This window comes from Colwellia sp. BRX8-5, assembly GCF_014077325.1.
GTDB lineage: Bacteria > Pseudomonadota > Gammaproteobacteria > Enterobacterales > Alteromonadaceae > Colwellia_A.
In genome coordinates this window covers 1-47,831 of record NZ_JACGVR010000031.1, presented here as the reverse complement: position 1 = coordinate 47,831, position 47,831 = coordinate 1, and the positions used below count along the sequence as shown (strand labels likewise).

The following is a 47,831-nucleotide window of genomic DNA, read 5'->3' as shown; positions in this document are numbered from 1 at the left end:
AAAATAAAAATAAAGATAAAAATAAAAAACATTGCTGCCCTCAGCAAAGCTAAGGGAAGGTCGTCTGCTGCGCAGACGACCAATAAAAAAGCGGTTATCTACCGAAGTAAATAACCGCTTGTAAGCTATATCTGTAAGTTATCTGTAAGTTATCTGTAAGCGTTAGCTACAGCTTCGGATGTATCGCGTAAGTCATCATCTTGGTATGAAATATATCGCATTGTGACACCTACAGAGCCATGGTGAAGTAACTTGGAGGTTGTTAGTACGTCGCTATTTTTTGCTGCAACAGATCCGAAAACCCGCCTCAGGTCATGGTTTCTTAGGTCACTGATGTCATGTCCTAGCTCAAGCATCCGCGCCTGTACTCGTGCCCAACAGCCGCGTGGGTAATGGATAGGTGAGCCAAACTTACGATTAGATGGGAAAAGCCACTCGTTTGTGGTTTCTGCTATACGGCGATTAACTATCTCTATTGCAAACGAATTGAGTATTAACGTTTGCTTTTTACCAGATTTGGTATGAGGTAAGATAATGGTGCCATTTTCAATATTAACCTCTGATACTCGTATACGTTTTATCTCACCAATACGGCCACCAGCAGTAGCGCACAGCATAAGAACGTCTTGCTGAACTTTATTTTTATCTTGCAAACAACAAGCAATAAAAGGTTTTAATTGCTCAGGTCTCATGGTTTGAGTGCGTGTATTATCTCTATTAAATTGCTTCCAATTTCTAAAAACATTAACAGGGTGAGCACCAGAATCAACAGCAAAGCGACCTATTTTACGTGCTATAGCGCTTAATCTATCAACTGAAGAGTGACTTAATCTCTCAAGTTTTTCTTCAATAAACTGATTTATTAGCGGCTGTGTTATTCGGTCGAATTCTAAGTGCCCAAAATAAGGTCTTATATGCTTCTCTAACTTTGATAGCTCAGGCTTAATGTTCTTCTTGTTAATGCGTGCATCAGTTAAGAATGGACCATCAATAATATCATTAATTGTTTCAAAATCAGCGCCAAAACCGTCTTCATTACGAAGCAGTTGCTTCAATGCTTTTTTTCGAATATCACTAACTAAGTGCAATAAAGCATTACCCATTTTTTTAGTTTTAACCTTGCCTGTATTCTTTTGTGAATAGCGTAAGTAATAGGTTTTACTTCGTTTACCTATACGACAAAGCAATCCTGGAACTTCCGTATCTTTTAATAAAACTTCTTTATCAATAAACTCTCGCTTATTGATCAGCGTATTTGAAAACTTAACAACCTCGTACATATTTTATACTACCTTTAGTGGATACCTAAAGGTCATGCATGAAATTCAGTGAAAAAAATGATAAGTTGTGTTTCATCAAGTGGTTATGAGTTAGCTTATTAATGAAAACAATTCCTATCGGTAAAGCTTTTAGTGCAATGTTATGGGTGATAGAAAAAGAGCAATCAATTCCAGAAAATGAAATGATTGGTGGTTGGAATTTTTATGATCATAAAGCGCCACTAAAGCCAATTAACTACTCAGCGTTGGTAAATACGTTAGGGCATGATTATTTTGACGGCTCTCTATACCAAGGTATATCTGAGTCAATTAACTTAACAAATGCCGTCGATGGAGGAATGCTTTTAACACCTGATAATCAGCTTGTATGTCAAAGTAAAAGTGAGTCATTAGGCGAAGGCGTAGAAGCTTGGTTTAGTTACGAAGTTGAAAGCCAAATATCTCGGTTAGCTCACACGGATATCTATCCAAAAGATGAGACATTCAAACCAGAGAAAATAACGAAATCAGCATCATCAGCAGATGAAATATCAAAAGAAGATCTAGAGCTTCTTAAATACTTATCGTCACCAGAAGCTAGTAAAAAACTCGCAGAAATGGAACAACTTCGACAAGCTAAGATGCAGCAAGGGGGTATTCCGAATATAATTGTGTCGCCACATGATAAATTAGTGGCTAAAACCCACTATAAGTTATTAGATTTATTACAGTCAGGAAAATTCTCAGCTTACTATTACCCTGCGATTATCAAATTTAAAGATGAATTAAAGTTAAAAGATAAACCAACTCAACTTCCACAAGTTATTAGCAAAGCGCATTGGCAAAGAAATCTGTTGCCGCACTACGATTACAATGCCATTCATTTTGGTGATTCACATAAATTATATTTTTCAAGACATGTCATGTCCGAAGGTTTTACAGGCGAAGATGAAATATCACCTTATCATCAGTTCTGGTTAGCTAATGTTCAAATTGAAGCTGAAAGCTTTGACGAATTCATTATGCCTTTGATTTACCGTCAGTTTCCACTTCCTAAAACAGCAGGGTTAAATAGAACAGGTAATAAATATATTATTAACTTTGGTGAAGATAAAAATGTTGAAGTAAAACAAAGCAAAGGTCTAAATTTGCTAAGAATGCTAATACGTCATACAAATTCAAATCCACAAAATCAAACAGCTGTACCATCTATTTTACTACAATCTCTGCTGTCAAAAGAAGAGGATGAAGGCGAACTTTCTAGGTTTGTAAATGACGAACCTAATTATGATGATCAGTCAGCCCCAGTAATAAAAAACAGTAAAAATGCAAAGAAAGATATTCGGATTAGTATTAGCACAATTAGAAAACAGATTAAAAAGTACTGGGATTCTGAATATTTAGATATAGCGCAATTAAATGGGCTAGAGAAAGACATTACTCGTAATGCGTTTAATATTAGTGCTCTGACACAAGACAGTAACTACGCAGATAATATTAAGCATATTCTAAATGCTGAAGAATCGGCTGAATATTCAAAAGACGATTTATTAAATACGATCTTCCCATCTGATTTGGTCGGAAGCGCTAGTAGTGATGATAACAATGAAAATAAAGAACTAACAAACGGTATGTGGAATACCATGAAGGCGGGGATGAAATTAATTAAACATAAATGTCCGTATTTATATTTTCACTTGTATGGCTCTGGTACATCAGATAAAAATGGCGGCTTCAAAGGCGCATTAAAAATGGATGGTAATGGTTTTATTTATCAACCAAGCAATAGAATCGTTTGGGATCTAAAAGAACGTTAAGTATGAACAAATAAAAAAACACTGTCATATGTGTATACCCATATACCCTTGCGATGGTTTTTTAAATGAATAAGCAAACAGTAGGGGGTATCTTCGTAGCTATCTGTCACATGCTATGGATAAAGTGACTAAAGTTTACTTTTTAAAACGCACATTTTAACTATCTTTTTGTTAGCTATAATTTGTACCCAGGAGCAAAATCCATGGATTTAATGTCGGTTAGTTCATGACGATTCATAAGCTGAAGGTTAAACATTTTACAATCGAGTAACGCATCTTTTGAGCTATCCACTCGCATCTTAGATAATGTGAACCCAGCCAAAACTTTATTAGTTGTTATATTGATTACTGGCTTATCAACTAATCCTAAGTCTAATCGTAGTGCATCAGGATGTGGGTGCTTTGTATGGGGAGCAATTGTTAAAGTAATATTACTATTCCATTCCTCATCTTTATCATTGGAAACGTATGTAGCATCAATTGATTCTGCGCGAGTAAATCGGCATAGCTTATAAGTGCGGTACTCTTTTTTCACAATGTTAACGCCACGCACATACCAAACACCACCAGCCTCAAAAAATGAATTAGGTGAAAATATTCTCTGACTTCCTTCGGTAGATGAAGAGGCGTAATCGACATCAACACAGTGCTTTAAGTGAAATGCTCTGGTTAATTCAGCTACAACATCAGCTGTTGGAAAAGTAGCACCTTTCACATAAACATGACTCTGATCTATATTTAATACTTTTCTTAATACAACATTACCCTTGAGTACTAAGTCTAAGGCATCAGCTATGTTATGTTCAAATGCAGGTGAAAAGTCAGGTGTAATTGAATACCTTGTTTTACTTACATCATAGGCAATATTGTCAGGATATTTACTTCGATAACTAGCAAAAGCTCTAGTAGCTGAAGCTGGCGCAATACCAAGTATATTAGTGAGATCATTTCTACCTAAGTAACCTCGGTACATTAACAGTAAGTCGATAAATACCATACTTTCTAATTTCAAAATAATACCATTCCATAATTGATTAACCTAATAACTTTATCATGTATTAATTAACAAGTACTAATCAATTGATTAGTACTGTATCATTTTATTATTGAAATTTAGTAAGGAATTGAAGTGATAGTTAATAAAAGAAACATGGATCAAGTATTTATACCTGAAGAAGATAGGGTCTGTGATGCTGAGGAGTTTCTAAGTTGGGATGAAAAACCACTGTTTGAGTTGAGACGTCAGTTAAGACCAAAGACAGCAGAAAGAACACTCTTGTGTCCTATTTGTTTTCAACCATTAATTATTGCAGGGACTAAAAAGCAAAAAATACATTTTAGACATTTTCAAGATTCTGAAATATGTCCAATAAAAACAGGCTGTAAACTTACCGCTGAGCAAATTTTAGCAATGAAGTTTAATGGTCAAAAAGAAGGGCTGGCTCACAAAACTAATAAAATTTTCATTCATGACACCTTAAAGAAAGACATCTCATTTGAAGATGTCAAAATGGAAAAAACATTTAGGGAAGAAAATACTAAGGGGGTAGCTAAAGAGTGGCGTAGACCAGATGTAAGCGCCTTTTATACTACTAATAAAGTCAAAATAGTATTTGAACTGCAAGTTTCAACGACATTTATTGATGTCATCATTGATAGAGAAAAATTTTATAAAGAAAGGGATGCCTATATTGCATGGGTATTCTTAAATTTTGAAGGAAAGCGTTTTACGGAATTAGATATAGCATATGCAAATAAAAGCAATGCTCTGGTTCTAGATGATGAATGTAAAGCTCTATGTCAGCAGCACAATGAGTTGTATTTTAGATGTTATTACAGGAAACCTTATATTGTGGACGGGGCTTTGATTATTGAACACGAGTGGGAAAGCACACTAGTATCAATTAAAGAACTTACTTTTGATGATGTGAACCTCAAGCTTTTTTATTTCGATACAGATAAAGCTGAACTTGAATTGTTAGATGAAATTGGTCGAAAAAAAGAAATAATTCATCAAGAACAAGAAGAGCGAAAAAGAAAGGCTGAGGAAGAGAGGAATAAGCCTTTATTTGGTTATAAAAGAAGTCAACCATCATCAAATGGGTTAACAGGTACTTATTCAAAATATAAACGGAAAGCTACAGATAGAATTATTAACCAAACCCAAGTTAATATTAAAAAAACAACAGTGCTTTGCCCTAATTGTCATGAATACACCAATCTGAATAAGATAGGAAATCTTTTAGTTTGTAAAAAATGTAGTCAAATTGTTGATGTATAATCTTATAATCACGAACAAAGAAGAATACTCTTATTTTCATGATTTTAATAACAATTCCAAACACTGTTAATCAATAATTATAGTACTCATTAAAATTACCTTATCTTTAGTAAGTCGAGACACTATTATTGTTAAAAGCAAAGGCTTAGAGTAATATAGGGAAACTCTTTAGCTTCGGACAAAATTTGTCTAGTCGGGTGATTAGCCAGACTCTAATTTATTGAACGGGTTTATATGCGATATACATGCATCCTAAACTCGTACCTCCTTTAGGATGCATGCATACCGCATTCTTTAAGTAAAGAGTGAAAGCCCAAGAGGGTAACTCTTGGGCTTTTTTTAACTAAGGAAAATAATGGGTGTTATAGATAAACTAGCAAATAAATTAAATTTTACTAAAAAAGATGTAGCATTTTTCTTATTTGACGCGCCTAAAAAATACAAAGTTTATAATATACCCAAACGCAGTTTCGGGCATCGTGTTATTGCTCAACCTTCAAAAGAGTTAAAGGAATACCAGCGTACTTTTCTAGAATTATATCAATTTCCTCATCATGCTAACTCAATGGCGTATTCGTCAGGAAAGAGCATAAAAGACAATGCAGAGGTCCATCGGAAGCAGCGTTATCTGTTAAAAATGGATTTGGAAAATTTTTTCAACTCTATTACACCAGAAGTATTTTGGAACGCATGGGGTAAGTTTAAAGCTTTGCCTGATGATAACGATAAAGAGTGGATTGAAAGGCTACTCTTTTGGCAGCCAAGATCCACAAGAAGTAATGACCTAAAACTAAGTGTGGGTGCTCCCAGTTCACCTTCGATATCAAATTTTTGTATGTACCTTTTTGATGAGGTAGTTACTGAACATTGCCAGAAAGAGTCTGTTTATTATACTAGATATGCAGACGATTTAACTTTTTCTACAAACAAAAAAGATATTTTATCTTCGATACCTTCAGTAATCAAAACTAAATTAAAAGAGTGTTTCGATCATAGATTAGTTATTAATCAACGTAAAACAAAGTTCTCGTCCAAGGCACATAACAGGCATGTTACGGGTATCACTATTTCTAATGATGAAAAACTTTCATTAGGAAGAGAGCGTAAACGTTATATAAAACACCTAGTTCATCAATTCCAACTTAATAAGCTAGATCAAAAGGATATTAGGCATCTACAAGGATTGATAGCTTTCGCAAGACATATCGAACCTATGTTTATATCGTCACTTACAAAAAAATATTCAGAGACTCTAATACAAAGAATTATCGAGGCACATAATGAGTGATACCAATAACAATGATACGTTAAGCGATAATAAAGAAAAATTAGAAGCTATTAGACGCAAATTTTTCAAAAAATTGGCAGCTAATGCTCATAGTGGCGATATCACGTCAAAGTTCCAGCTTTATCAATCCGATAGAAAAGGTGAAGATACTGGACTCGAAGCTGTTTTAATTGAAAAGTATTTTCAAAATTGTGTCGAATACCTCTCTAGCGTTAAGAATATTAACGGAATTGAAACCCCTGTTAATAAATTACACATAAAGTCTTTGAATCTAATTGATTTTCGCAAGTTTTCTAATTTGAAAATGACTTTTGATGAACAATTGACAGTCTATATTGGTAGTAATGGCGCAGGAAAAACGTCAATAGCATATAGTATTGCAAAAACTTTAAGTTGGTTAAGTGCTGGATTAGAAAAAGAAGGTAAACATGGTAAACCTTTAACAAAATACGATCCAAATATAAATTGTGACCATCGAGCAGAGGTTCACTCTAAAATATCTTTGGGTAAATCTATTATAAGAGATACTTCCTTATTCCGTTATGTAAAAGGAGTTTCTGACGGCGTAGAGACGAGCTATTTAGAAGAGTTAAGGGAACTATCAGATTTATATAGAGTAATAAATGATTCTCAAAAGAAGTTAAAAAAAGAAGAAATTAATTTACCATTATTTGCTTTTTATTCCGTAGAACGCTCGCATTTAAAATCTAATAAATCTTTTAATATTGAAAAACTATCGAATATAGATTCAAACTCACGTTTTGATGCTTATGAAGGAGCACTTGATGGGGCTGGTAATTTTGGTGACTTTTTAGAATGGTTTTTAATATTAAACAATTTAGCAAACCCGGCTAAAAGCAAAGAACTAAAAGAATTAGAAGAGCAAATTGCCTCATTTGAAAAAAACGTAAATACAGACGACCCAGTTCTCAAGAAAATGCTAGACGATAAGAAAAAAGAGCATAAATCAATTATCGAATTAAGTGATAATAGCCAGTTTTTTGAAAAGCAATTAGCTATTGTTAAAAAAGCTATTGTCGACATTACTCCTAGCGTATCTGATATATTCGTAGATAGGAGTTCAGGCCGTGCTGAGCTAAAAGTAAATAATGATAAAGTACCAATAAATATCTATCAAGCTTCTCAAGGGCAACAAATTTTAGTAGCACTGGCGGCCGATTTATCTCGTAGGCTTGTAATGCTGAATCCTGATAGTGAAACACCTTTATCAGGACAAGGAATCGTAGTTATCGATGAGATAGAATTACATCTACACCCACAATGGCAGCAAACGATCATCCAAAGCTTGTTAGATACATTTCCTAATATTCAATTTATTATCACTACTCATAGTCCTCAAGTACTATCAACGGTAGATAAAAGTCAAATCCGTAAATTCGATATAAGCGAACATGGTGAAGACGTTATAACTACACCGAAGTTTCAAACTAAAGGAGTTAATAGCTTAGATATTCTATCCCAAATAATGAATACAAGCGCCATACCTAATGTTGTAGAAGCCGACTGGGTAAATGATTTCTCAAGTCTTTTGATGGATAAAAAGAAAACTGAAGCTAATAAGGTTTTAGAACTTATACTCGAACATTTCGGCAAAGATCATCCTGTTGTAAATGATTGTCTTAATCAAATTAAAATAGCTGAAATGAAAGAACGTTTAACTGTTTCAAAAGGATCAAAAGGGTAATGAAAAAGTTAGATAGGAATATAGCGCAACAACCAGCGTGTCTATCCAATTTTACATCCCCTCCTGATACTTGGGATAATGTGGTATTGCGCGATAAATGGGGTATTTGGAGTGAACTATATAAAATTCAAGATCGTTTCTGTGTATATTGTGAGTCACCAGCAGAACAAGGTGCAGGAAAAGGACATATAGAGCATTTTTTTCATAAAGGATGTGCAGCTTATTCCCACTTAACATTTTCATGGCCAAATTTATTTGGTTGCTGTGATTCGAATGAACATTGTGGGCATTATAAAGATCAAGATTTGCCTGGTGGTATTCCAAGAGATTACGATCCTAGCTTGGTATTAAAACCAGATGAAGATGAACCAGACGACTATCTTAAGTTTCTATCTACAGGAACTATTGAAGAGAAAAGTGGGTTGAATTGTGAACAGAAAGCTAGGGCAACTGAAACTATTACTGCTTTAAATTTAAAAGCTGTAAAACTTGTTACTTCAAGACGAAGTCAGATAAAACTTTTTGAAAATAGAGTGCTTGCTCTTTTTGAACTAGTTGATCAGCTCGGTTTGACTCAAGAAGAGTTTGAAGCTCAATTTCTAGAGATTGAAATCGAATCTCAATCAGAAGCCCATAGGACTGCTATTAGACAAGCTATTTTCTAATCTCTGCTCTTTTAGTCTTCATAAATAGTATTTGTAACTAAAGGTAAAAGTAAATAAAATCAGTAAGTAACGGTTTTGGGGATAACCTAAGTCGAAGGATTTACAACCTGTCAGCGAAAAGATTAAGTAAATGACATCACCTCATATTGTCTGGCCAAATTAACTATGTCACTACAATAAAATAGATCAGTTAACCGTAATTGATTTATATAAATACAAAGCTGCTTTTGATAATTTAAGTAATATAGTTGAAGATATTATTAAGTCTCCTAATAAAGCACACTGGAAATTCTATTGGGGGCATGTGGATAATTTTGATAATCAACAAAATGAAATGTCGAAGTGGTCGATTGAAAAAAAGGTTATCAGGCTAATAGAAAAGTATGAATATCATAAAAGTAATTAGGCAGACTAAAGGAAAACAACTTTATACCGACTTTACACGTTGATTAATGCTATTTTAGGCTGGTATTCGGTACATCAAATCGAGATGTAATTATTAAATCAAGTAAAATCAGTAAGTAAACTTTTCATGATTAAATTAACACGAAGAATTTAAAATCCCTCGCTCATAGAGTGTGACGGTTCAAGTCCGTCTCCGGGTACCACCTTTTTTTCTGTACTTCCTAGTTAGTTAAAATCCTCTCCATTATTGCAAGTCATTATCTACATCGTTTAGATTTTTTCTCTTGAATAAAAATCTCGTCACTTTACTTGAACATAGAGTGTGACGGTTCAAGTCCGTCTCCGGGTACCACCTTTTTTCTGAACTTCCTAGTTAGTTAAAATCCTCCCCATTATTGCAAGTCATCATCTACATCGTTTAGATTTTTTCTCTTGAATAAAAATCTCGTCACTTTACTTGAACATAGAGTGTGACGGTTCAAGTCCGTCTCCGGGTACCACCTTTTTTTCTGTACTTCCTAGTTAGTTAAAATCCTCCCCATTATTATAAGTCATCATCTATATGGTTTAGATTTTTTCTCTTGAATAAAAATCTCGTCACTTTACTTGAACATAGAGTGTGACACCTCAAGTCTGTCTCCGGATACCAACCTTTCACTCGACAATACTCACTTAACTCAACTTCCAATAGTGTGGCTTTTTCCAATACAATTGAAAACTTTTCCTCACTTGACCACTTATCTGATGAACTCACTTTTGACACATTTAAACCCGAGGTATTAAATTGCTTTTGCCAACTATACAGGGTTGAGATGTTAATGCTTTCTTGCACTGCAAACTGCAAACTGCAAACTGCTAACGGACAAGGCATTTTGACTGGGCTTAGTTAATTGGAGTAATTAATCCGTTTGGTATTAAACAGCGTCTTGTTATGGAATGCCAAAACTTACTAAGTTCGACAGCGAACAGACATTGCATATATATTCATTGATAATTAGACATTGGACGATGCACCTAATTCACTATCATCAAAGAATATAGACGCAGTGAAGTAATATTTCAGTAATGTGTATTTGAATGTGATCGTTGGATGTTTATAACAACAACCACAATTCATGGAGTAGATAATAATGTTAAACGAAGGCTATCACGAACCAACAAGTGAACTAACAGTTGATGCTTTTAACAATGAAAAATTAAAAGTAATTCTTGTACATAATCGAGATGAAGAAAAAGAGCATGCCGCAATGCTCCAAGAATTGATCAGAAGGCAAGATCCAACCTTTGATAAAAAATTAAAAGATTACCTCTTTACAGATAAGACAATAACTCAGAATAACAGGGAGATTGGCAGCGCGTAGATGTTTAAAAAAGAGACTGATAATTAAAAATAGGTGATTAACCTAGTATTTAAAATATATACGGTTCTCTTCAAGTGCTATCAGCACTCAAACAACTACCCATTGAGTTCTTCTAATAGTGACCAATTCTAGTATTGTAATCGGTTAGGCTATCTCCGAAAAAACATTGGAGAACTAGTCGTTAAAGTAAATCTAAATATCAATTGTTCTAATGTTAATGTTCGCAAGCCTATCAGCTGAGTTGTCAGATCGGCATATTAATATCTTTATATCTAACCCTGTTTAACTATTTTATTTGAAGGAGAAATACCTCATGTTACGAACTATTAAAAATCTAGAAGGCTACACTATCCAAGCGACAGATGGCAACATTGGTCATGTCACAGATTTTTATTTCGATGACAAAACTTGGTGCGCTCGCTATCTGGTTGTTGACACAGGCACTTGGCTTTCGAGTAGAGAAGTCCTTATATCACCTATCTCGATAGGCATAGCGAACTGGGCGGACAAGCTCCTACCGGTTTCGATCACAAAAGACCAAGTAGAGAACAGCCCTGACATCAATACCCAAAAGCCAGTCTCTCGACAGCAAGAGATCCAGTTATTTGAGTACTACGGCTATCCATATTATTGGGGAGGTTATGGGATGTGGGGCGAGGGTATGTATCCGAGTATGATGTTAACTAGACACGATGGCTTTATTTTGCCACCCCATGACGAAGATCCAGAAGCGACGAAGGCTTCTAGAGCTGAACAGCACCAAGATGATGATATTCATCTTCGTAGTTGTCAAGCGATAATCAACTACCACATTCATGCTACCGATGGTGACATCGGCCACATAGAGGGCCTGCTTATCGATGAAGATACTTGGGCCATTCGATACATGATAGTGAATACAAGTAACTGGTGGCTAGGTCATCAAGTGCTCATTCCTCCACATTGGATTGAGGATGTTAGCTGGGTGGATGCTAAGGCGTCTGTCAATCTGACACGACAGGATGTGAAGGATGCTCCGGCGTATAACGAAGCAATGCAAGTGGATCGTAAGGCGGAAATGTATATCTACAATCATTATGGCCGTCTCGGTTATTGGGTGGATGATGAGAGAAATGACACCCAAAAACCACAGTTATAGTAGCGCGGTAGAAGCGACTGACAATAATATTAGAGGTGTTAAATGGTATCAGAATCTATGTCTAAATCCACAGAATCAGCCACAAAAACGAAAAGTGTTGCTGTTTTTGGTGGCGGAATTTCTGGACTGACGGTAGCGCATGAATTTTCAAAGCTTGGCTATAATGTCAAGGTGTTTGAGGCGAATTCTGATGCTGGTGGCTTTTTTAGAAGTGCCAGAAGGAAAGAAGATGAAGGCATGCCTTCTGAATACTCTTGGCATGGAATGGGTCCTTGGTATAACAATTTTTTCGAACTCATCAAGGAAATCCCCTTTGATGAGTGCTCCAGTCTCTATGAAAATATCCTTTCACGGCCAGTAGTATTCGGATTGGCGCCAAACTCAGGAACGGCTCATTTTGGCGATTCTAATCCCAACAATGTCGATGTGGAAAACCTTTTTAGTATGACGACCAAAGAAAAATGGCTGTGGGGTTGGCTTATACTAAAGGCCTGGTGCTCAAATAACCGCAGTAGCCATAAATACAGTACTATCAATGCTAAAGAAGCTTGGCGGCCCTATTTATCTGCTTCGACACTTAACACGTGGAGCTCCACCTTTGGCCCTTGGGTGGGCTCTGATTGGTGTAATGTTTCTTTCCATCATGTCGCTCATTTTTTCCGTAAGCAATTGGTCACTAAATATTCGTATCGTCATTCAGGAGATAGTGAAGGTGGACCGTGGGATCACACGGCGCGCACAGGATGGTTACTTTTGAACGGGCCCAGCAGTGAGGTTTGGTTTGATAAGTGGATCAATCACCTAATGCAAAACCAGGTTGAGTTCTTCTGGCAGACTCCACTTCATCGTTTGAGTTTTGAAGAAGACAAGATTACAGCAGCAGAATTAGTCAATGGTGAAACCGTTCAGGCCGATATCTATGTGCTTGCACTGAATCCCTTTAGTGCGGCAGATATATTGGCGCGAACCCCTCTACTTGAAGATAAACCGGAACTTAATCTTTTTCAATCCTTAGTAAAGCAGGGGCCTCACACTCAGGTATCATTTAGAATCGGCTTCAAAGAAAAAATGCTTTGGCCTCGAAAAAGATGCGCACTTGTTATTTCAGATTCCGCCTTTAACCTGACTCTTTTTTCTCAGGAACAAGCTTGGGGACAGCTTAGTGCTCTAGGGGAAGATATTAAATCACTGTGGACAGTCACGGCTTGCGTATCAAAGGTTCCAGGTCCAGTACATGGTCTTTGTTTGGAACAATGCACTGAAGAACAATTCCTTGATGAAGTGTTATTTCAATTAAAACAGAGTCATGCCTTGGAAGATTTGGTGAAAAAAGCAAACGGCGGTAAAAGTTGGACAGATTTTTCCATTGTAAAGATCAAAGTTTGGCATGAGTGGGAATTTTCTTCTGAAGGAATAAAATCGTCTCAACCAAAATGGGTGAACTCGACAAATACCCAGCAATATATGCCGAAGCAAAAGACCACAATATCTAACCTTGTTCTTGCTGGTGCTCACACCAAAACGACGGCAGATGTTTGGAGCATCGAGGCAGCGGTCGAGAGTGGAAAGCTAGCGGTAAAGGTTTTTGAGCCACAAGTAAAAGTCACATCACAGTCGAACCTACTCGTGCTAAAAGTCCTTGGGAAAATTGATGACTTTCTTTATTACTGCAAACTTCCTAACGTGTTGGATGTTGGTTTGATATTAATTGTAATGTTATCGGTTAGCGCAATCGCCTTTGAGATTGCCAAATAAAGAGTTACGTCTGCAAAGAATAAATATCGGAAGGCCTATGAATGACCATGTATATAAAACATCCCATTATAGTCTGACATTAGTTAGTGCAACCGCGCTTGGTATTTTGGCATTTACAAAACCTAAAAAAGGTGCTGAAAAAACGACGCCCAAGCAGCTACTAACAGTATTGATTCTATGCTGAATTTTCAAACATTTCCTATCTGGCTAAACATAATATTATTTTTATTAGCCGGAGTAACAGTATGGATTTCTGGAACACGCTTAACTGCGTATGCAGACATCATCTCTGATCGTAAAAATTGGGATAAAGCGAGTATGGGATTTATATTTCTAGCCCTTGCAACACAACTCCCAGAAATAGTCACTAACACTGCAGGTGCTTTGCATGGTAACGGGGAACTTGTTTTAAATGCTATGTTTGGCGGTATGACGATGCAGACTGCTGTACTTGCTATCGCCGATATATTCATTATTGGCACGGCAACGTTGAGTGTTGCGGCTCAAAAGTCCATCAACTTACTTCAGGGGGTCGTATTGATCTTGCTGCTATCTTTGGTTTTAGTAGCAACGATGCTGGGTGATACTGTTGTGTTTGGGCATATAGGAGCAAGCCCTATTTTATTAGCTATTTTATACATACTAGCAATCTTTATATTTTTAGACTACGGCAAGAATAATAGTTGGAATGTTGCAAATTTCCATGAAGATATAAAACAAAAAGCAAACCCAAAGGATAAACGAGCTAAAAACTCACATGCTACAAAAAAACTCTATTTATATAGTGGTTTTGCCAGTTTAGCGATTCTTGTTTCAGGTGTCGTACTCGTGCAAATAGCGGAAGCTATCGCCACACAATCAGGGTTAGGCTCAAGCTTTATCGGTGTAACCTTACTCGCAAGCAGTACCTCTTTACCTGAACTTAGTGCGAGTATTGCTGCAGTACGTCTGGGTGCTCAGAGCATGGCCATATCCAATATCTTTGGCAGTAATCTTATTATGATATTTTTACTTTTACCTGCAGATATGTTTTACCTCAATGGCGCCATACTCAATAGCGTGAACGACTCTGCAAAATTTGCGCTTGTCTCAGGCATCGTTGTCACGGCTATTTATGTTATTGGACTTATTGTAAGAAAATCTCAAACCTTTCTCCGAATGGGCATGGACTCCATAGCCGTTTTGATTATTTATCTCATCACGCTCTACATACTTTACACACTAAGAGGCGTATAAATGTCAGAAACAAAACTCAATCGTTCCATATCACTGCCCATGCTGATCCTTTATGGACTAGGCACTATGATCGGTGGAGGTTTTTTTGCCTTGCTTGGAGAGATCGCTGATGAAGCTGGACTCTTTATGCCGTTGGCTTTTTTACTTTCAGGGGGATTGGCATTTATTAGTGCCACCTCTTTTGCTGAGTTATCATCACGGTTTCCTTTTAGTGCAGGAGAAGCGCGCTACACTCAGGAAGGATTTTCAAGTAAAAATTTCTCAACGCTTGTTGGTTGGCTGGTTATCTTAACAGGGATTGTTTCAGCTGCCACTATAACCGTTGCTACGGCTGGTTTTATACAAGACTTTATCGCTGTATCGCAAACACTTACGATACTTTTTTTAGTGCTTGGTATGGGAATTATTGCAGGATGGGGGATTGGAAAGTCCGTCGCTTTTGTTGCCGTTATAAGTGTCATACAAATAGGCGCATTAGTCTATATTGTCTTTGTTGGTGGAGACAGTTTACAAGCCTTACCAAGTAGATGGACAGAGCTCTTTATCCCAACAAGTAGTACCGTTTGGTTGGGTGTATTTTCAGGCGCCTTTTTAGGCTTTTATGCTTTTATCGGTTTTGAAGATATGGTCAATATGGCTGAAGAGGTCAAAGATGTCAGAAAAAACCTGCCTATTGCCATCTTAGTGAGTATTGTCTTAACAACTCTTATATACATAGTGGTATCTACCATTGCCGTATTAACCGTATCGCCTCAGATGATCTCAAGTAGCAACACCCCTGTTGCAGAAATTTTGCGTGGTCACGGCGATTTTTCTATGAAAATACTGGGAATTGTCAGCATTTTAATTATCAATGGCGCATTAGCACAGATTATTATGGCTTCACGTGTTATTTACGGTTTATCTAAAAAAGATAAAGCACCAACTTTTTTAGGAAAGATCAACGCTAAAACCCAGACACCGCTTCGTGCAACCGCTCTCATAACCCTCATTGTACTTGTTTTATCCGTTTTTTTCCCGCTAAAAACCTTAGCAGAATCTACCAGTTTTATTATCTTGATCATTTTTGCCATCGTTAATCTCTCTCTTTGGCGTATTAAAGGGAGAGAAAACCGTGATAGTAAACAGAAAATATATTTTCCTCGTTGGATCTCACTCTTTGGTTTTATGACCTCTATTGTTGTCATCGCATTTCAGGTGTGGCAGAGGTTATTTTAACTCGTCTTTTGCTAAGTATTAAAGTTGAAAACTGCTTGCTTTTTTACTCGTATGAAAATGGTTTATGAATACAGTCGAAGATAGAATTCGGTCACAGCTATACAAAAACAATTAAAAAATAGCTGTTTACGATGGCCTAGGTAAAATCAAAAACAGGAGGAATTATGTCAAAAAACGTATCAGAACATTTTGTAGAAATGCTGGTAGAAGCTGGTGTTAAGAAAAATTTACGCGGTGACTGGTGACAGTCTTAACCCAGTCAATGATGCTGTGCGAAGGGATGGTAGATTACAATGGAGCCACGTCAGGCACGAGGAAGCTGGAGCCTATGCTGCTTCTATGGAAGCAGAGTTGAATGGTATCGGTTGCTGCATGGGAGGCTAAGGAATCTAAAGAGGTGGAATTAGTGCATTGTCAAACGGTTTCAAACATAAGGGTCCTGCGATAATCAATATTTTTACTGATCCCAATGCCCTAGCAATGCCGCCTTCACTTAACTTTCAACAAGTGAAAAGCTTTGCACAATCTATGGCAAAATTAATGGTCAATGGAAAGTTTGCAGAAATAGTAGATACGACCAAGAACGATCTAAAATACTTACGCGAATTATGATAAAAAAATTATGAATAGAGCCATTAAATTTAACCTAACCGCTGGCTGAATTGATAGATCTCAATGATTTTTCTTCATCTTCTTTGTCTGTCGAGTAGGGGCTTTTACTTCCCTTACTACGCTTGGCAACGCTTAAGTCAACAGGATCAAATCTTAAGTAAACAACATGATTATAGCAAGTATAACGAAAGGAGATAACAAATGAAATTTACTATCCGTTCAATGGTGTTGATTAGCATCCTCGGAATCACATCGCAGTGCTATGCGATAACGTCGACTGACAAAACGTCAATAGAAGAGGTTAAGCAAGAAGCACAATATTTACTTCAGACGCTTGACGCGTATACCGCTGAGCGAAAGAGCGAGGCGATTTACAAAACAAAAGCGGCATTGGATAAACTGGATAAGCGCATTGACGCGTTGGAGGCAGATGTTGATGAACGTTGGGACAAAATGGATAAGGATACGCGCAAAAAAGCTCGTGATAGTCTCAAGGCGCTACGCAAGCAGCGGAATCAGGTAGCCCAATGGTATGGCAGCCTGAAAAGTAGTACTGATAAAGCCTGGAAGCATATGAAAAAAGGTTTTTTAGATGCTTATATGGCTCTCAATGATGCCTGGGAGAAATCAGAAAATGAGATCGGTTCAAATAGGTAAACTACCTAACGCTCAACTCGGAAAGTAAAAATCTCTGCGTTGTATTTTCGAACAATAATGAAATTTCATTATTTAAAATGAAATATAAAAGACTTGGATGTCTAGTGCAATATTTGGCGAAGATATTCACAGCCCCTAATAGGAAGAATCACCATGTTCAACAACATTGTTTTGTCATCTAGTTTTCATTGCCGTTCGACCGCGCGTCTGTTTCGGTCATTGCTACTTCCTGTGCTGCTCTGGACTTCCCTAACACCGAGTTATGCCGATCCAGCATCGGAATCTAAGCTACCGCTAGGCGGGCGTGTCGTGGTCACCGGCTCTGTCCCCTTAGCGAATTTAATCAGCCTGTGGGCAGACGACTTCAGCTACCGCAACCCCCGTGTTGCCATCACCGTCGCCGATGGAGGCAGTTCGGTGGGTGTTGAAGCGTTAATCAACGGTAGCGCCGATTCTGTGCTCATCGATATGCCTATGAGCCGGCAAGAGGAGGAGCGATTTATGGATCGCTTCGGTTATGCGCCCACGCTATTTCCTGTGGCCATGGACGGGGTGGTTTTATATGTCAATTCACTCAACTCGTTACGGCAAATATCTATCCCACAGCTTGACGCTATCTACTCTGCTAGCTTGCGCTGTGGTGCCGATCAGCCCTTTGAAAACTGGGGCCAGTTGGGTGTGAAAGGAGAATACAGTAAGGATCCGATTACAGCACTGGGTTTGACAGCAAGCAGTGGTGCCTACCTCTTATTCAAACACGTCGCATTGTGTGACGGCGACTTCCGTGCCAACTTCCAAGCTTTGGCTGGTCCCGCAGCCGTGGAGTGGGCTCTGACCGACAACCCGGCCGCTATTGGTTTCGCCAGCAGTGCGCGTCACTCAACTGGTATCCGTGCATTGGCAATAGCTACACATAGGGATGATGAAGCAGTTTCTCCCTCGATTAGAGCGATTCAAAGTGGACGTTATCCACTTGCACGCAGGCTCAGTATTATTATCAATATCCCTCCTGGCCGCAATGCCAAACCAGCGATACAGGCCTTTCTTGATTATGCCCGTTCGAAAGCAGGTCAAGCGGTCGCAAAGAAGGCTGGTTATGTTCCACTGCCATTACATTAGAGTGGCTAAGTTGTACCAGAAGCAACTCGTCTAGCCATAAAGCATGATAGTGCTGTACGGCTAGACTAAAAATCAATAGAAGAGGTAAAGCAAAAAAATGGCTTATCAATCGACTTTAAAAGAGTAGGAAGTGGTTTTTTTCTCACGCTGCTAGTTTATGATTTTCAATAACTTATCACCAGTTAGTGTGTTGGTTGCTTTAAAAAGATATTTTATATCTGCTAGGTAGTGATAAAACTCTGAAGGTTTGTTACCGCCTAAATAATTTTTTGTTTCAGAAGCTTCTGATTTTAAAATTGTATTGGCCATGTCAGTTTCCTTTTGTGGGGGGGAATATAAGATGTACCCGGCTATAAATTAAGCTTGCTGATAATTATAAATCACATAAAAAATAGCATAGGAAATCAGCCCATCTCGTATGGAGTGCTTAGCATATTAAACCCACTTAAAATGGCATAATGTGCGCCAACGTACAGAAAGCAATGGTATTTTGGCCTAATCTATTATAACTGCATTATTTTTAGGGAAGTTATAAACTCAATCCCCCATCTGTTTGTGATGAGACTCTGATTAAAAACAAGAGTATGTCGTTAGGCAAGAAGAGTTAATGTTAGATCGTACACAATAAATGGGGCTGACCGCTCCAAAAATGACGGTATTAGTTGGCGGTATGCATGTACTTGGCACTAATTATTCATTCACAATATTAAGCAACCAAGGAGATAAGCAATGAACATGAAAGTAGCTTACCAAAAAAAACTGCAAGCACAATTGGACGAGTTGGTAGCAGAGATAGATAAGCTCAAGGCAAAAGCAGATAAAGCTGAAGCTGATGCACAACTTGAGTACTACAAGCAAATCGAGGAATTGCGAATGATGCAAGAAGCGGCCAACAGCAAGCTTGCCGAACTTCAGGAAGCCGGAGACGATGCATGGGAGGATCTAAAAGCAGGCATGGATAGTGCGTGGAACTCACTCAATAATGCGCTGAAATCGGCTAACTCCAGATTCAAATAAACAGTATGCTCATTGCAGCCATAATGAAATAAACCGTAGGATATATTAATAACAGAGGTCTCGATGAAGTTAGTAAAGGCAATAGTTTCACGAACCATTTTGATATTTATTAGTCTTTCAGTAGCCAACGCTGGAGTTCATGATGAACGACAAGTATTTGAGCAAGTAAAGTCCGCAACCGACAACATAGTCGCCATTTTGGTTGATCCTACACAATTAAAAAGTGTTAAGTCAAACAAAATATTTTCAATCGCCAATGGCTTAATTGACTTTGAGCTTATGGCTAAATTGAGTATCGGCGGGAGCGCATGGAAAGAACTCAATCCCAAACAGAAAAAAGAGTATCTCGGCCTATTTATCGAGCGTATTAGTTCCTTGTATTTAAAGACAATGTTTGCTTTTTCTCAACAAGAAATTATTGTCGAAAAAGCAGAGCATTATAAAACAACACGAATTGCTGTCACAACTTATATTCTTGATTCTAAAGATAGAATCAAGTTGTTGTATAAATTTTACCTTAAAAAAGACAATCTATGGCTAGCCTATGATATCAAGGTGGATGGTGTAAGCATTGTTCAGACTCAACGTTCTCAATTTAAAGAGATATTAAATGCTTACTCAATCGATGAATTCCTGGAAAAACTAAAGAAAAATAATGAATCAAAACGATAGTGTAAAATTAGTCACCATGATTAATAAATTTTATAGCCGTATGGTTATAGAGTACCCCTATCTAGTCTTGTTCGTTGTTTTACTCATTGCTGTAATTATAGGCAGCCAAGCATTTAATATTAAGATAGATGCTTCAGCTGAAACCTTGCTGCTCAAAGATGATAAAGATCTGGCCTATAGCCGAAAAATTACAAGAAACTACTATAATCCAGACTTTTTAATCGTTACCTATACTCCCAAGGAAGGTCAATTACTGGATAAAATAGTACTGAAAGATATTGAGCAACTTACCAGTGAAATCAAACAACTTGATTTAGTTGAAAGCGTTACGTCAATACTCAATGTTCCATTACTACAGACGTTCAGCCAACCATTTTCTGAGCTGCTAAAAAATGTTCAAACATTAAAATCAATCAATATCGAAAAAAATAGGACTAAGGTTAAGAATGAGTTCTTATCAAGTCCTATCTATCAGCAGAACTTAGTCAGTGATGATTTCAAGACGACAGCCATACAAATATTTTATAAGCAAGATGAATCCTATTTCGAGCTACTTAAACAACGTAACCAGCTATTAGAGCAAAAATTATCTCATGGCTTAACTGAAATGAGTGAAGTTAACCAAGCGACACTCGATCGTTTAGAAATTGAGCTTGTAAATCACCGAGAAAACTTTCGTGAAAAGAACCATCAAACGATTAGCCAAATACGAAAAACTCTAAGCAAACACCAAGAAAAAGCGGTTGTTTTTCTTGGTGGAATTAATATGGTCGCGGATGACATGATTAGTTTTATTCGCGATGATTTAAAGCTATACGGCAGCACCCTGATCGGACTATTGATTCTTGTTTTGTTTATTGTTTTCCGCCAAATGAGATATGTCGTTATTCCAATATTAATTTCTGCCCTGTCAATCGTCGTTACAGCAGGACTACTGGGTTACTTCGGCTGGGAAGTCACTGTTATTTCTTCAAATTTCATATCTATACAGCTCATAATGACTATGTCTCTAGCTATCCACCTTTGTGTTCGCTATCGTGAATTAATCAGAAAAAAGGAAAGTTCTACCCACAAAGAAATAGTGCTTGAGGCAACCTTGTCGATGTTTTTACCATGTCTTTTTGTAGTATGCACAACGATTACTGGATTTAGTTCGCTGGCGATTAGCAATATCTTACCCATCATGAATTTTGGTTGGATGATTAGTGCGGGCATGATTGTTTCTTTCGTCATTGTCTTTCTAGTATTCCCTGCAACAATGTCTTTATTAAAAAAAGAACCCGTTTACTTGGGCTTTGAAAAGCACATTAAGTTGATCGGTCAACTTGGCAATATGGCTGAAAAATATCGAGTTACCATTATTGTATCTAGTATTGCATTGCTTGTGTTCAACGCTACTGGCGCAAATCGGTTGATTGTAGAGAATAGCTTCATTAATTATTTTAAAAGCGACTCTGAAATATATCAGGGCATGAAAGTGATTGACACATCGTTAGGCGGCACGACACCGTTGGACATCATCATTGATTTCCCTGAGAATGAAAAGAGTGATAAAGAGGTAGAAAACGAACCATCAGACGCCCAATCTGAACCAGGTACGCTTTTTGATGAGTTCGAAAATGAATTCAAAAGCGAAGAAGACGATCACGCCTATTGGTTTACGGAGTTTAAGATGAAGCGAATAGAAGCGGCTCATAACTACTTGAATTCACTAGAACACACCGGAAAAGTGCTTTCTTTTGCCAGTATATTAAAGCTTGGCCGAAATATAAATGAGGGGGAATCGCTTGATAATTTAGAGCTTGCGCTGCTTTATACTAAAATGCCAAAGGAATTTCGTGATGTTACCATTACGCCTTATCTCGATTTAGAAAACAGTCAAGTTCGATTGACCACTCGAATTATGGATTCTAATAAAGACTTACGGCGAGATGCTTTACTCAAGAAAATTAGTCAGGAGTTAGCGGTAGAGGCTGATATTGAACCTGACAACGTACACCTTTCTGGCATGATGTTGCTTTATAACAATATGTTACAAACACTCTTTGATTCTCAAATAAAAACATTAGGTTTGGTTGTGTTTGTTTTGAGTATCATGTTTTTGATATTATTTAGATCGATTAAACTCGCTTTGATTGCCATGTTGACAAATATTGTGAGTGTATCATTTATTTTTGGCATAATGGGTTGGGTAGGTATCCCGCTTGATATGATGACGATTACTATCGCTGCTATAGCCATGGGTATTGCTGTTGATGATACCGTTCATTATATTCACCGCTATAAAAAAGAATTCGAACTAGAGCATGATTATTTAAAGGCAATACACTTAACTCATAACAGTATTGGCTACGCTATTTTTTATACTTCTATGACCATTGTGATTGGTTTTTCATTATTAATGTTTTCTAACTTTGTACCTACTATCTATTTTTCTTTACTGATCGCTTCAGCGATGATAATCGCTTTGTTTGCCGATCTTCTGTTGCTTCCAGTGCTATTAATTTGGCTCAAGCCATTCAATTCTAACTGAGTGGGGAAGAACTTAATAGATTTGGTATAACATATCAGTGGCATGAGATAACGTTCAAGCTGAGCTAAAGCAACTGAACCTCAGTACTCGCCGGATAATCCTCTTTAATTGCATAATCAATTGCCGCTAACATCTCTGATGTCGAGGGTCGGGCAAATGGCATGGATTGAATAGTTTCATAATAGAGCGTTGAATCCGGCTTTATTAAATACAAAGCTGGCTCACTGAATATCTTGGGCTCATTAATACCAACAGATATTTCTCCCAGTGATTCACTAAGATAAAGACCCAGTCTCGCGCATTTTGCAAGCTCATTCCATAAGCCACCTTTACGCCACTGGCATTTATTTTTTATGCCATTTTTATCACGCGCTCTTTGGTGTCTGTACTTACAGCAATAATATTTACGCCGCGACTAGCGAATTCGCTTGAATGCTTTTCAAGCTCTTTTAAATACTTTGCGTAAATGGGGCAGTGTATGCCGCTGTAAAACAACAGCATGTCAAAGTGTTTTGCGGGGGTGGCTCCTGTTAAATTATCTTACATAGTAAGACTTTTTGATGATATTGCTTAATGAGATAAATATCTCACTCCACCTACCGTTCACCTATGCACTGTCGAATATTCTTCCGGTTATTTACATGAAATCTATCGGTTGATACTGTGAGTGATATTGAGAATAGAGCGCTTATTTTGTTTTACTACTACTTTATTCTAACGACTACATAGTCGCCAAAAACTTTTCATTAAGTACGTTAACGTACAGAATAATTATAAATACAAGGATAAAGTAACTATTACTTAGCCTTTACCAATAAGGCTGTTTTTTATTATCGATATTGGTTCAGCCAATATTTAGGAGTTACCCATGTATGGATTCAGTGTGCAATTACAAATACCTTTTGATATAGCGCTTAATCATGTTGTTGAATCACTCAAAAAAGAGGGTTTTGGTGTACTTAGTGATATAGACATCAAAGTAACGCTAAAAGAGAAGTTAAAGGTTGATCACAGACCTTATCGTATTCTTGGTGCATGTAATCCACCATTGGCACTTCGTGCCATTGAAGCCGATGCTGATATAGGGTTATTGCTGCCCTGTAACGTGGTGGTACGAGAAGAAATAGATAGCAGTATAACGGTTGCTTTTATTGATCCAGAAGCCTTATTAAAAGTGTCGGATAAGCCAGAAATACACGAATTAGCTAAAGAGGTAAAAGGGTTATTACAACGTGTATCAAGCAGCCTTAGTAGTGAATACTAATAAACCTTAACTCAGGATAAGCAATGTCTTTCGTTAGCATTAAATAACACTTATTAATAAGGGGTTAAACATATCAAATCTTCTCAAGATAATAGAAACCCATTGCAACGATGCCTTGAATTATTTCACGAGCCTTTTTCTAATTTTATGCGCGCCCAGGCCACCGCCGGTGTCTTTTTATTAATAGCCACAATCACTGCACTTTGGTGGGCAAATTCAGCTTACGCCTTGGCTTATCAGCAACTGGTAAATACGCCTATAGGTTTTTTTATTGGTGATTTTGAGCTGCGAGCTTCGTTCAAGCACATTATTAATGATGGATTGATGGTGATTTTTTTCCTTTTGCTGGGGCTTGAGATAAAACGGGAAGTTTTGGCTGGAGAACTTGCAAGCCCTGAACACAGGCGCATGCTGATTTTATGTGCGATGGGGGGCATGATAGCACCTGCGGTCATTTATTCTATTTTTAATTGGTCGCTCGACTCACAAATTGGTTGGGCCATTCCCATGGCAACCGATACAGCATTTGCCTTGGGTGTACTGAGCCTTGTCAGAAAGTATATTCCTATAAGTTTGATCGTTTTTATCGTTGGCTTTGCCATTGTTGATGATGTGGGAGCGATAGTTGTTATTGCCTTGTTTTATACTCAACAAATATCAATGGTTTACTTGTTAGTGACCATCGCACTGACTGTCATGTTGATTTTAGCTAACTACGCAGGCGTTCGTCAGCCGTTATTCTATATTATTGCCGGCATTGCGACTTGGTGGGCTATGCTGCAGTCTGGTGTGCATGCGACGGTAGCTGGTGTTGTCATTGCATTTACAGTGCCAGCAAAACCCAAATTAGCAACGGAAAAGTTGCTGGGTAATGCCAAATCAATTATTAGTTCGATACAAAAAAATACTGAGGATATCGATGTTCTGGCCAGTAAGAACGATCACAAAAAAGTGTTAGCAATAAGTGAGTTATCGGAGCACGCTAATACACCTTTGCGTCGTTGGGAAAATACCCTTCATTTACCTGTGGCGATATTTATCTTACCACTATTTGCGTTAATAAATGCAGGGGTTGTCTTTAGTGAAAATTCTTTTATAGATAGCCTGACACAACCTGTAGGGCTGGGCATTATCTTAGGGTTAGTAGTTGGTAAAGTCCTCGGGATTTCTGGTGCATGTTGGCTTGGCCTGCGTTACCGCATAGGTTGTTTACCCAATGACATCACCTTTAAACATGTTATTGGGGCATCACTGATCGCAGGAATAGGCTTCACTATGTCTACTTTCATTGCTGCGCTTGGTTTTGATGGCCAACCAGAACATCTACATAATGCAAAAACATCGATTTTAGTTGCCTCGGGTTTATCAGCATTATTAGGGATATTGTATTTTCGAATTACAGCGATATCGATAAAGGAGAAAAAATGAATCATGATCCGGTTTGTGGAATGAAAGTTGCGAATGATGCTACAAGTAATAGTGAAAAGACAGTCGAGTGGGAAGGAACTGTTTACTATTTTTGTAGTTCGTCTTGTGCTGATAAATTCAATGCCGATCCTGAGCATTATGCCCATACAGGTAAGAGCGATCGTAATTATCCGGTGTGCGGCACAGCCAAAATACAGAAAGAGACAAATGCCGCAAGTAATAATAAAAGTAGCGAAAATAAAAATGTATTTTTTACCTGTCCAATGCATCCAGAAATCAGTCAAAACAACCCTGGCTTGTGCCCCAAATGTGGCATGGCGCTAGAAACGATAACCCCTGTTGACAATGATGACGATACAGAACTCAAAGATATGACACGACGCTTCTGGTGGAGTTTGAGCTTGAGTTTACCTTTGCTTATCATCACTATGGGAGACCTTATTCCGGGTGTAAATGTGGGTAACTGGCTGGGCGAAAGTGCTTTTAACTGGCTACAGGCAACTTTAGCAACGCCTGTTGTATTGTGGGGGGGATGGCCGTTCTTTGTGCGTGCATTTGAGTCATTCAAAAGTTGGCAGCTCAATATGTTCAGCCTAATTGGGTTAGGTACCTCTACCGCTTTTGTATTTAGTTGGTTTACTTTATTATTTTCCTCACAACTGCCTGAAGCCTTTAAAATAGCAGGTAGAGCACCGCTTTACTTTGAAGCAGCAGCGGTGATTATTACCTTGGTATTAATGGGGCAGGTGCTTGAGCTGCGTGCTCGTTCAAAAACGAACAGTGCTATTAAATCTTTATTGCAATTGGCGCCCAATAAGGCTTTGCGTGTTAATTCAGATGGCAGTGAAGAACAAGTCGCGCTTGATGAGGTTAAAGAAGATGACCAATTACGGGTGAAACCGGGGGGGAAGATCCCAGTAGATGGTGAAATTATCGAAGGTCACTCTCATGTTGACGAATCTATGATCACTGGCGAACCTGCACCGGTAAACAAAACAACAGCGAGTAAAGTGACGGCAGGAACGCTAAATACCACAGGTTCATTCCTACTTAAAGCCGAAAAAGTAGGCAGTAATACCTTACTGGCAAGAATGATTGAGTTAGTGAATGAGGCCGGTCGCTCGCGCGCTCCCATCCAAAAACTAGCAGATAAAGTGTCTAAATGGTTTGTCCCTGCAGTTATCTTGGTTGCCGTCGCTGCTTTTACTGTTTGGGCGATAGTTGGACCTGCACCTGCATTGTCAAATGCTTTAATTGTTGGGGTATCTGTGCTCATTATCGCTTGTCCCTGTGCCTTGGGATTGGCAACGCCGATGTCGATTATGGTTGGCATTGGCCGAGGGGCACAAGAAGGCATATTGATTAAAGACGCCGAAGCATTAGAACTGATGGAGAAAGTGGATACCTTAGTTGTCGACAAAACCGGTACGCTGACAGAAGGGCGGCCAACAGTGCAATACATATTGGTAAGCGATGAAGCCGAAAAAGAAGGTTTGACGGAAAACGATGTATTGCTATTTGCAGCAAGTTTAGAAACGTCAAGTGAACATCCATTGGCTACGGCTATCGTAGCACATGCAAAACAGGAGAAATTAGAGCTCAAACCGATCAATGATTTTAAATCAATTACCGGACAAGGCGTCAGCGCGACAATCGACGGTAAATCTATATTAATTGGGAATAACCGCTTAATAGAAGAACAAAGAATAGACGTTTCTTCGTTGCGTTCTCAGACAATGTCAATGAGAGAAAATGGACAGACCGTTATCTTTGTTACCATAGACGGCCTGTTGGGAGGTGTTCTAGGTATTGGTGACGCTATCAAAAAAACCACAGTTGAAGCAATAGAACAACTCCATCAAGCTGGCTTGAAAATAGTGGTATTAACTGGCGATAACGCGACCACAGCTAAGGTTGTCGCTAAAACCCTAGGACTTGATGACGTGGAGGCGGATGCTACCCCAGAAGACAAACTTAATTATCTTAAAAAATTGCAAAAACAAGGACATATTGTCGCAATGGCAGGTGACGGTATTAATGATGCACCAGCACTTGCCAAGGCTGACGTGGGCATTGCAATGGGAACAGGTACCGATGTTGCCATGAATAGCGCAAGAATAGTACTGGTTAAAGGCGATTTGCGTGGTATCACCAAGGCCCGTTTACTTAGCCAAAACACCATGAAGAATATCCGTCAGAATTTATTTTTCGCCTTTATTTATAATTTTCTCGGTGTGTCAGTTGCTGCTGGTATTTTATATCCTTGGTTTGGTTTATTACTCAGCCCAATGATAGCCAGTGCAGCAATGAGCCTTAGCTCAGTATCCGTCATCGTCAATGCCCTTAGGTTAAAAACTCAAACGCTTTAGCGCTCAATATCGTTGAGCATGATATTCCCTAATCATTTTGGTTATGGGGACGTTATAGAACAGAGTATTAATGTTTCTGGCCTTATAGTTATAATTATTTATGTGCATACATCATTACTATTGATGGCCATGATGTTGAACTAGCGGTAAAGTTAAGTAACAGGTTATCAAATGAAAAGTTATTTGAGCAAAAAACTATATCATCAAACATGGTCAAGATATGCTTGAAATTGTTGGTTGGCGGTGGACACCAACAATATGTGCACCTTTTCATGAAACCATCTGAGAATGAAATAAATATTGGCAATATAACGGCAATACGCAGCAGTGTAATTTACGGATGTTTTTGATGGGAAATTACCGCGGGTCTACTTAATACTTAGTATTGATTTAAGTAAAAGTGAATCAGCTGATATAGACAAAGTGGTTATTGAAGTATTAGAACAACGAAATGCTAAGCAGGTACATGTATAGTCTTAACACCTACCTAATGCTTGTCACGCGGTATGCAAGTGTCGACAGTGGAAACCTTTGTTAGCGCCGGTTGGTAAAAAGTATTTTATCGCGGATGTTCGATGTTTTTGGTAAGCTGATAGACCGGCAAGAAGAATTGGCTGACGTTCAATGGCGTTCAGTACACCGGGCACCCTTTTTCTAAACTTCGTATTCAGTTAATTAAAATATCTCTCATTACTACAAGTCATTATTCACATCGTTTATATAGTTTTCCCTTGAATTATATTGCATTAATAACTTCGTAAAAACGTTCAAAGATTCACAGCTAAATTTGATTGTATTTTCTGCTTAACGAGAGAATATCGATCATGGCTAATAACTCTGTTGTTATAAACGATAGAGGCTATAACAATTATCTTTTAATCTAAACTCAAAATATTCTTGAATAAAATATCGTCACTTTACTTGAAAGTAGTGCATCTGTAATTATTGTCAGTTTGATATAAGGCTAATTTTTTTGGCGTGTTTGACGTAAACTACTGAATAACATAGTATCATCGAATCCATAATCATTAACCCAACAGAGCCATTGTTTTATAGGAGTACCATTAACTATATTACAACTGTTCATAGAGAAATTATGTCTAACCGACCCCCACAGCAATTAAATATTATTATCGCCATGTATCTTGGTTATGCCGCCATGATGATTTGTCGTCAAATGGTCACTATTCTTAGTCCTGCCTTGCTTGCCGATGAAACCTTAGCCTTAACAAAAACTAATCTGGGTGATTTTGCTGCTTATGGTACTTTAGGTGCATTGGTTGGCAAGCTCATTTGGGGGCCCCTTGCTGATATTATAGGTGGGCGCTTTACTTTTTTGATTGGCATATTTCTAACGGCGCTCTTTGTTATTGCTTTTGGACTCTCTCCTAATGTAATGGCTTTTACTGTTTTTTCATTCCTATTGTACTGTACAAAATCTTCAGGTTGGCCAGCGATGACCAAACTGGTTGGAGAATGGTATCACCCTCATCATTACGGGCGAGTTTGGAGTATTATTTCTACCAGTTCTAGATTCAGTGTTGTGTTAGCGACTTTATTCTTTGGTTGGTTATTAAGCTTTATGGATTGGCGTTCAGTCGCTTTCATCGCTGCGGCTTTTGGACTGGTTGTTTTTATTGGTTGTTATTTTTTTCTACAAGAAAAACCAGAAAACCCCAACTTTTTTAGAGAAATTGAAAGTGATCATACTGATACCAGTGCCGAAGGTATAGCGCTAGCCAAAGCAGCAAAGCAGGCAGTTGATAACAAATATAACCACCCACTTCAAGATACGAGTATGGGTGCAGGTATGTTGGCATTTATTAAAAGTCCAAGAGTTTGGCTCGTGGTGCTAATGCTAATGATGCTTACTTGTATGATGGCCTTTTTAGACTTTGTTGCCGTTTATCTTATGGAAACCTATCAATTATCTCCTTCACAAGCAGCAATGGCTTCTACTATCTTCCCCGTAGGTTCTTTGGCTGGATTGTTAGCTTCGATAGCATTTTACGACCGATTTTCAAAGAAAGGTATTCGCACCGTATTAACGATAGCGATGACTCTGAGTTTATTGAGTATCCTGACCCTGAAGTATTTATCTTGGTTTGATTTGAGTGTTGAAGTGAATTACATTGTCGCTTTGAGCGCAATTTTCTTATTCGCCTTTTCAATTTCTCCCGCTTATTACCTACCTATGTCAATATTCTCTATCGAATATGGTGGACCCCACAGTGCAAAGTTGGTGAGTTTTATTGATGCTTTTGGTTTTGCGGCCAGTGCAACATTTGCTTTTATCGGCGGCAGGTTAGCTGATAGTGCGGGTGGTTGGTCTAGCTTTATGAATATGCTTATATTGATTTCAGCTGTGGGTATTATATCTGTTTGGGCATTTATGCATGCGGAATATAAAGCGGCAAAGTCAGGGGAAAGTGTCGTCAAGTAAGGTATTTAATGCGATAAACTCTTTAACCCTTTAAGAGTTTATCGCCACAAGCTTAAATAAACCCCGTGAGTCGTTCTAAACGTTACTTCTTCAAAATACCATCTTTTCACCGAAGTTTGCTGTTTATTTTAGCTATATTCAGTAATCTTTCCGATATTGTAGTATGCTACAACTCAAAAATTTCTGTGATATTAATCATTAAGTTATATTACAGGCTATTTTAACGACACAGCTGTTTGCGAAAACTTTTGACGGTTTGTCACAAAGAAGCAAAAGGCTGTCACTTGATAAGCGTTTTGCTTCGATATTGATCTATTAATTTACTTAGTATCTGCTAAGTCACAGAAAATAATCAACGAGGGTACTTATGTATCATAAAAACCGACCAGTTAAAACCGTATTGACCATGGCAATCGCTCTTGCATTGAGTAGTAGTGCCGTTCAAGCTCAGGAAAAGAGTAAAGCAGAAGACAAAAAAGTTGAGACTGAGCGCCAGATCGAAACTATAACGGTTACTTCAACTCGCCGTTCAGAAAACCAACAAGCAGTGCCGCTTGCTGTTCAAGCCATTAGTGGAGCACAACTTCAGCAACTGGGTATTGACAGCTTTGAAGATTATATTGCATTACTACCGGGTGTTAGCTCTGAAGGTCAAGGTCCTGGTAAGCAAGAAACCTATATCCGTGGTGTATCCGCCGGTCGTGCTGATGTTAGACTTGCAGGCATAGGGGGCGAGCCAAGCGTTGCTTTTTACCTTGATGAAACTCCAATCACTACTCCAGGTCGTAATATAGATTTATATGCGGTTGATTTGCAACGTATCGAAGTGTTAAAAGGTCCTCAAGGCACATTGTTTGGCGCTAGTTCACAAGCAGGTACCGTTCGCCTTATTACCAACAAACCGGAATTGAACGAATTTAGAGCCGGTGGCGAGGTAGGTATGTCATCTACCAAGAGTGGTGGCATCAGTAATAAAACTGAAGGTTATGTCAATCTTCCTATTATAGAAGATGAGTTTGCTATACGAATTGCAGCTTATAATTCTACTGATGGTGGGTTTATTGATAATGCGCTGTCTACAACGCAATTACCATTAACTAATCCAGCACTGGGTGGCAGCGTTCCTTCATCTCGACAAGTAGTCAGTAACTCTACACTTGCAAAAGATGATTACAATGAAGCGACACACCGTGGCGTCAGAATTAGTGGCTTATGGCAAATCAACGACGAATGGGATTTGTTAGTACAGCACACAAACCAACAGTTAGATACTGAAGGTTCTTTTGAATATGATCCGTCTATCAGCACTGAAGACGACTTAAATACAGCCACTTTTTCGCCGACGGCTGGTGATGATAAAGTTGACCTAACACAGTGGACATTGAATGGTATGCTTGGCGGCCTTGAAGTTATTTATAACGGCTCGTTCACCAACCGCACGTTCCAAGGTAATACTGACTATACTGCTTATATAGAAATAGGACCATATGTTCCTTACTACATTTGTAGTTACCCAGGTTATGATGAATGCTTTAGTCCTGTGATGACTACTTCTGAGCAGTTTGAAACAGAACGCGTTGTGCACGAAATTCGTGTTGCAACCAATGCGGAAGACCGTTTTAGAGCGATTGGTGGTGTTTTCTATGATGATCAGCAACTTAATACGTTAACTGACTTTACTTATGCGGGTTCTATCGCCGCTGGATTTTCACCAAACTTTCCGATACCGGGTGCTTTCACTAACACCGATGGCAGTGCTCGACCGCCGGGCGTAACTTATTTCAATGATTATCAATCAGACCGTGAAGAAATGTCTGTATTTGGTGAGCTTGCTTACGACGTTACTGAAGAGGTAACCGTAACAGTTGGTGCACGTCACTATAATATTGAAATGGGCTTGATGGGACAATCTCCTTTCGGTCAAAGAGCATCTGGACCAGAGGCAGATGCCGGAACCAATGTCGATTCAAGACTGGCTGGTTTATCGCCTGCAACGATATCGGGAACGATTTACAAAGCCAATATACGCTGGGAAATGAATGCTGACGCGATGTTTTATGCTACGTATTCTGAAGGCTTTAGAGGCGGTGGATTCAATCGTGCAGTTGGCACTGGTGGCATTCCGGCTACTTTTGATACCGATGATGTTGTTAGTGTTGAATTAGGCTGGAAAACAACTTGGCTTAATAATACTTTGCGTTTTAATGGCGCGATATACAATGTTGATTTCAGTGACATGCAGCAAGGCGTTCTTGATCTTAGTATCGCTAATAGCTCATTCTTTGATAATGTTGGTTCTGCTGATATCAATGGTGTTGAATTTGAACTTAACTGGGCTGCGACCGATAATGTCGACCTTTTTGGCTCATTTAGTTACATTGATTCAGAGTTGACTGATATTCCAAACACCTTAGTTAATATCACACCAGTAGGGTCTAATCTCCCTTACGCACCAGAAAATGAAGGTGTGGTTGGCGCGCGTTACTATCAAAATATCGGCGACTTTGCTGCTGTTTTTCAAGGCGTATTTAAATGGACAGACTCACGTTTTAATAGCTTAGTTGCTGCTGATCGTGTCGAGTTACCGTCTTATAATCAAGTTAACCTATCTGCCTCTATTGGAAAAGATGACTGGAAAGCAACACTCTTTATTGACAATGCTACCGATTCTCTTGGACAAGTTGCTGCGGGTTCAGCTGATAATGTCTTTAGGGTTTCACCAACGAGACCTCGCACAGTTGGCTTTAGAATAAGCTATGATTATTAGCATTTTACATTATTTTAAAGTATTTTAAGATAAGATAAGATAGGGTCGGCGTTTAATAACGTCGACCCATTTTTTTGTATATTTATAGACAATATCAACCATCTCTTGATATTTACCGAGACATTATGTTGCCAAATCAGTTGAAAAACCTCCAACCAGACCAAGTTATTAAACAGTGTCAACTTTTGATTCAAAAAGGCCACTTAAGCCAAGCAGCTAAGAACCTAGAAGATATGCTTGCGGAAAATCCAGGACATATTGAAGGTGTTTATTGTCTTGCAGTCTGTCAGCGTAAACAACAAAAATATAATCTGGCTATGGCAAGTCTTGATCAAATTCTTATAAAACAACCGGACCATGGCCGGGCGCATCAAGAGCAAGGTTATACTCACAAAGCAATGGCGAACACTAGCCAAGCGATAGCATCCTTTGAAAAAGCAGTCGCCTTAAATCCAGCTTTGTTTGGAAGTTGGCGCGCTTTAGCAGACCAACCTGGTTATCCGATGCATCAGGAAGCAAAAAAACGTGCTGATTGGCTCTCCAGTTTGCCGCCAGCATTAGTTTCTGTTTCTAGCTTAATATATCAAAAGCAATTACATCGCGCTGAATGGCTCTGTCGTCATTTTCTCAAAGACAATCCCCATCAACCAGAAGCTATGCGCTTATTGGCTGAGTTAGGAACAAAGTTTCAAATTCTTGATGACGCGGAGTTCTTATTAGCCAGCTGCCTTGAATTTGAACCAAATTACAAAAGAGCACGCCTTGACTATGTTCATGTTCTGCATAAACGACAAAAATTTAATAAGGCACTTGAGCAAGCAAAAATTCTATTAGATTCAGACCCGGAAAATGCAACGTTTAAAATTGGTCTCGGCAATGCGCAACAAGCCACTGGAGATTTTGAAGCAGCTATAAGCACCTTTGAAAGTGTATTGGATAGCAACGCAGCTAATTATTCTATCTATTTAACTCTTGGGCATGCATTAAAAACGATGGGGCGTGTTGAAGACGCGATCCAAGCTTACCGTAAAAGCTACGATCTCAAACCTGACTTTGGTGATGCTTTCTGGAGTTTGGCCAATTTAAAAACTTACCGATTTACCTCTGATGAACGTCAGCAAATGCGGGTTAAAGAAGCAAGCGCGACAACATCGATAAATGATAAAATTCATTTTTGCTTTGCTCTTGGCAAAGATTTAGAAGACAGTGAGCTCTTTGACGAAGCCTTCTCTTTTTACCATCGCGGCAACAAACTCAAGAGCGAGCAAGACAAATTTGACAGCAAATCTCTCGAGTTATCGTTTGAATTTCAGAAAAATAATTTTGACGCTGCGTTTTTCAATCGCCATAAACAAACCGGTTGCTCTGCTGCAGATCCTATATTTATTGTTGGACTACCCAGAGCGGGGTCGACACTTTTAGAACAAATCCTCTCTTCACACTCACAGGTCGATGGGACAATGGAATTGGCCAACATTATCGGTCTAGCGCATCGCTTAAATGGTCGACAAGCCACGCGTGACACCCCCAAATACCCAAGTATTCTAAGCAATCTTACTGCTGATGACCTCACTAAAATGGGCGAGCTGTATATTGAAGAGACTCGGCATCATCGCCAAGGAGCAATGTTCTTTATCGATAAAATGCCAAACAATTTCCGGCATATTGCACTTATCAATCTGATCTTGCCTAATGCGAAAATTATCGATGCGAGACGCGATGCTTTGTCCTGTTGTTTTAGTGGTTTTAAACAATTGTTTGGTGAGGGGCAGCAATTTTCCTATGATCTTGAAGACATTGGACATTATTATCGTAGTTATGTTGAGTTGATGGACCATTGGGACAAAGAATTACCCGGTAAGATTTTACGTGTGCAGTATGAAGATGTGGTTGCCGATCTTGAAAGCCAAGTTAGGCGCATATTAGACTATTGTGGACTGCCTTTTGAGCAGGCTTGTATTGATTTTCATACAAATAAACGCGCTGTTCGCACGCCTAGCTCTGAGCAAGTTCGACAACCTATTTATCAAAGTGGTCTTGAACAATGGCGCAATTATGAGTCTCATTTAACACCATTAAAAAAAGCACTAAAAAGCTAGGTCGGCTTTCTAAAGTGCTAGAACTGTTTTTATAGCCGTTGGCTGTTAATGAGCGCTATGCGTATTGATATTGTCGTGTTAATTATTTTACTATAGAAAATAAAGAGAAATAAATTTTGGATAAAAAGATACTAAAAATAGGACATCGTGGCGCAATGGGTCATGAACCTGAAAACACGCTAAGGTCTTTTAAAAAAGCATTAGCGTTAAATGTTGATGCGATCGAATTAGATGTATATGTATGTAAAACAGGTGAACTTGTTGTTATACATGACGATAAAGTAGACAGAACAACTAATGGTATAGGCTATACTGAAGATAAAACCTTTGTTGAGCTAAGACAACTAGACGCGGGAAAAGGTGAACTTATACCAACACTTGAAGAAGTCTTGGATCTTGTTGATAAAAGCGTGATAGTAAATATAGAATTAAAGGGAAGAAGTACCGCAATTGCAACGTATCAGGTAATAGATAAATACATAAAAGAAAAGGGCTGGTCTGAGCTTGATTTTATGGTTTCTTCATTTGATCATCATGAATTAAATAAATTTAAACATTTGTATCCTCAAATACCCATCGGTGTTTTGCTTGAAGGCGTTCCTCTTTCTTATGCTGATTGTGCCGTTGAACTTAATGCTCAATCCATCAACTTAAGTCTAGATTTTATCAATCAGGACTTTGTTGATGACGCACATCAAAAAGGGTTACAAGTTTATGTTTATACGGTTAATGACTATGATGACATTGCCAAAGTAAAAGAATTAAATATCGATGGTATTTTTTGTAATTTTCCAGAAAGATTATAATTAAGACACGATTGCCTGCGTTACTAAACGAGAAATAGCGTGGGATTTTGTATGGGTAGTTTTGATTTGAAAATCCCTGTGATTTAAAGATGAACTAGATTTTAATGTTAACGCACATGAGTATTATTTATTTTGCGATAAAATATATATTTAGTTTATATGCGAACTTATCAATAATCTAATGTATGCGTCGTGGGGAAAAGCAGTCAGAAAATAGTGAAAACTATCTTCCAAATAATATTCCTTTACCACAGCGGTAGCTAAAAAAGTACTTATTATTTTTTTACTTTGCTATGGCACTTATGGCGTCTATAGCGGTACTCTTTATCTCCCCCTAGGAAGAGGTGAAGTTACCTTTCAAGGTAATGCAGTATATTTTTCTTTTGCTGCTCTTTTGTTAGGTGCTTTATATCTTTTGATTGAAATTATCGATCATTACGATAAAAGGAATAATGAATTCTCATATAAACGTATAAAAGGTGTAATTAAAGGACTTGCCGCTTTAATATTGTTATTTACTATCGCTATAAGTGCCGCACTTACACAAGAACTATAAGTCACTCAAATCGGCGCTTAACGTGGCATTTGTGATTAAAGGATTATCGTGATATCAAAATTACCTCGGTGGGTAGAGTATGGCTCGTTTGTTTTAGCACTGGTTGCGGGCTTTATTAACGCTGTTGGACTTTTAGGATTTAATCACCAATCTATTTCACACTTATCTGGAACAGCAACACTGCTTGGCGTAGGTGTTTTAAACTCAAGTTTTTCTGATACGCTTCATTTGGTTTTAATTCTGCTTAGCTTCTTAGTAGGCTCTGCCATATCAGGCTATTTCCTAAATAGTGGTTCGTTAAAGTTGGGTCGTAATTACAGTCGACTGCTTATCTTGGAGGCAATCATTATTTTCGCATCAATGTATTTCTTATCCAAGGGATCACTATTTGGCCATTATTTAGCTTCAGCTGCATGTGGGCTTCAAAATGCACTAGTGACAACCTATAGTGGCGCTGTTGTTCGAACAACACATGTAACTGGGTTATTTACCGATCTTGGTCTTATGTTAGGTTCAAGACTTCGAGGCGAACTCTTTGATAAAAGAAAGGCGGTATTGTTTCTACTGATAATAACGGGATTTATTGTTGGTGGGGGATTGGGTGCTTATTTTTTCAGTATGTTTAAGTTTAATGCTTTATTAATTCCTGCTGTTATTTGCTTGCTATTAGCATTGTTCTATTCAGTTTACAGTGCAAAGGTGAGTAGTTAACAGCCGTATGTTCGCTGTTATCAATACAAAATATAGTGGCTATTATATGCTGGCAATAGCTCATCATCTGACTAAATAAAACAGCAATGATATTTCTATTATTGCTGTTTTAGATATTTTATTTACTGAATGTCGAGTAGTGTCACTTCAAAAACAAGTAACGAACCGGGGGTTATTTTTCCTGCAGATTTATTGCCATAGCCTAAGCTTGATGGAATAAAAAACTTAAATTTATCACCAACAACCATTAATTGAAGACCTTCAGTCCAGCCAGGTATCACTTGGTTTAAGCCAAAACTAATGGGTTCACCGCGATCAACTGAGCTGTCAAATACACTGCCATCGAGTAAAGAGCCATGATAATGCACTTTCACTTTTGAACTGGCACTTGGGTGCTTTAATCCATCACCTTTTTCCAATACTAGATATTGCAAACCTGAAGCTGTTTCAACAACATTTTCAAGGGTTTTATTTGTAGCTAAGAACTGGTTAGCTATAGCTATATTTTCAACCGCGGCTTTTTTATCATTTGAACTTTTTGAAATAAAGAAAATTACCAAGGCAATAATTATAACCAATACAACATATTTCATAACTGATCCGATTAATTTGAATTATTGTGTATTCTAGCATTCGATTCTTTTGCAGGTCACATTAATTTAAAATTAATATGAGTGCTATGTTTTTCATTGTTAGGTAAGCGGATGATTTGCAGGGGTATTAATTCATTCAAAAGAGGTGTCTTATGCTATTTACAGTGATGGGACCTTGAATATTTACCCTTTAGTTATAGAAAAACCCGGTAACATGCATGTTACCGGGTTTACTAAGTAGATTAACAGCTACCTCAAGTTATGTGATTATTACTTGCGTTTACATTAGCTATTATCACATGTTTATTTCTAATGCTTATCCAGTTTTTGTGACAAGTTTTCAATCACATCAACGGCGCTATAAGTCGATTCATTAGGCATAATGCCTTTGCCCATTCGAATCTCTAAAATACTATGCACTTCTTTACGGTTATTGCCGCTATTAAAGGCAATTCCTATTTCACTATGTGGGCGTTGGTAAGTTTCACAGTTGAATAGGCCACAACGGCGTTCAATGCGCTGTTGATGCGATAAACCAAATGCAGAGGCAACCTCTACTTTTTGAGACTCAACAAAAGTTTCTTTATTGGTCACGACAAACCAATCAAAACCTTGCTTTTGAGTGAGCTCCGCGGATCTTAATAGCGCATAATCAGCTGCATCAGCGACACTGTTAGAGATGATTTTAAATTGTACACGATACCTATCACTGGTAATTTTTTGCTCACTATAACCTGATGACCCTTTAGTTGCAGGGCGGTAGTCAGGTTGAGAAGCACAAGCTGATATTAATAAAGTGACGAATAAAAAGGGAATAAATGATTTCATAATGTACCTCGGTTATTGTTTATTTGTTTGCCAGTTATTGTTTATTGCTCGTTGTTCTTGAGCGCTATCCATTGCTTGTCCTTTGATCATCTCATCTATAGCGCTGTCTAGTTGTGCCTTGTTACTGGCAACACGGTAATTTTCAATATCTTGGGAAAACGCTACGTTTTTGGTGATTTTAAGCTGCCACTGCTGATTTTCTTTACAGGCAATGTTGATACTGGCCGCTTGTAAATTAATGTGCTGAAACTGTCGACAAAAATTACCCGCATGATTAGTGAAACTTAAATTAGCCATGACCTTATCACCTTGGTCTGTTGACGACATTTCACCACTTTTTGCCTTATCTAACACCTGTGATATCTCTGCAGTAATCGCAGTTGTTTGCTCTGACTGCATTAGGGTTATTGTTCCTACGCCAAATATCATCGAAATACCTGCCGCTAAGGCGTAATGTTTTTTAATGCGTTGGTTAACACTTTTCCAGCGTGACAAGCTAACAACATTTTCAGGCGTCTGGTCTTCTTTATTTTCTGCTATTTTTTTATCTAAGGTTTGTGCTAAGAGTAAGATACCATCAGGCATTGTAGTGCTATCAATAATGGCAGCATTTTCGTCAACCCAGTGATCAACTTGTGATAAGTCAGCCAAACGCATCACTAAATCGTCGTCAGTCTCTAGCGCACAACGGACCTCTTCCATTGCTTCTTCGCTCAGTTCGGCGTCTAAAAATGCACTCAATATTTCATTGTCTATTTTCATAAGCCTGCTCCTATTTGATAGGGTTTCATCATATCCATTAGTGCAACACGTGCTCGAGATAGCCGACTCATCACCGTACCAACAGGGATCTCCATAGAAGAAGCCACTTCTTTATATGACATGCCTTGAACGGCCACTAAAGATAAAATTGCCCGTTGATCGTCAGGCAAGGTACTCATCGCTTTATTAACGTGTGCCAGCGTTTCTTTGTTGTCAAATTGTTGGTGTTCATTAGCAGTTTGTGGCTCTTGAAGCTCTGGTTTGAGTACCGCATTCTGCCTAACTTTTCGTGACCGATATTCGTCAATCCAAACATTGCGACAAACCTTAAATGCCCACCTAGTTTCGTCTACTCCACTAGGCACACCTTTATTGAGTATTTTCTCTAGCGTGGTTTGTACTAAATCATCTGCATCAGCAGGATTACCCGTTAAAGAGTAGGCAAAGCGTCTTAGCATTGGTAGTATATTTTCTATAGGTTTATTCATTTTTTACTCCTCTCTACTAAGTAGACGTATCTAAAAAATATTTATTCCATAAAAGGAAATTTATTTTTAGTTGAAACGTTTTATTAACGACACACTTATTTTTTAGGCTGAAGACTAACATGAAAACCTTACCACTTACCGCCATATTTATTTCAATTCTTAGTACATCTCTACCGGCACAACAACTCACTAGCGGTGATGTTCTAGGAAATATAACCCTAGTAGATCGCAATTTAGACGATATTAGCCAGCAAATAAAAGTACCACGTAAACTAGCCCCATTTGCGTTAAGTCGCTTACCCAATGTTGATAAATTGACGACTGAGCCACTTACGGCTTTACCTGATTCATTATCAATAGAAACAGTAACAGGAAAAAACCTTTGGTTTGATGTTGAGGTAGAACAGGGATGGCGAGCCGTGAAGGGACAATGGATACTCTTAGCCGACGACCTTAATAAGGCACGCTTAATTGGTCAGGGTGCGGTGATAATCAATGAATCTCGTTATTCTGGTTTGGGCATGACATTGTTACGTTTTAATGTGCCACAAGCTCTCGACTCAAAGAAAGCCTTAATAAATATACTTTCTGCCAAAGCGTCACTGAGTTTAGCTAGAAATCATATTTATCAAACACAAAGTCAAGCCCGTCAGCTTACCGATAAAAAAGTAGTCGGTGAAAAGCTAAAAACTAAAAGCCTATTTAATGCTTGTCAGCTAAAGGTAAAAGTTGGTCTAGTTGATAGTGCAATAGACACAAACCATGATGCTTTTAAGCAGGCAAGTATTACCGCAAAGTCTTTTTTGCCTGCTGAATTAGATGCCTCAGTTCAACACGGTACCGTGATCGCAAGTTTATTGGTTGGTAAGACAGAGCAGTTGGTACCGCTTTTACCACAGGGTCAAATTTACTCGGCAGAAGTATTTTACCAGCAGTCAGATTATGTTCAGGGTGCAACTTTGTCAGCGATGATAGCGGGAATAAATTGGCTAATAGAACAAGAAGTAAAAGTGATCAATATGAGTTTAGCGGGCCCAGATAATAAAATTTTGCAGGCTGTGCTTACTTCGGCCATGGCAAAGGGCGCTTTAATTATTGCTGCAGCCGGTAATGAAGGTCCGGCGGCTCCTCCGATGTTTCCAGCGGCTTATAAAGATGTTATTGCGGTGAGTGCTATTGACCAATTTCAACAACCTTACCGTTGGTCAAATCGCGGTGATTATGTCGATTACTCTGCCTTAGGGGTTAATGTCTTAACGGCACAAAGTGGTCAGCGGGTGGGGCGGGAGTCAGGCACATCGATTGCCGCACCTTACGTAACCGCAGCTTTAGCCTGTTTAATTGCAAAAATTGGCGTCAACAGAAATCAATTATTAGAAAAGCTCAATGAATCAACAATAGATTTGGGTCCTCGCGGTAAGGACCCTATTTATGGTGTCGGCGCGATAGTAAGCCGTTAAAATTGCGCTTTAATCGCTAAAGTCGAAAGGGTTTGAGTGTATGTTTGGCTATCAAGCTCTGAACTGTAGTCGCCATATTCAACGTTGCCAATAACCACTAAATGTTCGTTAACGTTTAACTGCCACTGTCCGTGAAATATATGCCTATGTTCATCTGCTTTTGATTCACGCTGACTAGGGATATCATTATTGCTGACTGCTTGAAAATCTTTCGATTGAAAACGCCAACCGATAGTTGCTTTGTGAGCTAAGCCAAATAATTCAAATTTTTGAGATAACTTAGTGTTAACCCCATAGCCACCATAATTAAACTGTGAGTCTGTTGCCGTTTCTTTATCTGCGCTAAGCCCTAGCATCAGCATAGTGCGACCGTCATTGATAAAGTGAAATAATTCAGTACTTACACCAAAAGTGTTGGCATTTCGGCGAGTTATTACGGCAAAGTCTTTACGCTTTATTTTAAGGCTAGTGCGTAAAAATGTTTGGGGTTGAAGAAAAGTTCCCAAGTAAATACTGGCTTGTTGAAAGGTTAAATATGTCTCGCCAGCTAACTTAGCTTTAGCACCATCATAACGTAGCCCTAAATCTTTTTCCTGCCATTTATAGGTCCCATCAATACTGACTTGATGTAAGGCAAGATCAAAAGAATCTAACTGATGATAATCTTGGTCATTATATCGATATGATGATGTTAACTTTGCTTTATTATTGAACGTCCACAAGCCAGTAACCGCAGCCGTTTTTTGAATGCCACTGTCACCCTGTGAGGAAACTTCATCAAGCTCATCGACACTAAGCGCTGAGTTGTTTATTAAAGCCAAAGAAGCCTCACCACTAAAAGTAAATGTCTCTGGCGTTGCTGCCATCACTTGCATACTAAGGATGCACCCTAAACTGCTCAACATATATTTCATCTTAATTTCCTTAAATAGGATGCGCCAGGGTAACTGGCGCATTTAACAAGTTAGTCAGTAAGATTACAAGCCAATAGCTAAGTCGCTTGCCAAAGTGCTTACCACTTCAGCGGCAGTTGCTGCAGCAATTTCAGCGTTAACCTGCTCAGTAACTACACGACTAATTTGGCTATTCACGTCTTGAGTAATAACACTTTGCGTATCGCTGGTAATTGAATTAACAATATTGGCATTAATACTTTGCTCCAAGACCTGTGTGGTTTGTGCTGCTGCATCTGCAGCGGCAATGTTTTGCAAATCTCCTGACAAACTCTGCGACAGTTGCGAGGAACCAGTTAAAGAAGTGGCGCTATCTAACGCACTGGCATTTTGTAAGCCTCCCGACATATTTTCAAACATGCCTTGCGATAAACTCTGTGACAGCTGCGACGTATTAGCAAAAGACGTTTGGCTATCAAGGTTGGACGCCCTAGCAACCTCTTCAGATTCAGCTAAGTCTTCACCAGGTGTCGCTTCACTCTCTTGGGGAATATCATCTTCTGGTAGCTCTGTTGTGCTTACTTGGGTAAGTGATTGGGTCAGTGATTGGCTCAACGTGGCCGCAACACCAGCGGTTATATTGACAGTGCTTCCCATATTATTTGTTAGGGTCGCAACCATCTGATTATTGCTATCAAAAGCTTTAGCGCTTGTTGCATTAATGCCATGACTGACTTGCTGCTCTGTTGGTTCGCTTTGCGCTGGTTCACTTGGAGCAGAGGCTTGCGGATTGTTGTCTGCGTTATTAGCCGTAACTTGTGTATTACTCGTTGCGGAACTGTCTGAATTTACCGACATTTGTGCTGAATTATCAGTGCTATCAATTCCTTGAGATAATTGAGTATTCTGATTAACTTGGGCGTCTTGATTAATTTGAATCGTGTTTGCTTGTGCAGCACTTACCCAACAACTTAATCCGCTTACTACCAATACTTTTGCAATTTTATTTAATGAAGTCATGTTTGCTTCCTCTAAGGGTTGTTTATGTTAATGACACTTAGATAACGGATGAAGTGAGATATTTATTCCAAGTTTATTTAAATAAAAACACAAATTTAAAGCCTTTGTTTTTTTTAAGTCTGTATATCAATATTTTAGGCTGGCTTTTTGTTTTACTTTTTTTCCTCTACATAGATAAGCAGTAATAACACTGGGGGTTAATACCTAGCGTAAAAGAGGGGAATACCTGATTATTTTTTGTTTGAGAAATGGGCACCCTAGCTAAGTAAATAATTTTCTTACCCATAAAGTGTCCATGAAAGCGAATGATGTTGACTTATATGTTTAATTATCATGCTCATGGTCACAAATAATAAAAGGTGATTACAATGAAGAATACATTAATATCAAGTGCCATTGCTTTTGCACTGACTGTTCCGCTAAGCGTTATATCTAGTCAAGTTCATGCATCAACAAGCGATATCATTACTGGAAGTAATGCTGCTAATAAAATCTTAAATTTTGACGTTGCTGGTGTACCAAACGTTAATCAAATTCAAGATACGGGCCTAAATACTTTAATGAGTTTAAGCGCTGAGCAGGCTCAAGCCATCAGTCACTTTCAAGCAGCTAATCCAAACGCACAGGTAAATATCAATCAAGCAACAGGGACTGTTGATGCTATTACCGGCATGACCGTTAAAACGGCGGGTAACTCTGTTGAGAATATGGCGCGTAATTTCATTACCGACAATCAGCAAATTTTTGAAGGTTTAAGCAATGACCAACTGAAATATAATCGTAATCGCTCTAAAGCGGCATTAGGTGGACAAGTTGTTCGTTTCGATCAAGTTGTCGATGGTATTCTTGTTGATGGCAATGGTTTAGGTGTTGTTATTGATGGTAACAACAACGTTCGCGCCATTATGGGTCCTTATCAAAAAGCCCTTACAGTAGCGGGTCAACCAGGATTGTCTGCTGATGATGCGGTGTTAATGGCAACGCGTAATCTTGTACAATTCCAAAAAAATATCCCCGCAGAGGCTATGTCAATACTAACCCCGGCCTATGAATTAATAGCAGCAGAGCTAGGTGTGTTTAAAACACCAATACCAGAGCTACGCATAGTGCAAACGGCTGATAGCCATAGTTTAGTTTGGCAGTTTTATTACTACTCAACGAATCCTTTTGGCGTATTTAAATACATGGTTGATGCACAAACGGGTGAGATAGTTTACCGTGAAGATCAAGTGCGCACGGCCGAAGAGCCACAACCCACCGATCAATTTGCTGATTATTTTCCGACTTTCCCACCGATCACCAAAGAATTACAAGACTCTTGTGAAATTGTTGATGCAGATGGCGGTTTAACGGGCACACCTGAAGGGTTATTGCGCATTAAATTAAGAAAATTTGATGAAACTAACCGAGTAACAGGTGTTGGTAGTGTATTAACGGGGACTAATGCACTTATTCTTAATGCTTCATCGAGCAAATTGCCATTCGCTCAAGCGGCTTTAGGCACTTATTATTTTGACCAAGACGCTGCACCTCTTTATGGCCGCGTTAATGAACAAGATCATTTTGCTGAGCCTGCACAGCAATTCGACGGTATCAGTCAATTTATATATATCACTAACTTAATGGAATATTTAGACTATTTGCACAAAGATGGTGACGATGTTCATAATAGAGGGTTTGGCAGTGGTAGTTTTCCTGATCAATACCCTAATGAGTCAACGCCTTTAGTAGGTGTCGTTCATATACCTAACGTGTTTATGGCACTAGAAGCTCAAGATATAGACTTTAGTGATCCTGAGCTTTTAAATAAAATAGTAAACTTAGATAATGCTTTTGCTATACCCCTTACACAAGAAATTGGTGGTCAGGAAGTGGTTGTTAACCCAACATTTTATGGTCATGGTTATTACTTTAACAACTTAGCAATAGATTTTAGTGTACCAATGCACGAAGGTACGCATGCGACTATCACACCTATTGCTGGCTTTGAAGGTAGCCCTGAAGGTGGCGCCTTGAACGAAGGGCAAGCCGATTTATGGGCTTATACCATAGGTGAAACACCTGATTTAGGTAGTTACCCGGTTGCAGGTTGTGGGTTAAGAGACTTATTACGCGAAAATGGTACAGATCCTGATTCTTTTGAATATATTCGTAGTGGCCAAAGCCAATTACGTTATTCACAATTAGGAACACGCGGTGACGACTTTGAAGTACACAGAGATGGCGAAATATATGCCGGCGCGATGTGGGACTTACGAGAAATTATGTTAGAGATGTATCCAGCTAACGACTTTGCTCGCCCAGATCCAACAACGGGTGATGCAACACAGTTAACCAGTTTAGGTAAAGAAACGTGGGAACGTATTTTCCTTGGCTCTATGTATATTTTAGGGGTTACTGCGCCAGATACCTTTGTTAAAGCGCGAGATGCGGCATTAACAGCTGACGCTATGCTATATCCAACTGCCTCTGTTGATGCTAAATCTCTAGGTCAACATCATGCTATTATTGAACGTGTATTTGCCGCTCGTGAATTAGGATTAAACGCTTCAGCTCCATTAGGTGGTGTGCAGATGATTTCAACAGCGGTAAGTGACTTTACTGCGGGTCAAAAAGCACCAGCTGCACCACAAAATATTGTAGCGAGTATTACCAACCCAGACACAATAGATGTCACTTGGAATGAAGTAGATAATGCCATTGGCTATCAAATATTAAAGCGTAAAGGTGGCAGCCCAGCTCGTTTATTCGCTGGTGTCCCGGGTCGTGAATATGTCGACGGTGATATAGAAAATAATGGCTATACCCATGTTGAATTTGTAACGGGTGCCAGTTACAGCGATAAAGGACAAGGTTTTGGTCGTGGCGCTGGTCAAGGTATTGATGCTTATGATTATCAATATGTTGTTCGTGCTATTGAAGTTAATGCTTCGGGTCAAGTTGGTTTTTCTGATTTGTCAGGTACGGCGAAAACTAACTTGAAACAAAGAAATGTCACTAAGAAAGTTACCACACGGATCGATAATGTTTCTTTTAGTGAAGGTTCATTTTCTTTTGATAATATCTTAACAAATAATGCTTCGCATGATTTGTTTGGGCCGTTAAAGTTTAATATTGTCTCAATTAGTAGCCCTGATGTAACTGTAGCTAACGCTAAAAGTGGCACAGGTCAAAATGGCGATACTGCGACGTTTATTTATGACGAATCTTTATCATCACAAATGGACTCTTCAGCGATTAACTTTATCTTTAACAACCCGATGGCTGAGATGTTTACCTTTAAAGCTAAAGTGTTTGCTCAGATAGAGAAACCTTCAGTTGCGGCTAATGGTAGCCAAGAACCGATGGATTCATCTGCGGGTGCAGATCGTACCGTGGTTTATCATAATATCTCTGAGCATAAGGGCTTAGTTGCTATTGGCACTACAGACGTAGAAGTTGCTGACGGTGTTGATTATGTTGATGTGGTATTTACTGCAGAGACAAGTGCACAAAGTATTGTTGCAACCTTAACAGCAGATACTGAAGTGGGGGGAGCCATTCCAGATTTGGATTTCTCAATGCTCGACAGTGACGGCAATGTCATGGTTACATCTGGTAACTTAGGTCCTTCAGAGCAGGTAGGTAGTACGGTTGTTGGTGGTGAAAGCTACACTCTACGTGTTAAAGGTTATGCCAATGGTCCAACTCAATTTACTATTGTGTTAGACCAAATGGTACTAAATGAATCAGATGCGAGTACCGAAGCAAGTACTGCTGAGTCTGCTGTAGGTTCTGTGGAGCTAGTTGAGTTTGTAGTAAACCCAGCTAATGGCACGATTATGGTCGTCGAACCTGAAGATGCGAAGTCAGTAACTGCTGCGCCAATGATGGGTACAACAGCGACACTTTAATCATTTACTAAAAAAGTAATAGCCCACTTAGTGATATAAGTGGGCTTTTTTTTGCCTTTTTTTTGCTGAAAGTGTTTTGCCACCCACCAAAAAAATATCTTATTAATTAGCAATCAACGAGAAGAGAAGATACAAATATACTATTTGGAATAAATAGTTCATCCATTATTTAATTATCCATCCTGATGGTCAAGTGGCTACTACTTTTAAGCAGAATTGTTAAGTTAAACAGGCTTCTATTTCATTGTTTGTTATTTGACCACTTAGTCAGTTTATGGCATATTTTACTTTAATGTGATTTTTAATATAAATATTTTATTAAGTTATTCATTAAAATGTCATATTACAGGGAAATAATAGGCATATATAAAACAACAATATAAGGATGTAAAATGGAGTTTAGATACACGGACTTATCTTTTTTTATATTTTCTCTTCTCTCTAATACTGGAAAGTTTTATCCACTTTCTTTATCCACCCTATATTGCTCTCTATCATTGAAAATAATCGTTTCAATTTATTATTTGCACCACCAATTTTTGGTGAAATCTATCTGCGATTATTTCTTAAAATTTTTATCCAAAGAAAAAATATTAATTACGGCAGTAATTATAAAACCTTTATCATTCTAAATTATAGACAATACGTCCAAAAATAAATTAATTACGGTGTGAATGAGTGGTTTACAAAAAGTATTGAATCAAGTGGCTAAG

37 protein-coding genes and 1 pseudogene are annotated in these 47,831 nt (G+C 38.5%); 27 read left to right on the top strand and 11 right to left on the bottom strand.

Annotated features, from left to right (window positions below; genetic code table 11):
• Nucleotides 1-149: 149 nt before the first annotated feature.
• Nucleotides 150-1,280: a site-specific integrase gene (locus H4J62_RS16305; protein ID WP_182218674.1), complete on the bottom strand. Its 1,131-nt coding sequence runs from the start codon at nucleotides 1,278-1,280 to the stop codon at nucleotides 150-152.
• 101 nt (nucleotides 1,281-1,381) lie between these two features.
• On the opposite strand from H4J62_RS16305, the gene H4J62_RS16300 reads away from it, so the two are divergent.
• Nucleotides 1,382-3,076, top strand: coding sequence for a hypothetical protein (locus tag H4J62_RS16300; protein ID WP_182218672.1), 1,695 nt, complete (start codon nucleotides 1,382-1,384; stop codon nucleotides 3,074-3,076).
• A gap of 175 nt (nucleotides 3,077-3,251) precedes the next feature.
• Here the strand turns inward: H4J62_RS16300 and H4J62_RS16295 are convergent, their stop codons facing one another.
• Complete coding sequence (locus tag H4J62_RS16295) at nucleotides 3,252-4,088, bottom strand: YafY family protein (protein WP_182218670.1); 837 nt, start codon at nucleotides 4,086-4,088, stop codon at nucleotides 3,252-3,254.
• A 117-nt stretch (nucleotides 4,089-4,205) separates the two neighbouring features.
• On the opposite strand from H4J62_RS16295, the gene H4J62_RS16290 reads away from it, so the two are divergent.
• The 4 genes from H4J62_RS16290 to ptuB all read left to right on the top strand — a co-directional run bounded on the left by H4J62_RS16290 (nucleotide 4,206) and on the right by ptuB (nucleotide 9,015).
• Complete coding sequence (locus H4J62_RS16290) at nucleotides 4,206-5,357, top strand: DUF6035 family protein (protein WP_182218669.1); 1,152 nt, start codon at nucleotides 4,206-4,208, stop codon at nucleotides 5,355-5,357.
• A gap of 355 nt (nucleotides 5,358-5,712) precedes the next feature.
• Complete coding sequence (locus tag H4J62_RS16285; protein ID WP_182230920.1) at nucleotides 5,713-6,645, top strand: retron St85 family RNA-directed DNA polymerase; 933 nt, start codon at nucleotides 5,713-5,715, stop codon at nucleotides 6,643-6,645.
• Nucleotides 6,638-8,350, top strand: a complete 1,713-nt coding sequence (gene ptuA, locus H4J62_RS16280; protein WP_182230919.1) for a retron Ec78 anti-phage system effector ATPase PtuA — start codon at nucleotides 6,638-6,640, stop codon at nucleotides 8,348-8,350. The genes H4J62_RS16285 and ptuA overlap by 8 nt, the downstream gene beginning before the upstream one ends.
• Nucleotides 8,350-9,015, top strand: a complete 666-nt coding sequence (ptuB, locus tag H4J62_RS16275) for a retron Ec78 anti-phage system effector HNH endonuclease PtuB (RefSeq protein ID WP_182217172.1) — start codon at nucleotides 8,350-8,352, stop codon at nucleotides 9,013-9,015. The genes ptuA and ptuB overlap by 1 nt, the downstream gene beginning before the upstream one ends.
• A 1,042-nt stretch (nucleotides 9,016-10,057) precedes the next feature.
• Here the strand turns inward: ptuB and H4J62_RS16270 are convergent.
• Nucleotides 10,058-10,261: pseudogene (locus tag H4J62_RS16270) on the bottom strand (IS3 family transposase); the annotation flags it as partial.
• Nucleotides 10,262-10,550: 289 nt separating this feature from the next.
• Between H4J62_RS16270 and H4J62_RS16265 the strand changes: the two are divergent.
• From H4J62_RS16265 to H4J62_RS16225, 9 genes are all read left to right on the top strand, one after another.
• Nucleotides 10,551-10,781 carry a ferritin gene (locus H4J62_RS16265; RefSeq protein WP_182217174.1) on the top strand — a complete coding sequence of 77 codons (231 nt, stop codon included), beginning with the start codon at nucleotides 10,551-10,553 and terminating at the stop codon, nucleotides 10,779-10,781.
• 313 nt (nucleotides 10,782-11,094) lie between these two features.
• Complete coding sequence (locus tag H4J62_RS16260; RefSeq protein WP_182217176.1) at nucleotides 11,095-11,919, top strand: PRC-barrel domain-containing protein; 825 nt, start codon at nucleotides 11,095-11,097, stop codon at nucleotides 11,917-11,919.
• 57 nt (nucleotides 11,920-11,976) lie between these two features.
• Nucleotides 11,977-13,674 (top strand): FAD-dependent oxidoreductase, encoded by a 1,698-nt coding sequence (locus tag H4J62_RS16255; RefSeq protein WP_259364776.1) that lies wholly within the window; start codon nucleotides 11,977-11,979, stop codon nucleotides 13,672-13,674.
• A 177-nt stretch (nucleotides 13,675-13,851) separates the two neighbouring features.
• On the top strand, nucleotides 13,852-14,910 hold the full coding sequence (locus H4J62_RS16250; RefSeq protein ID WP_182217179.1) for a sodium:calcium antiporter: 1,059 nt from the start codon (nucleotides 13,852-13,854) through the stop codon (nucleotides 14,908-14,910).
• Nucleotides 14,911-16,128 carry an APC family permease gene (locus H4J62_RS16245; protein ID WP_182217181.1) on the top strand — a complete coding sequence of 406 codons (1,218 nt, stop codon included), beginning with the start codon at nucleotides 14,911-14,913 and terminating at the stop codon, nucleotides 16,126-16,128.
• Between the two features lie 213 nt (nucleotides 16,129-16,341).
• Nucleotides 16,342-16,512, top strand: a complete 171-nt coding sequence (locus H4J62_RS20785; RefSeq protein ID WP_220466039.1) for a thiamine pyrophosphate-binding protein — start codon at nucleotides 16,342-16,344, stop codon at nucleotides 16,510-16,512.
• A 27-nt stretch (nucleotides 16,513-16,539) separates the two neighbouring features.
• Nucleotides 16,540-16,740 (top strand): hypothetical protein, encoded by a 201-nt coding sequence (locus H4J62_RS16235; protein ID WP_259364777.1) that lies wholly within the window; start codon nucleotides 16,540-16,542, stop codon nucleotides 16,738-16,740.
• A 201-nt stretch (nucleotides 16,741-16,941) separates the two neighbouring features.
• Nucleotides 16,942-17,397, top strand: coding sequence for a hypothetical protein (locus H4J62_RS16230; RefSeq protein WP_182217183.1), 456 nt, complete (start codon nucleotides 16,942-16,944; stop codon nucleotides 17,395-17,397).
• Nucleotides 17,398-17,550: 153 nt separating this feature from the next.
• Nucleotides 17,551-18,516 carry a PstS family phosphate ABC transporter substrate-binding protein gene (locus H4J62_RS16225; RefSeq protein WP_182217185.1) on the top strand — a complete coding sequence of 322 codons (966 nt, stop codon included), beginning with the start codon at nucleotides 17,551-17,553 and terminating at the stop codon, nucleotides 18,514-18,516.
• Nucleotides 18,517-18,666: 150 nt separating this feature from the next.
• Here H4J62_RS16225 and H4J62_RS16220 read toward each other — a convergent pair whose 3' ends face one another.
• The gene (locus H4J62_RS16220) at nucleotides 18,667-18,825 is read right to left on the bottom strand and encodes a hypothetical protein (protein ID WP_182217186.1); all 159 of its coding nucleotides are present in this window, start codon (nucleotides 18,823-18,825) and stop codon (nucleotides 18,667-18,669) included.
• A gap of 420 nt (nucleotides 18,826-19,245) precedes the next feature.
• Between H4J62_RS16220 and H4J62_RS16215 the strand changes: the two genes are divergently transcribed.
• The 3 genes from H4J62_RS16215 to H4J62_RS16205 all read left to right on the top strand — a co-directional run bounded on the left by H4J62_RS16215 (nucleotide 19,246) and on the right by H4J62_RS16205 (nucleotide 22,738).
• Entirely contained in the window at nucleotides 19,246-19,533 is a 288-nt protein-coding gene (locus H4J62_RS16215; protein ID WP_182217188.1) for a coiled coil domain-containing protein, read from the top strand.
• Nucleotides 19,534-19,596: 63 nt separating this feature from the next.
• Nucleotides 19,597-20,205: a phospholipid-binding protein MlaC gene (locus tag H4J62_RS16210; protein ID WP_182217190.1), complete on the top strand. Its 609-nt coding sequence runs from the start codon at nucleotides 19,597-19,599 to the stop codon at nucleotides 20,203-20,205.
• Nucleotides 20,189-22,738 carry an RND family transporter gene (locus H4J62_RS16205; protein WP_182217192.1) on the top strand — a complete coding sequence of 850 codons (2,550 nt, stop codon included), beginning with the start codon at nucleotides 20,189-20,191 and terminating at the stop codon, nucleotides 22,736-22,738. The genes H4J62_RS16210 and H4J62_RS16205 overlap by 17 nt, the downstream gene beginning before the upstream one ends.
• A gap of 351 nt (nucleotides 22,739-23,089) precedes the next feature.
• Here H4J62_RS16205 and H4J62_RS20780 read toward each other — a convergent pair whose 3' ends face one another.
• Nucleotides 23,090-23,239 (bottom strand): redoxin domain-containing protein, encoded by a 150-nt coding sequence (locus H4J62_RS20780; RefSeq protein ID WP_182217194.1) that lies wholly within the window; start codon nucleotides 23,237-23,239, stop codon nucleotides 23,090-23,092.
• A gap of 367 nt (nucleotides 23,240-23,606) precedes the next feature.
• On the opposite strand from H4J62_RS20780, the gene H4J62_RS16195 reads away from it, so the two are divergent.
• The 8 genes from H4J62_RS16195 (at nucleotide 23,607) to H4J62_RS16160 (ending at nucleotide 37,181) form a co-directional block, all read left to right on the top strand.
• On the top strand, nucleotides 23,607-24,002 hold the full coding sequence (locus tag H4J62_RS16195; protein ID WP_182217195.1) for a DUF302 domain-containing protein: 396 nt from the start codon (nucleotides 23,607-23,609) through the stop codon (nucleotides 24,000-24,002).
• Nucleotides 24,003-24,104: 102 nt separating this feature from the next.
• The gene (gene nhaA, locus H4J62_RS16190; RefSeq protein WP_259364778.1) at nucleotides 24,105-25,430 is read left to right on the top strand and encodes a Na+/H+ antiporter NhaA; all 1,326 of its coding nucleotides are present in this window, start codon (nucleotides 24,105-24,107) and stop codon (nucleotides 25,428-25,430) included.
• On the top strand, nucleotides 25,427-27,799 hold the full coding sequence (locus tag H4J62_RS16185) for a heavy metal translocating P-type ATPase (RefSeq protein ID WP_182217197.1): 2,373 nt from the start codon (nucleotides 25,427-25,429) through the stop codon (nucleotides 27,797-27,799). The genes nhaA and H4J62_RS16185 overlap by 4 nt, the downstream gene beginning before the upstream one ends.
• Nucleotides 27,800-28,895: 1,096 nt before the next feature.
• Nucleotides 28,896-30,242, top strand: a complete 1,347-nt coding sequence (locus H4J62_RS16180) for an MFS transporter (protein WP_070373684.1) — start codon at nucleotides 28,896-28,898, stop codon at nucleotides 30,240-30,242.
• Between the two features lie 367 nt (nucleotides 30,243-30,609).
• Nucleotides 30,610-33,009, top strand: coding sequence for a TonB-dependent receptor (locus H4J62_RS16175; protein ID WP_070373683.1), 2,400 nt, complete (start codon nucleotides 30,610-30,612; stop codon nucleotides 33,007-33,009).
• A 125-nt stretch (nucleotides 33,010-33,134) separates the two neighbouring features.
• Nucleotides 33,135-35,108 carry a tetratricopeptide repeat-containing sulfotransferase family protein gene (locus H4J62_RS16170; RefSeq protein ID WP_182217201.1) on the top strand — a complete coding sequence of 658 codons (1,974 nt, stop codon included), beginning with the start codon at nucleotides 33,135-33,137 and terminating at the stop codon, nucleotides 35,106-35,108.
• A 116-nt stretch (nucleotides 35,109-35,224) separates the two neighbouring features.
• A complete protein-coding gene (locus H4J62_RS16165) occupies nucleotides 35,225-35,914 on the top strand; it encodes a glycerophosphodiester phosphodiesterase family protein (RefSeq protein WP_197517634.1) in 690 nt (229 codons plus the stop codon).
• Between the two features lie 604 nt (nucleotides 35,915-36,518).
• Nucleotides 36,519-37,181 (top strand): YoaK family protein, encoded by a 663-nt coding sequence (locus H4J62_RS16160; RefSeq protein WP_182217202.1) that lies wholly within the window; start codon nucleotides 36,519-36,521, stop codon nucleotides 37,179-37,181.
• A 122-nt stretch (nucleotides 37,182-37,303) separates the two neighbouring features.
• Here the strand turns inward: H4J62_RS16160 and H4J62_RS16155 are convergent, their stop codons facing one another.
• From H4J62_RS16155 to H4J62_RS16140, 4 genes are all read right to left on the bottom strand, one after another.
• Complete coding sequence (locus H4J62_RS16155) at nucleotides 37,304-37,774, bottom strand: FKBP-type peptidyl-prolyl cis-trans isomerase (protein WP_182217204.1); 471 nt, start codon at nucleotides 37,772-37,774, stop codon at nucleotides 37,304-37,306.
• 309 nt (nucleotides 37,775-38,083) lie between these two features.
• Complete coding sequence (locus tag H4J62_RS16150) at nucleotides 38,084-38,602, bottom strand: CC0125/CC1285 family lipoprotein (RefSeq protein ID WP_070373679.1); 519 nt, start codon at nucleotides 38,600-38,602, stop codon at nucleotides 38,084-38,086.
• A gap of 12 nt (nucleotides 38,603-38,614) precedes the next feature.
• The gene (locus tag H4J62_RS16145; protein WP_182217205.1) at nucleotides 38,615-39,364 is read right to left on the bottom strand and encodes a hypothetical protein; all 750 of its coding nucleotides are present in this window, start codon (nucleotides 39,362-39,364) and stop codon (nucleotides 38,615-38,617) included.
• Nucleotides 39,361-39,852 (bottom strand): RNA polymerase sigma factor, encoded by a 492-nt coding sequence (locus H4J62_RS16140; protein ID WP_182217207.1) that lies wholly within the window; start codon nucleotides 39,850-39,852, stop codon nucleotides 39,361-39,363. Before H4J62_RS16140 ends, H4J62_RS16145 begins: the two co-directional genes overlap by 4 nt.
• 119 nt (nucleotides 39,853-39,971) lie before the next feature.
• Here H4J62_RS16140 and H4J62_RS16135 point away from each other — a divergent pair, with 119 nt between their 5' ends.
• Complete coding sequence (locus H4J62_RS16135; protein ID WP_182217208.1) at nucleotides 39,972-41,312, top strand: S8 family serine peptidase; 1,341 nt, start codon at nucleotides 39,972-39,974, stop codon at nucleotides 41,310-41,312.
• On the opposite strand, the gene H4J62_RS16130 is transcribed toward H4J62_RS16135, so the two are convergent.
• The gene (locus H4J62_RS16130) at nucleotides 41,309-42,226 is read right to left on the bottom strand and encodes a surface lipoprotein assembly modifier (protein WP_182217210.1); all 918 of its coding nucleotides are present in this window, start codon (nucleotides 42,224-42,226) and stop codon (nucleotides 41,309-41,311) included. The two genes, H4J62_RS16135 and H4J62_RS16130, sit on opposite strands and share 4 nt — an antisense overlap.
• A gap of 63 nt (nucleotides 42,227-42,289) precedes the next feature.
• The gene (locus tag H4J62_RS16125) at nucleotides 42,290-43,225 is read right to left on the bottom strand and encodes a hypothetical protein (RefSeq protein ID WP_182217212.1); all 936 of its coding nucleotides are present in this window, start codon (nucleotides 43,223-43,225) and stop codon (nucleotides 42,290-42,292) included.
• 368 nt (nucleotides 43,226-43,593) lie between these two features.
• Between H4J62_RS16125 and H4J62_RS16120 the strand changes: the two genes are divergently transcribed.
• Entirely contained in the window at nucleotides 43,594-47,118 is a 3,525-nt protein-coding gene (locus H4J62_RS16120; protein ID WP_182217214.1) for a M36 family metallopeptidase, read from the top strand.
• Nucleotides 47,119-47,831 lie beyond the last annotated feature (713 nt).

Excerpts from the sequence above, each read along its gene's own strand:
- H4J62_RS16285 (WP_182230920.1), top strand. The coding sequence starts at position 5,713 with ATGGGTGTTATAGATAAACTAGCAAATAAATTAAATTTTACTAAAAAA.
- H4J62_RS16250 (WP_182217179.1), top strand. The coding sequence starts at position 13,852 with ATGCTGAATTTTCAAACATTTCCTATCTGGCTAAACATAATATTATTT.
- H4J62_RS16125 (WP_182217212.1), bottom strand. The coding sequence starts at position 43,225 with ATGACTTCATTAAATAAAATTGCAAAAGTATTGGTAGTAAGCGGATTA.
- H4J62_RS16175 (WP_070373683.1), top strand. The coding sequence starts at position 30,610 with ATGTATCATAAAAACCGACCAGTTAAAACCGTATTGACCATGGCAATC.
- H4J62_RS16170 (WP_182217201.1), top strand. The coding sequence starts at position 33,135 with ATGTTGCCAAATCAGTTGAAAAACCTCCAACCAGACCAAGTTATTAAA.
- H4J62_RS16130 (WP_182217210.1), bottom strand. The coding sequence starts at position 42,226 with ATGAAATATATGTTGAGCAGTTTAGGGTGCATCCTTAGTATGCAAGTG.
- H4J62_RS16135 (WP_182217208.1), top strand. The coding sequence starts at position 39,972 with ATGAAAACCTTACCACTTACCGCCATATTTATTTCAATTCTTAGTACA.
- H4J62_RS16260 (WP_182217176.1), top strand. The coding sequence starts at position 11,095 with ATGTTACGAACTATTAAAAATCTAGAAGGCTACACTATCCAAGCGACA.
- H4J62_RS16215 (WP_182217188.1), top strand. The coding sequence starts at position 19,246 with ATGAACATGAAAGTAGCTTACCAAAAAAAACTGCAAGCACAATTGGAC.
- H4J62_RS16265 (WP_182217174.1), top strand. The coding sequence starts at position 10,551 with ATGTTAAACGAAGGCTATCACGAACCAACAAGTGAACTAACAGTTGAT.
- ptuB (WP_182217172.1), top strand. The coding sequence starts at position 8,350 with ATGAAAAAGTTAGATAGGAATATAGCGCAACAACCAGCGTGTCTATCC.
- H4J62_RS16205 (WP_182217192.1), top strand. The coding sequence starts at position 20,189 with ATGAATCAAAACGATAGTGTAAAATTAGTCACCATGATTAATAAATTT.
- H4J62_RS16300 (WP_182218672.1), top strand. The coding sequence starts at position 1,382 with ATGAAAACAATTCCTATCGGTAAAGCTTTTAGTGCAATGTTATGGGTG.
- H4J62_RS16305 (WP_182218674.1), bottom strand. The coding sequence starts at position 1,280 with ATGTACGAGGTTGTTAAGTTTTCAAATACGCTGATCAATAAGCGAGAG.
- H4J62_RS16225 (WP_182217185.1), top strand. The coding sequence starts at position 17,551 with ATGTTCAACAACATTGTTTTGTCATCTAGTTTTCATTGCCGTTCGACC.
- H4J62_RS16220 (WP_182217186.1), bottom strand. The coding sequence starts at position 18,825 with ATGGCCAATACAATTTTAAAATCAGAAGCTTCTGAAACAAAAAATTAT.
- H4J62_RS16185 (WP_182217197.1), top strand. The coding sequence starts at position 25,427 with ATGAATCATGATCCGGTTTGTGGAATGAAAGTTGCGAATGATGCTACA.
- H4J62_RS16120 (WP_182217214.1), top strand. The coding sequence starts at position 43,594 with ATGAAGAATACATTAATATCAAGTGCCATTGCTTTTGCACTGACTGTT.
- H4J62_RS16180 (WP_070373684.1), top strand. The coding sequence starts at position 28,896 with ATGTCTAACCGACCCCCACAGCAATTAAATATTATTATCGCCATGTAT.
- H4J62_RS16245 (WP_182217181.1), top strand. The coding sequence starts at position 14,911 with ATGTCAGAAACAAAACTCAATCGTTCCATATCACTGCCCATGCTGATC.
- H4J62_RS16150 (WP_070373679.1), bottom strand. The coding sequence starts at position 38,602 with ATGAAATCATTTATTCCCTTTTTATTCGTCACTTTATTAATATCAGCT.
- ptuA (WP_182230919.1), top strand. The coding sequence starts at position 6,638 with ATGAGTGATACCAATAACAATGATACGTTAAGCGATAATAAAGAAAAA.
- H4J62_RS16140 (WP_182217207.1), bottom strand. The coding sequence starts at position 39,852 with ATGAATAAACCTATAGAAAATATACTACCAATGCTAAGACGCTTTGCC.
- H4J62_RS16155 (WP_182217204.1), bottom strand. The coding sequence starts at position 37,774 with ATGAAATATGTTGTATTGGTTATAATTATTGCCTTGGTAATTTTCTTT.
- H4J62_RS20780 (WP_182217194.1), bottom strand. The coding sequence starts at position 23,239 with ATGCTGTTGTTTTACAGCGGCATACACTGCCCCATTTACGCAAAGTAT.
- H4J62_RS16210 (WP_182217190.1), top strand. The coding sequence starts at position 19,597 with ATGAAGTTAGTAAAGGCAATAGTTTCACGAACCATTTTGATATTTATT.
- H4J62_RS16145 (WP_182217205.1), bottom strand. The coding sequence starts at position 39,364 with ATGAAAATAGACAATGAAATATTGAGTGCATTTTTAGACGCCGAACTG.
- H4J62_RS16255 (WP_259364776.1), top strand. The coding sequence starts at position 11,977 with ATGTCTAAATCCACAGAATCAGCCACAAAAACGAAAAGTGTTGCTGTT.
- H4J62_RS16230 (WP_182217183.1), top strand. The coding sequence starts at position 16,942 with ATGAAATTTACTATCCGTTCAATGGTGTTGATTAGCATCCTCGGAATC.
- H4J62_RS16195 (WP_182217195.1), top strand. The coding sequence starts at position 23,607 with ATGTATGGATTCAGTGTGCAATTACAAATACCTTTTGATATAGCGCTT.